53 protein-coding genes (2 of these 53 running past the window's edge) are annotated in these 57,671 nt (G+C 40.0%); 24 read left to right on the top strand and 29 right to left on the bottom strand.

The window, feature by feature from the left end; all coding sequences use genetic code 11:
* The 5 genes from KSK37_RS04185 to KSK37_RS04165 all read left to right on the top strand — a co-directional run.
* Positions 1-283 carry the 3' portion of a hypothetical protein gene (locus KSK37_RS04185; RefSeq protein ID WP_217199624.1) on the top strand. 20 nt of this gene lie to the left of the window's left edge, so the window shows 283 of its 303 coding nt (coding positions 21-303); the start codon falls outside the window, past its left edge; its stop codon occupies positions 281-283.
* A gap of 225 nt (positions 284-508) precedes the next feature.
* Positions 509-1,180, top strand: coding sequence for a hypothetical protein (locus KSK37_RS04180; RefSeq protein WP_217199623.1), 672 nt, complete (start codon positions 509-511; stop codon positions 1,178-1,180).
* 376 nt (positions 1,181-1,556) lie between these two features.
* Complete coding sequence (locus KSK37_RS04175) at positions 1,557-2,270, top strand: 3-ketoacyl-ACP reductase (RefSeq protein ID WP_088360405.1); 714 nt, start codon at positions 1,557-1,559, stop codon at positions 2,268-2,270.
* 325 nt (positions 2,271-2,595) lie between these two features.
* Complete coding sequence (locus tag KSK37_RS04170) at positions 2,596-3,135, top strand: hypothetical protein (protein WP_217199622.1); 540 nt, start codon at positions 2,596-2,598, stop codon at positions 3,133-3,135.
* 742 nt (positions 3,136-3,877) lie between these two features.
* Positions 3,878-4,726: a hypothetical protein gene (locus KSK37_RS04165; RefSeq protein WP_246566215.1), complete on the top strand. Its 849-nt coding sequence runs from the start codon at positions 3,878-3,880 to the stop codon at positions 4,724-4,726.
* Between the two features lie 108 nt (positions 4,727-4,834).
* Here the strand turns inward: KSK37_RS04165 and KSK37_RS04160 are convergent, their stop codons facing one another.
* Positions 4,835-5,662 (bottom strand): ion transporter, encoded by an 828-nt coding sequence (locus tag KSK37_RS04160; protein WP_088360402.1) that lies wholly within the window; start codon positions 5,660-5,662, stop codon positions 4,835-4,837.
* A 62-nt stretch (positions 5,663-5,724) separates the two neighbouring features.
* On the opposite strand from KSK37_RS04160, the gene KSK37_RS04155 reads away from it, so the two are divergent.
* Together KSK37_RS04155 and KSK37_RS04150 are read left to right on the top strand one after the other, a co-directional pair.
* On the top strand, positions 5,725-6,822 hold the full coding sequence (locus tag KSK37_RS04155) for a Nif3-like dinuclear metal center hexameric protein (RefSeq protein WP_217199621.1): 1,098 nt from the start codon (positions 5,725-5,727) through the stop codon (positions 6,820-6,822).
* 4 nt (positions 6,823-6,826) lie between these two features.
* Entirely contained in the window at positions 6,827-7,606 is a 780-nt protein-coding gene (locus KSK37_RS04150; RefSeq protein ID WP_088360401.1) for a zinc ribbon domain-containing protein, read from the top strand.
* A 67-nt stretch (positions 7,607-7,673) separates the two neighbouring features.
* Here the strand turns inward: KSK37_RS04150 and KSK37_RS04145 are convergent, their stop codons facing one another.
* The gene (locus tag KSK37_RS04145) at positions 7,674-8,873 is read right to left on the bottom strand and encodes a pyridoxal phosphate-dependent aminotransferase (protein WP_217199619.1); all 1,200 of its coding nucleotides are present in this window, start codon (positions 8,871-8,873) and stop codon (positions 7,674-7,676) included.
* A gap of 84 nt (positions 8,874-8,957) precedes the next feature.
* Here KSK37_RS04145 and rsmG point away from each other — a divergent pair, with 84 nt between their 5' ends.
* The 3 genes from rsmG (at position 8,958) to KSK37_RS04130 (ending at position 12,894) form a co-directional block, all read left to right on the top strand.
* Positions 8,958-9,593 (top strand): 16S rRNA (guanine(527)-N(7))-methyltransferase RsmG, encoded by a 636-nt coding sequence (gene rsmG / locus KSK37_RS04140; RefSeq protein WP_217200049.1) that lies wholly within the window; start codon positions 8,958-8,960, stop codon positions 9,591-9,593.
* Between the two features lie 54 nt (positions 9,594-9,647).
* Positions 9,648-10,064, top strand: coding sequence for a hypothetical protein (locus tag KSK37_RS04135; protein WP_217199617.1), 417 nt, complete (start codon positions 9,648-9,650; stop codon positions 10,062-10,064).
* Positions 10,065-10,161: 97 nt separating this feature from the next.
* Positions 10,162-12,894, top strand: coding sequence for a PD-(D/E)XK nuclease family protein (locus KSK37_RS04130; RefSeq protein WP_217199616.1), 2,733 nt, complete (start codon positions 10,162-10,164; stop codon positions 12,892-12,894).
* 79 nt (positions 12,895-12,973) lie between these two features.
* Here KSK37_RS04130 and KSK37_RS04125 read toward each other — a convergent pair whose 3' ends face one another.
* Entirely contained in the window at positions 12,974-13,474 is a 501-nt protein-coding gene (locus KSK37_RS04125; protein ID WP_088360398.1) for an FKBP-type peptidyl-prolyl cis-trans isomerase, read from the bottom strand.
* A 288-nt stretch (positions 13,475-13,762) separates the two neighbouring features.
* On the opposite strand from KSK37_RS04125, the gene KSK37_RS04120 reads away from it, so the two are divergent.
* On the top strand, positions 13,763-14,854 hold the full coding sequence (locus KSK37_RS04120; RefSeq protein ID WP_217199614.1) for an alkene reductase: 1,092 nt from the start codon (positions 13,763-13,765) through the stop codon (positions 14,852-14,854).
* A gap of 75 nt (positions 14,855-14,929) precedes the next feature.
* Here KSK37_RS04120 and KSK37_RS04115 read toward each other — a convergent pair whose 3' ends face one another.
* Positions 14,930-15,685, bottom strand: a complete 756-nt coding sequence (locus KSK37_RS04115; RefSeq protein ID WP_217199612.1) for an SDR family NAD(P)-dependent oxidoreductase — start codon at positions 15,683-15,685, stop codon at positions 14,930-14,932.
* A gap of 190 nt (positions 15,686-15,875) precedes the next feature.
* Positions 15,876-17,993 (bottom strand): type IA DNA topoisomerase, encoded by a 2,118-nt coding sequence (locus tag KSK37_RS04110; RefSeq protein WP_217199611.1) that lies wholly within the window; start codon positions 17,991-17,993, stop codon positions 15,876-15,878.
* Positions 17,994-18,218: 225 nt separating this feature from the next.
* On the opposite strand from KSK37_RS04110, the gene KSK37_RS04105 reads away from it, so the two are divergent.
* Genes KSK37_RS04105 through KSK37_RS04095 form a run of 3 tightly spaced genes read left to right on the top strand, consistent with a single transcriptional unit; the run spans position 18,219 to position 19,741 of the window.
* On the top strand, positions 18,219-18,851 hold the full coding sequence (locus tag KSK37_RS04105) for an NAD(P)H-dependent oxidoreductase (protein WP_217199610.1): 633 nt from the start codon (positions 18,219-18,221) through the stop codon (positions 18,849-18,851).
* 27 nt (positions 18,852-18,878) lie between these two features.
* Positions 18,879-19,313 (top strand): MarR family winged helix-turn-helix transcriptional regulator, encoded by a 435-nt coding sequence (locus tag KSK37_RS04100; RefSeq protein ID WP_217199609.1) that lies wholly within the window; start codon positions 18,879-18,881, stop codon positions 19,311-19,313.
* Between the two features lie 2 nt (positions 19,314-19,315).
* Positions 19,316-19,741 carry an organic hydroperoxide resistance protein gene (locus KSK37_RS04095; protein ID WP_217199608.1) on the top strand — a complete coding sequence of 142 codons (426 nt, stop codon included), beginning with the start codon at positions 19,316-19,318 and terminating at the stop codon, positions 19,739-19,741.
* Between the two features lie 50 nt (positions 19,742-19,791).
* Here the strand turns inward: KSK37_RS04095 and KSK37_RS04090 are convergent, their stop codons facing one another.
* Entirely contained in the window at positions 19,792-20,259 is a 468-nt protein-coding gene (locus tag KSK37_RS04090; RefSeq protein WP_217199607.1) for a methylglyoxal synthase, read from the bottom strand.
* Between the two features lie 490 nt (positions 20,260-20,749).
* Here KSK37_RS04090 and KSK37_RS04085 point away from each other — a divergent pair, with 490 nt between their 5' ends.
* The 4 genes from KSK37_RS04085 to KSK37_RS04070 all read left to right on the top strand — a co-directional run bounded on the left by KSK37_RS04085 (position 20,750) and on the right by KSK37_RS04070 (position 22,763).
* A complete protein-coding gene (locus tag KSK37_RS04085; protein WP_217199606.1) occupies positions 20,750-21,595 on the top strand; it encodes an RteC domain-containing protein in 846 nt (281 codons plus the stop codon).
* Between the two features lie 249 nt (positions 21,596-21,844).
* Positions 21,845-22,198 carry a helix-turn-helix domain-containing protein gene (locus KSK37_RS04080; protein WP_024566644.1) on the top strand — a complete coding sequence of 118 codons (354 nt, stop codon included), beginning with the start codon at positions 21,845-21,847 and terminating at the stop codon, positions 22,196-22,198.
* A 12-nt stretch (positions 22,199-22,210) separates the two neighbouring features.
* A complete protein-coding gene (locus KSK37_RS04075) occupies positions 22,211-22,519 on the top strand; it encodes a helix-turn-helix domain-containing protein (protein WP_002978404.1) in 309 nt (102 codons plus the stop codon).
* An 85-nt stretch (positions 22,520-22,604) separates the two neighbouring features.
* The gene (locus tag KSK37_RS04070; protein ID WP_217200087.1) at positions 22,605-22,763 is read left to right on the top strand and encodes a hypothetical protein; all 159 of its coding nucleotides are present in this window, start codon (positions 22,605-22,607) and stop codon (positions 22,761-22,763) included.
* Between the two features lie 53 nt (positions 22,764-22,816).
* Here KSK37_RS04070 and KSK37_RS04065 read toward each other — a convergent pair whose 3' ends face one another.
* The gene (locus KSK37_RS04065; protein WP_217199419.1) at positions 22,817-23,851 is read right to left on the bottom strand and encodes an IS110 family RNA-guided transposase; all 1,035 of its coding nucleotides are present in this window, start codon (positions 23,849-23,851) and stop codon (positions 22,817-22,819) included.
* Between the two features lie 245 nt (positions 23,852-24,096).
* Here KSK37_RS04065 and KSK37_RS04060 point away from each other — a divergent pair, with 245 nt between their 5' ends.
* Genes KSK37_RS04060 through KSK37_RS04050 form a run of 3 tightly spaced genes read left to right on the top strand, consistent with a single transcriptional unit; the run spans position 24,097 to position 28,354 of the window.
* Positions 24,097-25,386, top strand: coding sequence for a DUF3945 domain-containing protein (locus KSK37_RS04060; RefSeq protein WP_425513996.1), 1,290 nt, complete (start codon positions 24,097-24,099; stop codon positions 25,384-25,386).
* Positions 25,387-25,392: 6 nt separating this feature from the next.
* Positions 25,393-27,486: a type IA DNA topoisomerase gene (locus KSK37_RS04055; RefSeq protein ID WP_217199604.1), complete on the top strand. Its 2,094-nt coding sequence runs from the start codon at positions 25,393-25,395 to the stop codon at positions 27,484-27,486.
* Positions 27,476-28,354 carry an ORF6N domain-containing protein gene (locus KSK37_RS04050; protein WP_002978411.1) on the top strand — a complete coding sequence of 293 codons (879 nt, stop codon included), beginning with the start codon at positions 27,476-27,478 and terminating at the stop codon, positions 28,352-28,354. The genes KSK37_RS04055 and KSK37_RS04050 overlap by 11 nt, the downstream gene beginning before the upstream one ends.
* 43 nt (positions 28,355-28,397) lie before the next feature.
* On the opposite strand, the gene KSK37_RS04045 is transcribed toward KSK37_RS04050, so the two are convergent.
* The 8 genes from KSK37_RS04045 to KSK37_RS04010 form a co-directional block, all read right to left on the bottom strand.
* On the bottom strand, positions 28,398-30,668 hold the full coding sequence (locus KSK37_RS04045) for a multicopper oxidase family protein (protein WP_013632652.1): 2,271 nt from the start codon (positions 30,666-30,668) through the stop codon (positions 28,398-28,400).
* Positions 30,669-30,689: 21 nt separating this feature from the next.
* Positions 30,690-31,139, bottom strand: a complete 450-nt coding sequence (locus tag KSK37_RS04040; RefSeq protein WP_013632651.1) for a heme-binding domain-containing protein — start codon at positions 31,137-31,139, stop codon at positions 30,690-30,692.
* A gap of 1 nt (position 31,140) precedes the next feature.
* Complete coding sequence (locus KSK37_RS04035) at positions 31,141-31,803, bottom strand: DUF3347 domain-containing protein (protein ID WP_013632650.1); 663 nt, start codon at positions 31,801-31,803, stop codon at positions 31,141-31,143.
* Between the two features lie 39 nt (positions 31,804-31,842).
* Positions 31,843-32,364 carry a DUF305 domain-containing protein gene (locus tag KSK37_RS04030; protein ID WP_013632649.1) on the bottom strand — a complete coding sequence of 174 codons (522 nt, stop codon included), beginning with the start codon at positions 32,362-32,364 and terminating at the stop codon, positions 31,843-31,845.
* 11 nt (positions 32,365-32,375) lie between these two features.
* Complete coding sequence (locus tag KSK37_RS04025) at positions 32,376-33,260, bottom strand: DUF3347 domain-containing protein (protein ID WP_013632648.1); 885 nt, start codon at positions 33,258-33,260, stop codon at positions 32,376-32,378.
* A gap of 650 nt (positions 33,261-33,910) precedes the next feature.
* Positions 33,911-34,132 carry a heavy-metal-associated domain-containing protein gene (locus tag KSK37_RS04020; protein WP_002978428.1) on the bottom strand — a complete coding sequence of 74 codons (222 nt, stop codon included), beginning with the start codon at positions 34,130-34,132 and terminating at the stop codon, positions 33,911-33,913.
* A gap of 99 nt (positions 34,133-34,231) precedes the next feature.
* Positions 34,232-36,646, bottom strand: coding sequence for a heavy metal translocating P-type ATPase (locus tag KSK37_RS04015; protein WP_217199603.1), 2,415 nt, complete (start codon positions 36,644-36,646; stop codon positions 34,232-34,234).
* Between the two features lie 84 nt (positions 36,647-36,730).
* Entirely contained in the window at positions 36,731-37,294 is a 564-nt protein-coding gene (locus tag KSK37_RS04010; protein ID WP_217199602.1) for a helix-turn-helix domain-containing protein, read from the bottom strand.
* A 162-nt stretch (positions 37,295-37,456) separates the two neighbouring features.
* Between KSK37_RS04010 and KSK37_RS04005 the strand changes: the two genes are divergently transcribed.
* Together KSK37_RS04005 and KSK37_RS04000 are read left to right on the top strand one after the other, a co-directional pair.
* Positions 37,457-37,894 carry a DUF1896 domain-containing protein gene (locus KSK37_RS04005; RefSeq protein ID WP_002978435.1) on the top strand — a complete coding sequence of 146 codons (438 nt, stop codon included), beginning with the start codon at positions 37,457-37,459 and terminating at the stop codon, positions 37,892-37,894.
* Positions 37,881-43,328 (top strand): N-6 DNA methylase, encoded by a 5,448-nt coding sequence (locus tag KSK37_RS04000; protein ID WP_217199601.1) that lies wholly within the window; start codon positions 37,881-37,883, stop codon positions 43,326-43,328. The genes KSK37_RS04005 and KSK37_RS04000 overlap by 14 nt, the downstream gene beginning before the upstream one ends.
* A 7-nt stretch (positions 43,329-43,335) precedes the next feature.
* Here KSK37_RS04000 and KSK37_RS03995 read toward each other — a convergent pair whose 3' ends face one another.
* The 14 genes from KSK37_RS03995 to mobA form a co-directional block, all read right to left on the bottom strand.
* Positions 43,336-44,157 carry an RteC domain-containing protein gene (locus KSK37_RS03995; protein ID WP_002978441.1) on the bottom strand — a complete coding sequence of 274 codons (822 nt, stop codon included), beginning with the start codon at positions 44,155-44,157 and terminating at the stop codon, positions 43,336-43,338.
* Between the two features lie 99 nt (positions 44,158-44,256).
* On the bottom strand, positions 44,257-45,378 hold the full coding sequence (locus tag KSK37_RS03990; RefSeq protein WP_002978443.1) for an ABC transporter permease: 1,122 nt from the start codon (positions 45,376-45,378) through the stop codon (positions 44,257-44,259).
* Positions 45,375-46,481: an ABC transporter permease gene (locus KSK37_RS03985; protein WP_002978445.1), complete on the bottom strand. Its 1,107-nt coding sequence runs from the start codon at positions 46,479-46,481 to the stop codon at positions 45,375-45,377. The genes KSK37_RS03990 and KSK37_RS03985 overlap by 4 nt, the downstream gene beginning before the upstream one ends.
* A 2-nt stretch (positions 46,482-46,483) precedes the next feature.
* Entirely contained in the window at positions 46,484-47,230 is a 747-nt protein-coding gene (locus KSK37_RS03980; RefSeq protein WP_002978447.1) for an ABC transporter ATP-binding protein, read from the bottom strand.
* Position 47,231: 1 nt separating this feature from the next.
* Entirely contained in the window at positions 47,232-48,146 is a 915-nt protein-coding gene (locus KSK37_RS03975; RefSeq protein WP_002978450.1) for an ABC transporter ATP-binding protein, read from the bottom strand.
* A gap of 2 nt (positions 48,147-48,148) precedes the next feature.
* Positions 48,149-49,051: an HlyD family secretion protein gene (locus KSK37_RS03970; RefSeq protein ID WP_002978452.1), complete on the bottom strand. Its 903-nt coding sequence runs from the start codon at positions 49,049-49,051 to the stop codon at positions 48,149-48,151.
* A 22-nt stretch (positions 49,052-49,073) separates the two neighbouring features.
* Positions 49,074-50,357: a TolC family protein gene (locus KSK37_RS03965; protein ID WP_002978454.1), complete on the bottom strand. Its 1,284-nt coding sequence runs from the start codon at positions 50,355-50,357 to the stop codon at positions 49,074-49,076.
* A gap of 51 nt (positions 50,358-50,408) precedes the next feature.
* Positions 50,409-51,041 (bottom strand): TetR/AcrR family transcriptional regulator, encoded by a 633-nt coding sequence (locus KSK37_RS03960; protein WP_002978457.1) that lies wholly within the window; start codon positions 51,039-51,041, stop codon positions 50,409-50,411.
* Positions 51,042-51,240: 199 nt separating this feature from the next.
* Entirely contained in the window at positions 51,241-53,241 is a 2,001-nt protein-coding gene (mobC, locus tag KSK37_RS03955; protein WP_002978460.1) for a conjugal transfer protein MobC, read from the bottom strand.
* 197 nt (positions 53,242-53,438) lie between these two features.
* On the bottom strand, positions 53,439-53,645 hold the full coding sequence (locus KSK37_RS14025; RefSeq protein WP_002996045.1) for a GDCCVxC domain-containing (seleno)protein: 207 nt from the start codon (positions 53,643-53,645) through the stop codon (positions 53,439-53,441).
* Between the two features lie 6 nt (positions 53,646-53,651).
* Positions 53,652-54,245: a mercuric transport protein MerTP gene (merTP, locus tag KSK37_RS03950; RefSeq protein WP_002978464.1), complete on the bottom strand. Its 594-nt coding sequence runs from the start codon at positions 54,243-54,245 to the stop codon at positions 53,652-53,654.
* Positions 54,242-54,616, bottom strand: coding sequence for an ArsR/SmtB family transcription factor (locus tag KSK37_RS03945; protein ID WP_002978466.1), 375 nt, complete (start codon positions 54,614-54,616; stop codon positions 54,242-54,244). The genes merTP and KSK37_RS03945 overlap by 4 nt, the downstream gene beginning before the upstream one ends.
* Before the next feature lie 128 nt (positions 54,617-54,744).
* Positions 54,745-56,025 (bottom strand): conjugal transfer protein MobB, encoded by a 1,281-nt coding sequence (gene mobB / locus KSK37_RS03940; protein WP_002978468.1) that lies wholly within the window; start codon positions 56,023-56,025, stop codon positions 54,745-54,747.
* An 8-nt stretch (positions 56,026-56,033) separates the two neighbouring features.
* Entirely contained in the window at positions 56,034-56,465 is a 432-nt protein-coding gene (mobA, locus tag KSK37_RS03935; RefSeq protein ID WP_002978470.1) for a conjugal transfer protein MobA, read from the bottom strand.
* 711 nt (positions 56,466-57,176) lie between these two features.
* On the opposite strand from mobA, the gene KSK37_RS03930 reads away from it, so the two are divergent.
* On the top strand, positions 57,177-57,671 hold the 5' portion of the coding sequence (locus tag KSK37_RS03930) for a ParA family protein (RefSeq protein WP_217199600.1). It continues 273 nt past the right edge of the window; the window shows 495 of its 768 coding nt (coding positions 1-495); the start codon lies at positions 57,177-57,179; its stop codon lies beyond the right edge, outside the window.

The following is a 57,671-nucleotide window of genomic DNA, read 5'->3' as shown; positions in this document are numbered from 1 at the left end:
GGTGGTAAGCACGATATCAATGATCTTCCTCATTATGGCTGCGGTATTCAGCGCGATTGGTACTGCGTTTACCGGCTTTTATCCCGGAGTTGCGGTACTCGCTTTACTCGCTCTGATTCCGATGCTCTCCAGGCTTTATTCCAAAAAAATAAGTGCCGGTTCCGACAATTTTCAGAGAAATTATTATCTGATATTCACTGCTGTTAATTTGCTGGTGATCGTGATTGGTCTGTGGATGGCCTTTGTAATTCTTATTGACCGTGTTTTCAGCAGAATTTTATGATATTCCAGAGATACTCGCTTTTTCCGGTCTATTAAAATCTAAATTATTCTTTGATACTGTTTGCAGTATTTGTTTTTTAAAACCTGTTTTTAAGTGGTTATTTTTAACTAATTTGGGTGTTTTAACTTAAATTTAGTGTTTGTATCTACATTAATGATGTAAAACGTTGTAGCTTTACTTTATGAATTTGATGAATTCAATTTATAAAACTAAAAAACGCAACCGATGAAAATTTTAAAAACCATGCTCAATCCGTTGAGACACGCCCTTATGCTGTTGCTCATCATTCCTTTCAGCAGCAGTTTTGCACAGAACCAGGAGATGAATAAGTCTCTGGACAAAATTGTAGAAACTACATTTCACGTTAAAGATTTCAATGTATGGAAACCCCTTTTCATGAAGGATTCTCTGTTACGCAAACAAAACGGAATTCAAACCATCGTTATCAGTTCACAGGTGGGACATCCCCATAAAATGATGAATGTAGGTACAGTGGCAGATGTAGAAAAAGCAAGAGCCTCCATGAAAGATCCTGCATTTCTGGAAAGGATCAAAATGAGAGGCGTATCGGATCCAAAAGCCGAATTTTATCAGGTAATAAGGTTCAATCCCGATTCTAAAGAAACAAAATGGGCGATAATGACCCATAAAGTGAAAGATTTTGATGCATGGATTATTGGTTTCGACAAAGGAAAACCGATGCGAGACAGTGCGGGATTGATCGATGTGGTTGTAGCAAGGAATATTGACGATCCTTCCATAGTGCAGGTCGTTTGTGATATTACGGATATGGAGAAGGCCAAAGCCTTTATGAATTCTCCAATGCTGAAAGAAAAAATGAAACAGGCCGGAGTCATCAGTACACCCCGCATTGAATATTACGAATCAAGAGAGTAGGCTCTCCACTTATTATTAAACATTCTGAAAGATTCAGAATGTTTCTTGTTATCTCCGGCACTTGACGGCCGGTGGATGTTTCAGCAATAAAAAATGCCCTGCAGGAAGCAGGGCATTTATCCGTTCATCTCAGCGCTGCCGTAATGAACTTCTAAAAAATCATTGCTCAAAAGTAATAAAGGCAAAGCTCATGGCCTTACGGTTTCCCGTAATCCGGCTGTTTTTTTTAGAATATAATGAGTCTTGGAAAATTCATATTGTGATGGAGCTGCTGATTTTGGCTATTCATGCTCTGCTGTCAGATCTCATTTATCTGTTCAACAGCCGGTATCAAAAAATGTATTTCGTAAATTTGTAACTCATAAAAAGTACTGATATGAATTTAAAAGGAAAAAATGCCATCATTACAGGTGGAGGAAGAGGTCTGGGAAAAGCTGTGGCTTTAGCTTTGGCAAACGAAGGAGTCAATATTGGAATCACCGGACGGAATGAAGAAAATTTAAGAAATACGGTTGAAGAAATTAAGAAGCTCGGCGTTAAAGCTTCTCTTGCAGTCTTCAGTATTGATGATGAATCTGCGGTGAAAGCCGGCATAGAAAGTTTGGTAAAAGAACTGGGAGGAGTAGATATCCTGATCAACAATGCAGGAATCGGAAACTTCGGATCGATTGAGGAAATGTCTTCAGAGACCTGGGAGCAGGTCATCAGGACGAATCTGTTTGGGGTATACTATGCATCAAGAGCCGTATATCCTTACCTAAAAGAAAAAGGACAGGGCGATATCGTAAATGTTGCTTCTACTGCGGGGTTGAAAGGCGGGCCGAACATGTCGGCATATGCTGCCTCAAAAGCTGCAGTTGTTTCTCTTTCACAGTCGATGATGGCAGAATGGAGAAAACAGAATATCCGTGTTATTACGCTTACTCCAAGCACTATTGCTTCGGATATGTCCATTCAGGGAGGTCTTACTGACGGTAATCCGGATAAAGTGCTGCAGCCTGAAGATTTTGCAGAGTGGGTAAGAGACATCCTGAAAATGAACAGAAGAGCGCTGATCGCCAACGGTTCTATTTTCTCAACAAACCCGTAACGCATCATAAAATATAAAGCTGGTCTAAAAGCCGATAGGACTCTTCTTATCGGCTTTTATTATGGTGAAAATTAATAATGTGCGATTCCCAGGCAGGGGAGGTTAACTGCTTTACGGTGATAGAGTGACGGTTCGCGAGGTAATTATTTCATAATGAATGAAACGTCAGGCAAAAAGCGAAATATGAGACACACATAATTGTTTGACGTGACAGCCTCCAGTAAAAATAATTATGTTAAACAATGTTAAAGCATCTCCGCGTGGCATTTTTATTGAATTTAAGAGAAAACAATCAACAAAATATTAACTTAAAAATTTTACTATTATGGAAAATTCACAGTACAAACCGGAATTTAGAAGCGACTATGTATCAAGAGTATTCAAAACCAGAGATGAGGCGGACAGCGCTTTTGAAGACCTTCACGGAAGAGGATACAGCAAAGACGACGTTAACGTAATGATGTCTGACAACACCCGCGACCGTTATTTTACCAACAGCGACGAGGATTCTGTGCTTGGCGATAAAGTAGCCGAGAATGCAGGAAAAGGGTCACTGATAGGAGGCGGAATTGGTGCTGTAGTAGGTGCTGTGGCAGCTATTGGTAGTAACGTATTGCTTCCCGGATTAGGGCTTGTGATTGCAGGACCATTGGCAGCAGGTCTGGCAGGAGCCGGAGCTGGAGCTGCAACAGGAGGATTGGTTGGTGCCCTTACAGGAACAGGTGTTCCGGAGGATGAAGCCAGAAGATATGAAGATGATATTAAAAACGGTGGAATCTATATGGGATACAAACCGAAAAATGAAGAAGATGCCCGTTCTACTTATGAAAAATGGTATAATGATGATACTCAGTCCAGACTATAAGTATTAAAAAAATTCAGAAAGAAGTACACTGCAGAACAGTGTACTTCTTTTTTTTGCCTACCTTTAATGGAAAATGTCCGGCTTGGTAACTCCGAATGGGTTGATCACTAAATTTTTTTTCCGTTTTTTCTTACTACTGCTGGTTTTTCGCTTAATTCCCCGTGGTGAAATTCCTGCTTACCACAAAAAAAATAGTTTATTTTAAAAATACGGTGTTTTCACGGTATGAATATTATCAGATGTTTGTAAATTTGGAAAAGATAACAGAACAAATTGATAAGAAATATTTTCTGATATTCCCACCATTCAATCACATTTTTAAACCGCTTTTTTCTGTAGGATTTTGGACAGTCTGATCAGATCGAAAGGTTAAAAAACTATTAAAAGGGTGAAAATTAATAACCATTAAAAAAACAGAACTTTTTAAGTTTTAAGTGAGCGGGAATAAAGAAAATTACAAGACCCAATAATCAGAACACAAATGATGGGATTTAAAAAGAAGGTGCATTTAACGGTGCACCTTTTTTGTGCCTTATTTCGGCAAATTATCTTCCTGTTTCAGGGGCTCGATAGATGATTAAACCACAAGAAATTAAAAATATTTTTTTTATTTCAGTGCATGAATATGTTGAAAACATACATTGATTTGCAATATATAGTTGTTTTAAATTATTCACAAAGGGTGTTTTCGCGGTATATTATTTTAGCTAATTGATGTAATTTTATTGACTAAAACACACAAATGATGAAAAAAATTACCTTGGGAATAGCATTTCTGCTGTTCACGCTTTTAAACGCACAGGTTGGTATCAATACAGTAACCCCCAACGGGGCCACTGTACTGGATATTACTTCCAATGAAAAAGGAATTTTGATTCCAAGACTTTCAGATTCGGAACGTAATACAAAACTTGCCGATAATGATCCGCTGACTGTTCCTCCCGCCGGAGTGGTGAATGCTAATCTGACTGCGGGCACCCTTATTTATAACACTACTGTAGATCGGTTTGAGTTTTGGGATGGCGTGGTTTGGAGACAGCTTTTTGTTGCGACCAGTTCCGCAGCGGGAAACGATGGCGTGGTGAAAGTAGATTCTGGTAATGGAGTGAAGCCTTCCGTTACGCTTTCTGCCAGTGGAAATTCCTATGGTACACCTGCGCTGATCCTGTATAATACACCTTTGGTTTTTGCCCCCAGCCCAACGACAAGCTGGCCGGAAACCACCGTACCGTTTCCTGGGGTAACTGGTAATATCTACACAGGAACAGGGACCACACAGCGATGGAAAGAAAATCCGATTGAAGGACAGGTTCACATTTGGCGGGTGATGGCAAGTGTCACCGCAGGCTCAAGTTCCAGTGGATCTTTAAGAGGGACTTTTAAAAATCCAACTTCCGGGTTTGAGGTTAATTCTATTGCACTGCTCCCATCCGGATCGTCAACATCGAAAGTAATTACGTTTTATTTTTACACCATTGCCGATCAGCAAAGTATTCCGCCCGGAACCGGTTATCAGCTGACTTTAGAAGCGGATGTCTCCTGTACAGTTACTATAGATTCAATCACAAGAGTTTCATTATTCAAGGATTAGAAAAATTATATCGATAAGAAAGATAGATGCTGAATGATCATTATATATCAGAATTAACACAACTGATTGAAAGAAAGGGAGAAGATACAGTTCGCTGTATCTTCTTTTTTATACCACTTTTTCACCACAGATTTTACAGTAGCGGGCGTCATCATCAATGTCATCATTACCGCAGCGTCCGCACACTTTTTCAAGATTTTGGCGTTTGTTGCGCATTTCTGCAGTTACAATTCCGGTCGGAACAGCGATGATGGAGTAACCGGCAAGCATCAGCAGTACAGACAGGAACTTTCCCAGTGGAGTGCCCGGCGAAACGTCCCCATAGCCAACAGTGGTCACTGTGACAACAGCCCAGTATATACTTTGAGGAATACTCTCAAAACCTTCACGGTGACCTTCCACCATAAACATCAGTGACCCCACAATCACGCAGAAGATAATCAGGAACAGAAGGAAAATATAAATTTTTCTCGAACTGTGCTTTAATGCCCTGACGATAAAATAACCGTCATTCATAAAGTCAAGAAGGTTGAAAATTCTGAAGACTCTCAGCATTCTTAGCATTCTCAGGATGAGGAAATATTTGGTGATCGGGATAAAGAGGCTCAGATAAAAAGGAAGAATGGCCAAAAAATCGATAATCCCGAAAAAACTGAAAATGTAGGCTCTCTTGTTTTTTATGGTCATGATTCTAAGGACATATTCAGCTGTAAAAAAAGCGGTAATAATGATTTCTAAAATCACAAAAATCCGGTGGAGTTTTGCATCAAAAATCTGTACGCTTTCCATCATGATGATAAAAGTACTCAGGAGGATCAGAAGCAGCAGCACAAGGTCGAACAGTTTCCCAAGTTTGGTGTCCGACTGAAAGATAATCCGGTAAATCTGGCGTTTCCACTTGGTTCGCTCGGATATATAATTGTGTTCTTTTTCCATGATTTTTATTGAAAAATAAATGTATAGAAATAAATTCTTATTTTCGTCACAAACTTATGAAAATGACAGTAAACGAAGTGATATCCGAAATCGGAAGAAAAATTCCGCTGAAACAGGCAGAAGATTTCGATAATGTAGGACTGTTATGCGGGAATCCGGAACGTGAAGTTTCAGGAATTCTGGTCTGTCATGATGCTTTGGAAAATGTAGTGGAAGAAGCCATTTCGAAAAATCTCAATTTAATCGTCACTTTTCATCCTATCGTATTTTCAGGTTTAAAATCTATTACTGGAAAAAATTATGTGGAACGTTCGGTTTTAAAAGCCATTGAAAACAAAATTGCCATTTATGCGATTCACACCGCATTTGATAATGATTATTTCGGGGTAAATTTCAGGATCTGTGAGGAATTGGGTTTAATCAATCAGAAAATCTTAATGCCCAAAACTGAAAATCTTAAAAAACTGGAAGTATACGTTCCGAAGGAATATTCAGAGCAGGTAAAGACCACGCTTTTTGAAGCCGGCGGCGGAAGTATCGGTTTCTATGATGAATGCAGTTTTTCGGTTTCGGGAAACGGAACTTTCAGACCTGTGGAAGGATCAAATCCTTTTTCCGGAAGTCAGAATGTCCGTGAGAATGCAGATGAAGTGATGATCTCTGTAATTTTTGAAAGCTATAAACAAAATCAGCTCCTTACTGCAATGAAGGCTGCGCATCCTTACGAAGAAGTCGCTTATCAGATCATCAGGCTGGAAAATGAAAACCAATATTCCGGTTTGGGAAGGTACGGTGATCTTGAAAATGAAATGACTGAGAAAGAATTTCTGCAATTTGTAAAGGATAAATTCAGTTTAAAACTGATCCGTCATTCAGATTTTAATTCAAAAAATATCAAAAGGGTAGGAGTTTTAGGCGGCAGCGGTGCCAGCGGCATCAAGGCAGCACTTTCCCAAAAATGTGACGCCTATTTAACGGGAGATGTAAAGTATCACGATTTTTTTCAGAACGAAGGTAAAATGCTGATCTGCGACATTGGACATTATGAATCCGAACAATATGTAACCCAACAATTAATTGAGATTTTATCGGAAATTTTTCCTAAATTTGCAGTCTCAAAATCTGTTGAGAAAACCAATCCTGTAAATTATTTTTTATAAAAATATGGCTAAAAAAACTGTAGAAATCTCTGTTGAAGATAAGTTGAGAGCACTTTACGATTTGCAAATCATCGATTCAAGATTAGACGAAATCCGCAATACAAGAGGCGAATTGCCAATTGAAGTTGAAGATTTGGAAATTGAAATCGAAGGTCTTGAAAAAAGAGCAGAAAAATTTCAGAACGAAATCAAAGAGCAAAATGACGAAATCGGCACGAAAAACGAAGTGATTAATCATGCCAAATCTTTGATTGATAAATATAAATCTCAACAGGATACTGTTAGAAATAATAAAGAATTTGAAGCCCTTGGGAAAGAAATCGAATATCAGGAGCTGGAAATTCAGCTGGCTGATAAAAGAATCAGAGAATTCGGGGCGAAAATTTCTCATAAAAATGAAACTCTGGAAGAACTTACTTCTAAAATCGGTGAACTTAAAAATCACTTGAAATTCAAGAAAGAAGAGTTGGAAAATCTGGTTGCAGAAACTCAGAAAGAAGAAGACTTCTTATTGGCAAAATCAGAGGAATTCGCAAAAAATATTGATGAAAGACTCTTGGCTTCGTACCAGAGAATCCGTAACAATACAACAACCGGGCTTGCTGTAGTAGGTTTGGAAAGAGGAGCACCAAAAGGTTCATTCTTTACTCTTCCTCCACAAAAGCAAATGGAAATTGCACAGAGAAAGAAAATCATCATCGATGAACACAGCGGAAAAATCCTTGTAGACGACGATTTGGTGAATGAAGAAAACGAAAAAATGAAAGATATTATCAAATTTTAATTCTTTCCGAAAATAAAAAAAAACGGTTCGAAATTTTCGAACCGTTTTTTTTGTCATAAGGAGTCTGTCAGCTTACCGCAACTTTTTCCAGACATGTTTTAATTCTGTTCATTGCCTCTTTCAGTTCTGCTTCCGATGCGGCATAAGAAAACCGGATGCAGTTGGAATTTCCGAAAGAAACGCCGCCCACCGTTCCAACATGTGCATTCTCCAGCAGGAACATTGCGAAATCATCAGCATCTTTAATTTGGTTGCCGTTCAGTTTTTTACCGATATAATAGGAGATATCCGGAAAAAAGTAGAAAGCCGCTTCAGGGTAATTCACTTTAAATCCGGGGATTTCTTTAACCAAACCATACACCAGTTCTCTTCTTTTCCTGAACTCCTCAATCATGTACCGGTATTCAGACGGATCGGTTTTTAGTGCCGTGACTGAAGCTTTTTGCGCGACTGTGTTCGCACCGCTTGTCATCTGTCCCTGAATTTTCTCACAGCCTTTTGCTAACCACGCCGGACATGCCGAATAACCGATTCTCCAGCCTGTCATTGCGAAGGCTTTGGACATCCCGTTAATCACCGCGGTCTGTTCGTAAACCTGAGGAAATTCGGCAATCGAAGTATGCTTTCCGTCGTAGTTGATGTATTCGTAAATTTCGTCAGAAATAATGGTGATCTGCGGATGTCTGGCAATGACATCGGCAATTTTTTCCAGCTCTTCGTAAGTATAAAAACTTCCTGAGGGATTACAGGGTGAACTGTAAAGCAAAGCCTTTGTTTTTAGGGTAATTGCTTTTTCAAGCTGTTCTGCGGTTATTTTAAAGTCAGTTTCAATTGAGGTTTTTACAAAAACCGATTTTCCGTCCATCATTTTCACCATTTCGTCATAACTCACCCAGTAAGGAGCAGGCAAAATCACTTCGTCACCCTCGTTAAGAATGGATGCCAGAACATTCAGAATCGATTGTTTTGCACCGTTCGAAACACAAATCTGGGATGGAAGATATTCCAGGTTATTGTCGCGCTTCAGTTTATCGCAGATGGCCTGTCTTAAATCTAAAAACCCCGGAACCGGTGAATAGTGGCTGAAATTATCGTTAATGGCTTCAAAAGCCGCAGCTTTTATGTTTTGCGGCACGTCAAAATCGGGCTCGCCCAGTGTTAAACTTATCACATCAATGCCGTTGGCTTTCATTTCGCGCACCTTGTTGCTCATCACAAAAGTCTGTGAAAAGCTCATTCTGTTCAGTCGTGCAGAGTATTTTTCCATAAATATTGTTAAGAATCCCAAAGATAAATTTTTTATGCAGAGTTCTAAACTTGTTTTTTTAAATTTGTGGAAATTATAATGAAAATGGCAGTTGAACTCATTGAAAAATATTTCCCCAACCTTTCCGAAGACCAAAAAAATCAGTTTGCAAAACTTGATGAACTCTATAAAGAATGGAACGAAAAAATTAATGTGATTTCCCGCAAGGATATGGAATCGCTCTACGAAAAACACATCCTGCATTCTCTGGGAATAGCAAAAGTGATGCAGTTCGCTCCGAACACTAAGATTTTAGATATTGGTACAGGAGGCGGTTTCCCGGGGATTCCGCTTGCGATCTTATTTCCTGAAGTTCAGTTTACTTTAATTGATTCCATCGGAAAAAAAATAACCGTGGTTAAAGAAGTTTCGGAAGGAATCGGACTGAAGAATGTGACCGCAGTTCACGGAAGAGCCGAAGATCTGAAAGCTAAATTTCATTTCGTGGTAAGCCGGGCAGTAACTCAGATGCCTGTATTTCTAAGGTGGCTGAGGGGGAAATTTGAAAAAGAACAGTTCAATCCTAAACATAACGGCGTTTTGTATTTAAAAGGAGGAGATTTAGCTGAAGAACTCGCCGGTTTGAAAGCGGAAATTTTTTCCCTGAAAGATTTTTTCGAAAGTGATTTTTTCGAAACCAAAAAAGTGGTATATTTATCTAAAGGAAATTTCAATTCATAATTTGATATAATAAAGGGTTAATCAGTGACGTTTTAATATTAAAAATTATTAATTATGAAAAAATTATATAAACTTGGTGTTTTTGCTCTTGTAATTTTGACATTTACAGGATGTAATGACCGTTTCGATGGCGACGAAATTTTAAATACCGACGCCGTAAAGATCGACAGCGTAAAAGTTGCTCAGGATACAATGGATGTCTTCACGATACAGACCATCAAAACTTTTTCAAACTATACCGCAAACTGTGAAGGTTTTTATGGCTACGACTATTTTCACACCAATCAGACAGAGCGACGTGTTACTTCATATAAATTCAAAACTTCAGCCGCATGCGGAAATACGGTTGCCAAAGCTTCACAGATTAATTTCAGGCCGCAGCAGACCGGAACTTTCACCTTTAAATTCTGGAACGGAAAAAATGCTGCAGGTGAAAATGTGTGGATCGAAAGAAATATCGTGGTCAGATAACTGACTAAAATATACAGAACAGCGAAAGCATCAGGAATAACTCATTTTCCTGATGCTTTTTTGTTATAATTTTCTTAATTTCCATTTTTATATCCTTATGAAATTTCTTAATAAAATCATCACCGAAGTGCTGTCTCAAAATTCTGATCTGTCAGGGTTTAATATTGTTCTTCCCGGGAAAAGACCTGTTGTTTTCATCAAAAAAATCCTTAAAGAAAATCAGTATTCGGGTTTTTTACCCAATTTTTTTACTGTTGAAGATTTGATCCAGGAGATTTCAGGAAAACAGCCTGTCCAGGGAATTGCGCTGTGGCTTTTTGCTTTCGAAATTTACCGCGATATTCAGCCTTCCGAAGACTTTTCCAATTTTCTCAAATGGTTTCCGACACTTCTGAAAGACTGGGATGACATTCTGAAATTTTCCGGCAAGGATGAGACGGTTTTGGAATATATGTTTGATGAGGAAAGAATTAAAAACTGGTCTGAAAACCTCGGCGAATCAGAAGAAGTTCCGAGGAAGAAGTTTCTGAATTTCTGGCAGAAAATGAATCTTTTTTTACCGATCTTAAAGCAGAAGCTTAATGAGAAAAACTGGGCTACTTCAGGAATGATTCATGAATCCGCGAAAGATAAAATTGAAGATTTTGCACAGAAAACTCAACAGAAATTTGTTTTCTGTGGCTTCAATGCTTTCACTCCGGTGGAAGAAAAATTGGTAAAAAGTCTGCTGCAGTGGGATAAAGCGCAATGTTTCTTTCAGGCTGACGAGTATTACATCAATGATACCAGACAGGAAGCAGGCAAATTTCTCAGACAGCATAAAACGTGGAAGGAATTTAATGACAGCCGGAGTTTTCAGTGGATTGAAAACGATTTTGCACAGCCGAAAACGATTAAAGTCTATGAAGTTTCAGGAAATATTACCCAAACGAAGGTTTTGCCCGAAATTTTTAAAGAACTGGATGATCAGAATCTTTCACATACAGCAGTCGTGTTATTGGATGAAAATCTGCTTCCCGCCAGTCTGGATGCGATGAGTGCGGTTGAATACCTGAATATCACGATGGGATTTCCGCTGAAAAACCTTGGTTTCAGCAATGCCGTAAAGCAGCTGTTTTACCTTCAGAAACAGCTGGAGAAAAAAGATTCTTCCTATTACTATAATGATGTCCTGTCTATTCTGGAAGAACTTCCGAATGATGAGCCGGATCAGAATATCATTGCCGGTTTTAAGAACCAAATTGAGGAAAGAAATATTGTTTATATTTCTAAAAAACAGTTTGCGGAGTTTCTTTCCGGCCTTTCTTATTTTAACCTTTTCAACAAACCTGCTTCTGTAACTGAATTTTTGGATTTGCTGATCGATTATTGCTATAATCTGAAATTCAGGGAGCTGGATGATATCCTGTACGAAAATATTTCCCATTTTGAAAAAAGTTTTAAGATCATCAGAAATCAGATTTCGCCTTACTCATTTGCAATAAAGATGGAAACGCTGGAAGTGCTGATCAATCAGCTTGTAAATTCTGAAACGATTGATTTTCAGGGAGAACCGCTTCAGGGTTTACAGGTGATGGGACTTTTAGAAACGCGGCTTTTGAATTTTGAAAATATCATTCTCCTTTCTGCCAATGAAGGAAAATTACCGCTCGGAAATTCGCAGAATACATACTTGCCTTTTGATGTGAGGCAGCATTTCGGACTCCATACTTTTCTGGAAAACGACAGCATTTACGCTTACCACTACTACCGTTTGATCCAGGATTCGCAGCATGTTCACCTGCTTTTCAATGCGTTGAATTCAGGTGTCAATACCGGAGAAAAAAGCCGTTTTGTCACCCAGATGGAAATTGAGGACCGTCATCATCTGATTGAGCATATCATCATAGAAAACACATCAGATCCGATCAGTCAGGAAGCTATTCAGATTGAAAAAACGCCTAAAGTTCTGGAAAAACTGGAAGAATGGAAAAAACGTATTTCGGCTTCACATCTCACTTCATATATTTATAATCCGGTGGATTTTTATTTAACTAAAATTCTCAACACCAAAGAAACCAGCGAGATTGAGGAAGAACTTTCCCAGAGAAGTTACGGAAATCTGGTGCATTACGCACTTCAAGATCTGTATGAAAAATTAATCGGTAAACAGTTAACTGTTAATGATTTGACTTTTTCAAATGAAGCGGTAGTTGAAGCGGTTGACCGGGCCATTGAAAAATTAAAACATCAGGTTGAATTTTACGAAAAGGGAATGAATTATATCCACCGTTCCATCGCTGAAAGGGTAGTGAGGGATGTTCTGGATTATGACAGAAATTTAGTTCAGGAAGGAAATTCCCTGGAAATTTTGAGTGTTGAAGGAAATTTTGAGAACATCAGTTTTTATCTGGATGAGGATGAAACTGATCAGGTTTCTTTCTACGGATTTATTGACCGTGTTGACAGGCTTAACGGGAACCTGAGAATTATTGATTTTAAAACTGCAAAAACGAAAAATCTTTCTGTTTCACAACCGAAAAAAGCAGAGGATGAGGAAAAACTCGAAAAATTATTTTTCCGTGATGATTATAAGCAGGCGATGCAGCTTTGTGTGTATGCGTATTCAGTCCTGAATGAGAAAAAATATCCGGACAACTTTGTGGAATGCGGCATCTGGAGTTTTGCCGAAGTGAATAAAGGTGTTCAGAACCTCAGCATTTTTGGAGAAAGTGAAATCACCAATCAGCTTTTAGAAATGCCGATGAAAGCCATTAAAAATGTAATCCTCGATATTCTGAACCCTGAAATAGATTTTGTGGAAACCGAAAAAGTAAGTTGGGGAGCTTAAGATTAATCGTACATGAGTCTTCAAAATACAAAAAGCTACGAGATCGATCGTAGCTTTTTAATATATGGTACTATAGAAATTAATGTCCTTCGTGACCGTCAATTCCATGTGCATGACCGTGAGCCAGTTCCTCTTCCGTAGCCGGACGGGAAGCTACCACTTCAATATCAAAGTTCAGGGTTTTTCCTGCCATTGGGTGGTTTAAATCTACAATAACAGCTTCCGGAGTTACTTCCACCACTACTGCGTTTACATGGTTTCCTTCAGGATCCTGCAGCGGTAAAATTGCACCTACAGGTGGCATTCCGCTCTGTTCGAACATTCCAACTGGTAAATGTGCAATCGCGTCTTCAGCTTTTTCGCCATATCCTTCTTCCGGGGTAATGGTAAAAGTTTTGGTATCTCCTGCAGTTAGACCCTGAAGATGTTCTTCAAATTTCGGCAACATCATTCCCACTCCGTATAAAAAAGTGAAAGGATTATCAGCATCTGTTTTCTCGATGAAGGTTTTTTCTCCATTATCTTCAATGGAATTCAGCGTGTAATGAAGCGCTACTACGTGGTTTTTGTCTATTGTCATTATAATTGAATTATGAAGGATCTGAAATCCTTTTATTAAAAATTAAATATTGTCGCCTTCATCGGGATGATAGCCGGCTTTTGCAAAGGTAACATTTTGAAATAGAAAATCAGCTCACAGAAGAAAAGCGTCTTCACTTACTCTCTTCAAAATTTAATCGTAAATTGCATTTACATTTATCATCACTTATTGAATTGTAAATCAAGACAGTATAAAGTTATTTTCCTGTTTAGTTAATCATCTTTATCATGCACTGCGAAGGTCTAATCATTAATAAAAACACATATTATGAATTCATTTGAAACACTTTTAAGCCCATACCAACTGGGCAGTCTCACCTTAAAGAACCGTATTGTGATGGCGCCAATGACCCGAAGCAGGGCGACAGGTAATATTCCCAATGATATAATGGCGGAATACTACGGAAGCAGAGCAAGTGCAGGGTTGATTATTACTGAAGGTACCGCTCCGTCTCCGGACGGCTTGGGATATGCCAGAATACCGGGCATGTATAGCGACCAACAGATTGAAGGCTGGAAAAAAATAACGGATGCGGTACATCATGGCGGCGGTAAAATATTTATTCAGCTGATGCATACCGGCAGGATCAGCCATCCTCTGAACATGCCAGAAGGGGCGGAAGTGATTGGTGCTTCTCCCATTGCTGCCACCAGTACCCAGATGTACACTGATAAGGAAGGGATGAAAGCCCTGCCTGTTCCCAAAGAAGTGGCAGCGGAAGAAATTCCTGCAATTGTTGCTGAATTTGTGCACGCTGCAAAATCAGCGGTTGCTGCAGGATTTGACGGTGTGGAACTGCATGGTGCCAACGGTTATTTGCTGGAACAGTTTCTGAATTCAGCATCCAATCAGCGTAGTGATGCATACGGGGGTTCCATTGAAAACCGCAACCGTTTAGTGCTGGAAGTTACCTCGGCCGTCGCAGATGCCATCGGTAAAGACAAAACAGGAATCAGGCTTTCTCCTTTTGGAGCATTTGGTGAAATGTCAGCCGATGAAACCACTGAACAGCAGTATGCCCAGTTAGCTGCCGGACTGAAATCTATGGGTATTGTGTATATCCATATGGTGGATCATTCCTCAATGGGAACGCCGGCCGTTCCGCAGTCTGTAAAAGATGCGGTAAGAAATGAATTTGCCGGAACCATTATTCTTTCCGGGGGATATGATGCCGAACGCGCAGAAGCTGACCTGAAAGCCGGAAAAGGAGAGTTGGTGGCATTCGCAAGGCCTTTTATCGCGAATCCGGATCTGGTACAGAAATTTGCTTCAGGAAAAGCGCTGACTGCGCCTGATCCTGATACTTTTTATACCCCCGGAGAGAAAGGATATACCGATTATCCCGTTTCAGCAGACTAAAATGAGTCTTTAATATTAAATAAGAAAGCAGGTTTGGATATTTCCGAACCTGCTTTATTGGTTATTAATTTATTACTACACTGCGAGATAACCTCCATCTACTGCGTAATAACTTCCGGTAACGAAAGATGCTGCATCAGAAGATAAAAACAGACACATCGCAGCAATTTCCTCCGGTGTTCCCAGTCGGCCGAATGCGTGTTTGGATTCCAGATGTTTGATCGCTTCTTTACCCATCGCTTCTTCATTGACCATCCCTGTATAAATAAACCCGGGACCGATGGCGTTGACGCGGATGTTTTCAGTGCCGTGTTCCCACGCAGCGGTTTTGGTTAAACCCACTACACCGTGTTTGGCGGCCACATATCCGGAGGAGGTAGGAAAGCCTGCCTGTCCCAAAATAGAGGCGATATTTATAATGCTTCCGCTTCCTGCTTTCAGCATGGCCGGAATCTGATATTTCATTCCAAAAAATACTCCGGAAAGATTTACTGCAATTACCTTTTCCCAGCCTTCTACTGAGAGATCCTCTACTTTATTGATTTCACCTCCAATTCCCGCGTTGTTCACCGAAATGTGCAGTGCGCCGAATTTTTCTACAGTTTCTTTGACCAGTTTTTCATTGTCTTCCGGACTTGCCGAATTTGCTTTCACGAAAATAGCCTCACCGCCATTTTTCTTAATTAATTCTACCACTTCATTTCCATGAGCTTCATTGATGTCGCTTACCGTAACTTTTGCTCCTTCTTTCGCAAAAAGCAATGCGGTTGCTTTACCGATTCCTGAACCCGCGCCTGTAATAACGGCGACTTTGTCTTGTAACTGTCCCATACTTTTAATTTTTATTTCATCTCAAATTTACGGATTTAAAGACTGTGAAATTGGTGAGATATATCACTTTAACAAGGATTTAAGACATGATTTAATAAAGTGAAATCAATCCACATCGGTAAGCTGATTAAAGATGCTATTTGAGAAATGTGAAAAGAGAGACTTATTCTTTTTAGGAATAAATTTAAATTTATTCGGACTGTAACGCGATGCTGCCGTTATCCGTAAGCCGCAAAAGGCCTTCTGAGATGCTTTCCGGATGTTCTGTAAAGCCTTTCAGTTTTGTGCTTTTTCCTTTTACCACAATATCCTGAATCTGTTTTTCTGTCAGTTTCTTTCCAAAAACAGTGAAAGGAACTTTAAAACCGCAACCCTTATAATTGGAACAGCCGACGGCAGTTTTTCCCTTCATCAACTGTTCAGTTTTACATTTCGGGCACTTTTCATCTTCCCAGATGATGACAGTGGTTTTCCGCGGTGCTCTTTCTTTTTTTTCTTTCGGAAGAACTTCTTCCTGAAAAGAGATGATTTTTGCTTTTTCGCTGATTACTTTTCTGGTTAAATCAGTGACCATCAGGATGAGTTCGTCTTTGAACTGAGTAGCGCTGTATTCGCCCTTTTCGATTTTTCTCAGCTTGAATTCCCATTCGCCGGTCAGTTCGGGACTTTTAAGCAATTCATCATCAATGGTGTCGATCAGTTCCACACCGGTTGTGGTAGCGATAAGATTTTTCTTTTTCCGCTCGATATATTTTCTTTTGAAAAGGGTTTCAATAATATTAGCTCGGGTAGAAGGTCTTCCGATTCCGTTGCTTTTCATGAGTTCGCGAAGTTCCTCATCATCGACCTGTTTTCCGGCAGTTTCCATCGCACGAAGAAGTGTTGCTTCAGTATAAGGTTTGGGCGGACTGGTTTTTCCCTGATGAATTAAAGGGGAATGTTCGCCCTTTTCGCCAACTTTAAATTCGGGGATCAGCTGTTCTTCGTCTTTCTCTTTTTTCTCAGTATCGTCCTTTTTGTCCTTGGCATATACTTCGCGCCAACCCGGTTCCAGGATCTGTTTTCCGTTAGCTTTAAAAGGAATGGTGCCTACCTGACCTTCCACCAAAGTGTTTGAGATTTTACATTCAGGATAAAAAACCGCAATAAAACGTCTTGCTACCAAATCATAAATGAGCTTTTCTTCTTTGCTTAAACTGGAAGAAGGCGGTATTTCCGTGGGTATAATTGCGTGGTGATCGGTAACTTTAGCATCGTCAAAAACCGCTTTCGATTTCGGAATAGGATTTTCCAGCAATGGCGCTGTGTATTCCCGGTAGAAATTCATAGTACGGAGAATACCTGCAATCTTCGGATAAAGGCTTTCGGAAAGGTAAGTGGTGTCCACACGGGGGTAGGTGGTATGTTTCTTCTCGTATAAACTTTGGATATATTTCAGCGTGTTTTCGGCAGAGAAACCGAATTTTCTGTTGGCTTCCACCTGCAAAGCCGTCAAATCAAATAGTCTTGGGTTTTTCTCTTTTCCTTCTTTAATTTCAAATGAAACAATTTCAAAAAGATTCTGTTTCAGATATTCGAGACCTTTTTCGGCTTTTTCCCGGGTTTTTAAACGGTCGATTGCCGCATTGAAAACAACGTCGCGGTATTTGGTTTTCAGTTCCCAGTATTCCTCGGTTTCGAATGCATCCATTTCTTTCTGACGCTGAACGAGCATTGCCAAAGTAGGCGTCTGTACCCGTCCAATAGAGAGCACGCCCTTGTTTCCTCCGAATTTTCTTGTAAATAACCGGGTTGCATTAATCCCCAGAAGCCAGTCGCCGATTGCACGCGCATTGCCTGCGAGATATAGATTCTGATATTCTTCCGCAGGTTTCAGCTTGGCAAAACCTTCTTTAATGGCATCTTCGGTAAGGGACGAAATCCAGAGTCTTTTCATTGGTTTTCTGCATTTTGCCTTTTGGAGGACCCAACGCTGGATGAGCTCGCCTTCCTGCCCCGCATCACCGCAGTTGATGACTTCTTCACAGTCTGCGACTAATTTTTCAATGGTTTTAAACTGTTTCTCCACACCTGGATTCGGTATGAGTTTAATTCCGAAATTATCGGGAATAATAGGGAGGAAGATTAAATCCCAGGACTTGAAATGCGGGCTGTAATCATGAGGTTCTTTGAGGGTGCAAAGATGTCCGAATGTCCAGGTTACCCAATAGCCATTACCTTCAAAATAGCCCTGTTTAGGCATATCTGCGCCTAAAACTTTGGCGATATCACGGGCAACACTTGGCTTTTCAGCAATGCATAATTTCATAGGACAGCTTCATTATTGGACGAAATGCAAATTTCCGATTTTTTTTCTGAATATCTCTTTAATGCATTTAGAAAGTATTGTATATACAAGCGTTATTGATTCTGTCTACTATTCATTTATAGCAATTAAATTGTGCACAATTTAATTTCGTCTTACCTTTGCATCATCAAATCCCAGAAAACAAGAGGGCTGACAAAAACATTAATAATTAAAATATAACAAGCAATGTCATTATTAGAAAATTTAAACTGGAGACATGCAGTAAAAGCATATGATCCTACCAAAAAAGTTTCAACAGAAGATTTAAACAGTATTCTTGAAGCCGCAAGATTGGCGCCTACGTCATCAGGTCTGCAGCCTTTCCGGATTATTGTTGTAGAAAATCAGGAGCTGAAGGAGCAGATGGTTAAAGGAGCGCTGAACCCGGAGGTGATGAGAGACAGTTCTCACGTTCTTGTATTTGCTGCATGGGACAGTTATTCCCCTGAAAAGATAGATAAAGTGTATGATATGCACACGGATATAAGAGATTTACCACGAGGCCGTTTCAACAGTTATACCGACCAGCTTAAAAATATGTATGGCGCACAGACCGCGGAACAGCATTTTGCACATACTGCACGCCAGACTTACATTTCTTTAGGACTTGCAATGGCGCAGGCCGCAGAATTGAAAATTGACAGTACACCGGCAGAAGGCTTCAGCAATGAAGTAGTTGATGAAATCCTGGGACTAAAAGCGCTGGGATTGAAAAGTGTAACTTTACTTTATTTGGGATACCGCGATGCAGAGAAAGACTGGCTTTCTACAATGAAAAAAGTGAGGCTTCCGATGGAGGAGTTCATTATTAATAAATAATCACCCAACAGATATTCCTGTTTTTTTATGGAACATTCAGATTCTTTACGGCTCGATCAGCAGATTTGCTTTCCGTTATATGTTCTCTCCAAAGAGGTCACCGGACTCTACCGTCCTTTGCTTGAGGAACTGAACCTCACATATCCGCAATACCTCGTTATGATGGTGCTGTGGGAAAATGACGGACTTGGAGTCTGCGATATCGGCAAAAAGCTTTTTCTTGACAGCGGTACGCTGACGCCATTATTGAAAAGACTTGAAAGTAAAGGTTTTATCAACCGGAAGAGAAACTCCGGAGATGAAAGGGTAGTGCAGCTTTTCCTTACAGACAGCGGAAGGGAATTAAAGCAGAAAGCCTGCAGCGTACCTGACCAGTTACTTGATAAAGTAAATATGAAGATTGAGGAATTACAGGAGCTGAAAACTTCCATCAATAAAATACTGAACAATATAAAGAAATAATTATGAAAGCAATGTACACCACGGCGGTTACTGCAAAAGGAGGCCGTAACGGACATGTGAAAAGTGAAAACGGAGTAGTGGATCTGGAAGTAAGAATGCCGAAAGGTCTGGGCGGTGCAAACGATGACTACGCAAACCCAGAAATGCTTTTTGCAGCCGGATATGCAGCATGCTTCGACAGTGCCCTCAACCGTGTAATCGGTCTTGCAAAAGTTCAGAGCGGTGAAACTTCCGTAACGGCAAAGGTGAGCATCGGGCAGATTGAAAACGGAGGATTTGGGTTGGCTGCCGAACTGGACGTTAATATTCCCGGCGTATCAATACAAGAAGCGCGGGAGCTTACCGAAAAAGCCCATCAGATATGTCCCTATTCAAACGCAACAAGAAATAATATTGAAGTAATACTTACTGTAACGAATTACGCGTAGTATCGCGTATGATGAAAAAAAGAAAAAGTCCGGATTTATTCCGGGCTTTTTTATAATCCTTTTTTAATGTTACGCGTTAGATAATCATCAAAATCCGGGATCTCCACCGTATATTCTTCGTCCATATAATGTGAACTGATCAGGAAATCTGCAGAAGTAGAATTGCTTGCTGTAGGGATATTCCATAAAACACACAGTCGCAGAAATGCCTTAACATCGCTGTCGTGGGGCTGAGATTCCATCGGATCCCAAAAGAAAATCACCATATCTATTTTCCCCACTGCAATTAAAGCTCCCAATTGCTGATCACCACCCAAAGGCCCGCTTAAAACCCGCTGCACCGCAACATTCAGTTCATCTTCAATTAACTTTCCTGTGGTTCCCGTGGCAATAAGATGGTGTTCAGTGAGGATTGCACGGTGTTTTTTAACCCAGTTAATCAGTTCATCTTTTTTGTGATCGTGCGCGACCAGGGCAATGGTCTTTTTAGATTTTAGAGTTCTTGTCTGACTGCTCATAGAATTTTTTCGGCTGTGAATATTAATTTTTTTCCTCGCAGCAGATAAATTTAGTGATATTATATGTATTCCCAAAAACACAAAACATTTTCCGTCAAAAAACGAACGGAAACAAAATTTATATAATCCTAAATAAAAGTTAATTTTTTGCGGAAAAAGATTAATATAGCCTAAAGTAGCTAATAAAGAGTAGTTTACAAGAACCGAAAGTGCCATCGGTAACGATTTAGTAATGGTGCTTACTGCACTCGCTTTCATCTGATTACCTTGTAAATCATTACTGCAAATTTAATAAAAAAAGGGTTAAGTCGTAGCGTACTTAACCCTTTTTCTGTTTTTTCTAATTCTTTCAGAAACAGTAATTAAAAATAAATCTTTCCCAATATGGGGGCAACCTGTGATATTGGTTCCAAGATTATTTCCAAGTTTTGACAAATCAACAAAGATGTAATTCCGAAACAAGTAGTGCTAATTTCTAAACGTCTAAGCTATGGAAATCGTGTTGAACAAAATATTATCGCAAATTCATCATCAGGAAGACAAGCTGTCTTCTCAAATGATGCGAACGGCAGACGAGGCTTACCAAATGACCTTGTTCCTAAATGAAATGCTGTGTACTATAAAAGCCAAAGTCTTAAAAGCCGGATTTACAAATGAACAGCAAGAGATTGACTTTTTCAAGAACATTAAACCACAAATTTTAGGGAAACTCATTTACTATAACAAAGTATTCCGCATTGAAACTACCTGCCCTGTCAGCAATGGCAAAATACATCAAAGCTATTATGAGAACCAATTAAAAGCCCTCAAATCAGAATATAAAGAAAGCATTTGCAATGAGGATTTTTACAGATACTACCGTGCTGACAGAACAGACCGTGACCATATTTATTTCAGGCTCGGACAAATCAATTACCACGATGGGTTAAAGAGTGGCGTGTTTGAAATCGACCTAAGTTTCTCCACATACTTTGATAACAAAATAGCCCACATTATAGCGAATGAATTACTTTACACCTATATGCTTACTAAAATTAACCCCGAAAAAAATCCCGATACCATTTTAATGAACGGAGATACACACAAAGACATTTCGTGGACTAATTCACAAAATGCGCTTATTGAATTGATTTACGCCCTGTATGCTTCCAAATCTATTGCATACGGTAAAATAGGTATCAGAAAATTAGCATTGATTTTTCAAATCTTATTCCGAACTCCCTTAAACGATATACATCATTCTTTCCACCGAATGAAAACAAGGGCAGGCTCCCGGACAGCGTTTTTAGACCAACTCAAAATTTCCCTCGAAGAATATATGGATAAAGACCTTTAGCTGTATCAGCATAGGTGTTTTAAAGCAGTACATTTTGTGTACTGCTTTTTGTTTGCCCATATATGCCAATTGGCAAATGTTGGCAAAAGGCTACCGTAAAATATCCCAACCCCGCTAAAACCCTTATTAAACAAGGGTTTTTCTCATTGTAAAAATTTTCAAAAAAGTGCCAAACCAATGGGTAAGCATTGGCAGACAAACACTGCCACACTTCTGAATTTTGTCCTGTGAACATTAAACAGCAGTGCAATGAATATTATAACAGTTGACGAAGAAGTGTGGAAGCACCTCAATGAACGGTTGAAAGCCATTAGCGAATATATCCTCAAACTGGAAGATACAAGCTACGATAGTTTGTGGCTCAACAATCACGAAGTCTGCCAGTATCTCCACATCAGCGAAAAAACATTGTGGCGTATGCGTACCAACGGGCAGATAGCCTTTTCAAAAATGTACGGGCAGTATTACTATACGATTGGTGCGATTAAGGAAATGCTTAACGCTAACGCCGTGCAGACCACCGATGAATATGTGGAGCAGCTTATGGCGAAAGGCAAAAGCTATATCGAGAAAGGCAGAAAACTGAAATCAGGTAATAATTAAAAGCGTACCCGTATGAATATCGACAAAATGGAATTTGTGGCGTGGATGGAACGCATAATGGACAGGCTTGACATTCTCGGCAACCACATAGACGATTTACAAAAGAAGCGCAACAGCATAGACGGCGAAGAATTACTGGATAATCAGGACTTATTGCAAATGCTGAAAATAAGTAACCGTTCCCTGCAACGGTATCGCTCCATAGGCAAGCTCCCATATTATACCATTAGCGGAAAACTGTATTACAAACTGTCCGATGTGCATCAGTTCATCAGGGAAAGTTTTAACCCGCCCTTGCCCAAACTGGATGCCAATAAGTGACAAACACTGCCTTTGAGTGCCACATAGAGCAAATCAGTGAAGGCTTCCTTTACATTCGAGCGTGAAATTTTAAAATTTTCAGACTATGAGCGAAGAAACAACAAATAAACAGGAAATGCCCGAACAGTTTTCGGACATATTACTCGTACTGGATAAAGAGAAAATGAAAATCCAGGCGGTAAAAAGTATCGACGAAAACGGAAAAATGGAAACCGTTGACCCCACCAAAAAGGTACTGTGTTAATTTCCAAATATTTTTCGATATTTGTTTAAACTATTTTAAGGAGAACTTTATGTTCATCCTGTGTAGGCAGGCGCAACCCTGTCTACTTTCTTATTTTCCTCATAAGCCGGATCAAACTCATCGGCATTTTTCCACAGTATATAGATCAGGATTAATAGCTTTCTCGCCACCGCAGTTATTGCTATTTTCTTGGCTGGTTTGCGGTCATTCATATTGTTGTAAAAATCCTTCATCACGGGATTAAACCTGGTCGCACACAATGCTGGCATATATAAAGCGTACCGAATAAAACTATTTCCTTTTTTGGATATTCTGCTCTTGCCTTGCTTGTTCCCTGATTGGTTGTGCTGGACATCCAATCCTGCATAACTAGCCAATTGCCTTGTATTGCTGATTAACGCAAATCCATTAGTTTCCGCGATAATACAAATCACCGTAATAAAACTTACACCGGGAATGCTGCATATTTTTTGAACCTTTTCATAAAACTCTGAATCTGACATCACCAACATCCTTAGTTCCGCCTCTATTTCCACCACTTGCGTTTCCAGCAAAGCCAGCTGCTTCTTTAATCTTTTCTCAGTAGAAACAGGGCAACTATAACTATGATGTCGAGCGTGCAACTGATTTTTGACCTGATTAATTTTATCTTTTACTTCACGGTATTCCCTACTCAAAAACTTCAGATTTCGCATGATTTTCGTAGGCATATTCCAACTGGTGAGTTTTCTTTCCAAACCCAGTCTGGATAAAACTTCTGAGTCCTTCCGATCCGTCTTGGTTTTCACATTCAAACTCTTTGAATAGTGCTTCACCATATTGGGAAGTAAGACTGATAATTTACAATCATGTTCGCTTAAATAGTAGGCCAAATGTTCGTAATAAACTCCAGTGGCCTCCATTACAAACAACATCTCTTCTGAAACTTTCTGGGCATTCACCCACTTTAAAAGCTCCTTAAATCCGGCCTTGTCATTACCAAACTTTTTACTCTTTGTAAATTTTTGGTTCTGAAAGCTGTCTGAACTTCCAAAACAGCAATCCAGGTAATCTTTTGAGACATCAATCCCGACACAATGCTTTTCCATAGATTTATTTTTTGATTGGAAAAAAGCTACAGTTCCTTTTCATCTTTTCTCGCATTTATGCGGGATGTATAAAACTCCCTAAGTACTGTTCAGATTCGGAGAAACTTAGAGACAGAGAATCTTTCTTTTTACGGTATATTAGAGCTAATTACCTGAACCAAAATATTTCTTCTGCCTCTTAGCTTTATTCTCCAAAGTAACTGATATTTATAGTATTGCAAACATACGAGAACCAAAACCAGTTTATGCGTGTGGATAAGGGGGGCGATTTCTTTTCCAACTTCTTTTCCAATTTTTTGAGCCAGTTAAAGAACCCTACAAACTTTACTTTCTTCAAAGTGCCTGCCCCTGTTGCTGCTGAAAAAGCACAGGAATTGCAAAAGCACTTAAATAAGCCCACTCCACAGGGCGAAAAAGTACTGAAAGAACACGAAGTGAAAGCAGAACCCCAGCCGGATAAAAAACAAGAAAATCAAAATAATATGGCAACAGCACAAACAACAACGGAAGCAAGCGAATACCGCTACAAGCCGGAGCAGGTTGATTGGGACACAATGAAAAACCTCGGATTAAGCAAAGAGTATCTTGAAAAAAGAAATCTGCTCGACCCTTTGTTACGTGGTTACAAAACCAATGAACTTTTACCGATAGGAATTAACCTCGGTGGTTCTATCCTCCGCACGGATGCCCGCCTGTCTTTGCAGCAAGCGGAAGACGGCAATGTTATCGTGGCAATACACGGTATCAAAAGAGAACCTAACCTGCATTTTGAGTTTTTCGGTCACAAGTTTACGGACGAAGACAAGAAAAACCTGCTCGAAACGGGCAATATGGGGCGTGTCGTCAATTTGGTAAATTCCAAAACGGGCGAACTGATGCCGTCCATTATCAGCATTGACAGGCTGACCAATGATGTGATTGCATTGCGCACGGAGTTTATCAAAATTCCCGATGAAATTAAGGGCGTAAAGCTGAATGACGAACAAAAGCAAACGCTGATGGAGGGAAAACCACTCTATTTAGAGGGTATGACTTCCACTAAGGGAACGGAGTTTTCGGCAACGGTACAATTCAATGCTGACAAAAGATACGTTGAGTTCCTGTTTGACAGAAGCAATAACAATCAGCAAGCGCAAACGAACCAACAGAACACCCAACAAAGCCAACCACAGGAAGCCCCGAAAACATTCCGTGGTAAAGAACTAACCGATGAGCAACATAAGGATTTCAAAGCAGGTCAAACTATCTACATTGATGGATTAAAAGATAAAAAAGGGCAACCTTATCAGGGCTATATCACTTTCAATAAGGATACAGGAAAGACCAATTTTGAGTTTCCTAACCACTATAAGGAAAGGGTAAAACCCACCGAAGCCCATAAAACACAGACTGCTGTCAATTCAGAGGGCAAAACCAACGAAGCAACCAAGAACGTCCAAGAGCCTTTAAAGTCCGGGCAGCAAAGACCGAAAAATGAAAAGCAGCAGGAACAACAGGACAATAAGCCTGCAAAATCCAAAGGCAGAAAAATGTAATACAGTATGAAAACAATTATTGCAGAAAAACCAAGCGTAGCAAGGGAAATAGCCGGCTTGTTGGGAGCATCCGATAAAAAGGACGGCTACCTGACAGGTAACGGCTATTTTGTTACGTGGGCATTCGGTCATTTAATAGGACTGGGAATGCCCGAAGACTACGGCATTTCGGGATTTGATAAAGCATCCCTGCCGATATTGCCCAACCCTTTTTTATTGACCGTCCGCAAGGTCAAAAAAGACAAAGAGTACACTGCCGATACTGGCGCATTAAAGCAACTGAAAGTTATCGAACAGCTTTTTAGCCGTAGCAACAGCATTATTGTTGCTACCGATGCAGGACGTGAGGGCGAATTGATATTTCGCTATATCTACGAATACCTTAAATGCAACAAACCCTTTGAACGCCTTTGGATAAGTTCGCTTACCGAAAAAGCCATAAAACAAGGCTTTGATAATCTAAAAGACGGGGCAGCATTTGACGGATTGCATCAGGCGGCACAAGGCAGAAGCCGAGCCGATTGGCTTGTGGGCATCAATGCTACACAGGCATTGAGCATAGCCGCAGGCAATGGTATCTATTCGCTCGGAAGAGTACAAACGCCCACACTGGCTTTGATATGTAAACGCTACCTCGACAATAAGAATTTCACGGTAAAGAAATACTGGCAGATACAATTATCGCACAATAAAGCGCAGGTTGATTTCAAAAGCATTTCCGTAACCAAATGGGAAGAAAAGCAGCTTGCCGATGATACCCTTAAAGCTATTCAGCGTGGTACAAAGGAAACAGTTACATCAGCAGCAACCAAAAGCGTTACAGAACAACCGCCCTTGCTTTTCGACCTGACAGGCTTACAAAAGGAAGCCAATAAAAGGCTGAAATTATCTGCTGAAGCAACGCTCAATATCGCACAAAGCCTGTACGAAAAGAAGTTTATCACTTACCCACGTACCGGAAGCAAATACATCCCTGAAGATATGTGGGCAGAAATTCCAAACCTTGTGCGGGCTTTGCAGAACCGGGAAGATTGCAAGCAAGCTCTAACCAAAATCAAATGGGGACGGTTCAACAAACGTATCGTGAATGACCTCCGTGTAACGGACCATCACGGTTTGTTGATTACGGACAAAGTGCCGTCGGTACTTAATGCAGACGAAAACAAGATTTACAATATGATTGCGCTTCGATTGCTCGAAGCCATATCACAAGCCTGTGTCAAAGAAATAACCGATGTATCATTACAGGTATTGCATTACGACTTTATGGCAAAAGGCTGTAAAATTCAGGAAGCAGGTTGGCGTTCCATCAAAGGGAGTTTTACAGACGATGGCGAAGAACCAGTGCAGGAATTACCTGAACTGCATAAAGGCGACGAACTTGCCATAAAGGAAGCCGCCGTTTTGGAAAAGCAGACCAAACCGCCAGTGCTTTACAGCGAAGCCGGGCTTTTGTCGGCTATGGAAACCGCAGGGAAAGAAATCGAGAACGAGGAAGAACGAAAAGCCCTCAAAAATATCGGTATCGGTACTCCTGCAACAAGAGCCGCCATTATCGAAACCCTGTTTACCCGCAATTATATCCAACGGGATAAACGTTCTTTAATCCCTACTGAAAAAGGATTACAGGTGTACGGGCTTGTTAAAGACCGGAAAATTGCGGATGTGGCAATGACCGCCGAATGGGAACTGGCATTGCAGAAAATCGAGAACAACGAAGCGGATGCCGGAACATTCCAAAAGGAAATGGAAACCTATGCGAAATCCATTACCGATGAACTGCTGCAAACCTCTATTGCAAGCACCAATCAGCCGAAACTGACCTGCCCGAAATGTAAAAGTCAGCAACTCATTATCCGTGACAAAATTGTGAAATGCCCTGATGAGGCTTGTAACTGGGTACAGTTCCGCACCGTCTGCGGTGTACAAATCAGTATCGAAAACATAACAAGCCTTGTCAATAAAGGCAAAACCTCTCTTATCAAAGGAATGACAAGCAAAGCCGGAAAGAAATTCGATGCTTATATCGTGCTGAAAGAGAATGCGGAAAGTTCTTTTGAGTTTGAGAAAAACAAAAGCAGTAAACGCAATGGAAAATAAACTGTCAATCATACCCAAAGAAATCAGAAACCTGATTTATACTATCCGGGGCAAACAGGTAATGTTGGATAGCGACCTCGCTGCCTTATATCAGGTAGAAACAAAGAACCTGAACAAAGCCGTAAAAAGAAATATTGAGCGTTTTCCAGTATCATTCTGTTTTCAACTGACCGAAGAGGAAATTGAAAACTTGAGGTTCCAAATTGGAACCTCAAGTTTAAACTACGGCGGCAGACGTTATTTGCCCTATGTTTTTACCGAACAGGGCGTTGCAATGGCATCTGCCATACTCCGTTCTGATATAGCCGTTAAAATGAGTGTGGAAATAATGAATGCTTTTGTTGAAATGCGAAAAATGCTCATTAGCAACGCTTCTTTGTTCCATCGTTTGGATAATATCGAATTAAAGCAACTGGAAGCCGACCAAAAATTTGAAGAGATTTTTAAGGCTTTGGAAAGCGACAAGCTGTACAGCGAGAAAGGTATTTTCTACAATGGGCAGGTATTTGATGCCTACGCCTTTGTTTCCGATATTATCCGAAGTGCCAAAAGCTCAATTATCTTGCTTGATAATTATGTGGATGATACGGTGCTTACTTTGTTGGGTAAGCGTAAGACTACTGTAACCGCTACAATCCTTACCAAAAGCATCAGTAATCAGCTACGATTAGATTTACAACGCTACAATAGCCAATATCCTCCGATAGACATTGAAGTGTTTTCTGATGCCCACGACCGTTTTTTGATTATTGACCATTCAGAACTCTACCATATCGGGGCATCGCTCAAAGACCTGGGCAAAAATTGGTTTGCCTTTTCAAGAATGGATATTGAACTTGGTAGAGTTTTGCAGATTTTAAACAAGTAAAAAAATCCCCTCCGATATTTCGGAGGGGAATGGTGCATAATCCTTAATAATTTAGTGACAGCCCTATACCCAAGCCCATATCACTATCATAGTGTGTACGAATACCTATATTCTTATTGATGATATACTTCAAGTCTGCCATATATTCCATATCGGTATTGACCATAAAACCAGCTCTTAATCTTTTTGAAATTGGTATATCTTCTCGCATTAAAGACAGGCGAACGATACCATCGTGATATACTTCTGCCTGAAAATTGACTAACATTGGCAAGGTGTACATAAAACCTAAACTAAAGGCTCTACGTGTATCTTTTTCGTTTTTCTGCCCGAATAAATTGGTTTCGTGTTCATCTATTCCCATTTTACGGTAACGCCAGTCAAAGCCTATAAATGGCATAAACCACTGCATTTTTCCGATGTATCTTCCTAAATGTGTTTCTACTTCGTAACCGTGCATATCATTGTAACCTAAACGCCATTCTGTGCCTAAACTCCATCTTGCATTTTGAAACATTGCCTCGCCATCATTACCATTGGTTGCAAAATCGTTCTGTGCCATAAAATGTGGCATATTGCTCTCTCTCTGTAATTTATTGTATGCTTGTTTCTTGTTGGGTAAGTTTGGATTTTTATAGTCATCCACAGCAAAAACCCTGTTCATCCCCGACATCATATGATATAGGATATGGCAATGGAAAAACCAATCTCCTTCTTCGTTTGCCAAAAATTCAATGGTATCTGTTTCCATTGGCATTATATCTAACACATTTTTCAGTGGTGATTTTTCGCCTTTTCTATTAATTACTCTAAAGTCGAAACCGTGCAGGTGCATTGGGTGTCGCATCATTGAGTTATTGTAAATGGTGATGCGTAAAATTTCTCCTTTCTTTACAGGAATTTTATCAACTTCTGAAAGAATTTTGTTATCCATACTCCACACATAGCGGTTCATATTTCCGGTAAGTGTAAATTTTAGTTCTTTTACGGGTGCATCTTTGGGAAGTGAAGTATTGTAGGGCGATTGCAACATTGCATAGTTTAGGGTTTTAATTTCTCCTAAAGCATTTGCATTGTAACGATTGGGGTCGTTATCCATATTCATATTGTGTTGGCTATGGTCTTGCTTTTGATTGGCTTCTCCTGTAATTTCGGGATACATTACCACGTTCATATCCATTTGGTTCAGGCTCATTTTCATTCCCATATCGTCCAAATCACCATTCATCTTCATCATATCGTTCATCATCTTCATCCCTTCAAAATATTTTAATTTGGGCAGTGGGGAAATTAATTGTTTGATACCATTACCTAAAAAATAACTGGCTGATTGTGTTCGGTCTTCAGTAGTGGCTAAAAATTCATAAGAAACACCTTCTTCGGGGATTGTTACAACGACATCGTATGTTTCAGAAACTCCTATAATTAACCTATCTACTTCAACAGGTTCTACATCGTTACCATCATTGGCTACTACGGTAATTTTACCTCCGGCATACCGTAACCAAAAGTAAGAGGATGCGCCACCATTTGAAACTCTTAACCTTACTTTATCACCTGCTTTTAGTATTTTGCCGTCAACGGTTTTTAAATCGGTAGTATGATTTCCGTTAATTAATATTTTGTCATAATACACATCGCTTACGTCCATTGCCAACATACGTTTCCATTCGTTGGTTAATTTGGTTTTGAAATGCCCTTCTCTAATAGCTTCTGCATAAGATTGTGTTGCACCTTTTTTGATAGCTGCCCAATCATTGGCGTTGTGCAACATTCGGTTAATGTTGTTGGGGTTATAATTTGTCCATTCGCTTAAAATAATGGGTACGGTAGGCAAATCATCAATGCCCTTTCTAAAGGTTTTGTCGTCATCCCGCTTTTTCATTACAAAACTGCCATACATTCCAATCTGTTCCTGCAAACCTGAATGGGAATGATACCAGTGCGTTCCGTGTTGGATAATTGGAAAACGATAGGTGTATGTTGCTCCGGCTTCAATAGGCTTTTGTGTAAGCCAGGGCACACCGTCCTCTTTGTTGGGCAAAAATACGCCGTGCCAATGCAGTGATGTACTTTCTTTTAACTGGTTATGCACTACAATCTCGGCAGTGTCGCCCTCTGTAAATGTGAGCGTGGGCATAGGTATTTGCCCATTTACGGCAATGGCTCTTTTTGTTTTTCCTGCATAGTTGACAAGCGTATCTTTTACATACAAGTCGTAATGCACTACTTTCTGTGCAAATAGGGATTGCGAACATAACAGTATAAATACTGCTTGCAGCAACCTTATTTTACTATTTATGGGTATATTCATTTTGATATTTTTTTTTGAAACTCATTCCTGTTCTTTTAGCCAATTGATTAATGTTTTGATTTGCTCATTATTCAATTTTGCATTTTTGTGCATCAGTGTATATGAGGACAGAGGCATTTGCTTCGTTTCTATTTGTTCTTTAATTGAGTTTAGTAATCTTTCCTGCTTTCTATTTGAGTATGTACCCCATTCATTGAAATTCAAATCTTCTTTTGCATTTTTGATATGGGTTCCTACCAATGTTCTTGCAGGCTGTACATAGTCGTACCAAACATAATTGGTATTGTTGCTATGACAATCGTAGCAAGACGTTTGAAACATCGCTTTTATTTCAATAGGCATTTTATAGACTTGTGTAAAATCGGTTGTGTAAACCTGCCCTTTATCTACATTAAGGGCAGGCTGATAAAATTGGATTGCAATAAAAATAAACAGCACTGTTGCTAAAATTATCTTTAATACTTTCTTCATTCTAAAATTCTTTTTTTACAGAACCGCAGGTAAGCATCTTACTACCATAGTAAGGATTTTTGATTGTCTTTGCTTCACTAATCCAAATAGCACCTTTGCCATCATTGTACATCGGGCAATAATCTTGATACAATTTTTGGGTAGTTCCGAACAATGCTATAAGGTCGGAAACATCTTTGCTTAATGATGCTAAATGCTCTCTTTGGTGGTCTATCTTTCCGGCATTGTCGCCAATATGCTCTGCGTTTTCTTTTGCATTTTCTGCAATATCCATATACTCCTTATGTTTGTTTGCAGGTATGGTTTTCATATCTACATTTTTCAAGGTAATGAACAACTGTTTGCCTGCATTGGCAGCAGCTTTGTCATTGTCTGAAGCAAGGGCGTTTTTTAATGACAGATAATCGGTAATTATGGGTGCAATAGAGAAGTTTTGCGCCTGCTTTTTTACATCTGATTTTTCTGCAGCTTTAGCTAATGTATCAACTGGAGCAGTAGAAGTTGCCGTATCATTTTGTGTTGATGATGGCACATTTTGAGCGTCAGACACCACTGTACTATCATTGGCTGTTTTGTCGCTGTTTTTACTGGAAGACTGATTGCAGGAAACGGTTATTGCTACAACCGTAGCCAGTGCGATGATGGAGAAAAATATATTTTTCATTTTAATGCTATTTAATGTTGTTAAAGAAATTTTTGTGGTTTACTTGTTTTCAAATTCTTTCAGCTTTCGCTTCATAAATTCGATTTCCTTTGCCTGTGTTTCAAGTATGTTTTTTTGCAACTCTATCAGTTCGGGGTCGGTTAATTTTGCTTTTTCCGACATCAGCACTGCTGCTGCGTGGTGCGGTATCATTCCTTTTACAAATTGTTTGTCGCCCACATTTATTTGCTCCCTGATGCCAAACCAAGAGAAGATGCCAATTGCGAGGGAAAATGCAATGATTGCCCAGTTGATTTTTTTGTTTTGATACATTCCTTTCATTATCCATAATTCAATGACCAACATTGCCGAAACCATCAGCAGGGTCATATACAAATTATTGATGTTCGGGATAAGATTATCCAATCTGTCAATCATAGCATACATAAGGAAATACATCGCTGCGAACATCGCCACAGCCATTACAGCGAACCGTTTGTACATTGCTAAAGAATGTTTGGCATTATGCGCCTCATTTGCCGTGTGGTGGTGCATATCGTGCTTGTTTTCTATATTTTCCATAACAGAAGAATTTATTTATTATTAATTGTTTCCTGTACGCTACCACAGGTTAGCATTTGAGAACCGTAATAAGGATTTTTAACCGCTTCTTCTTTGCTTAACCAATTTGCGCCTTTCCCGTTATTGTACATTGGGCAATGCTGATAGTAAACAGGTGTTTCCTGTTTTGATACCTTAGCCAGTTCGTACATATTCTTAGAAAGTAAAGCGAATGTTTGCCTTTGTTGGGCAACATCTTTAGAAGCAGCAATCTTTTCTGCATTTGCTGTCAGGTCTTTCATTACTTTCATCCAAACGGTATGCTCCCCGGTAGAAAGTTTTGCCATTTCTACGGCTTTGATAGCTTTTACCAATTCGGCAGCTTTTGCGGATGATGTACCTGCATCAGTTTTTACCAAAGCATCTTTAACTGAAAAATAGTTGTCGAATACGACTTTCAGTTGTGGTGCATTTTGGTCATCGGCAGTTTTTGTTGTTGCCATTTCGTTGTGGTTATGGTTGGTGTGTCCGCTTTTCATATCCATACCCGCATCATTAGATTTTGCGACTGGCTTTAATTCTCTGTCGTACTGGCAACATCCCGGCAGCTTTGCATACACATCATCCGGTGCTAAAAACTTTTCGCTGTCGTAACCTGCCAAAGCGATACGTTTCAATATTTCATCCTGATTGGTCTTATCGCTGTCATAAGTGAGCGTAGCCATTTTAGTGTCTTTATTCCATTCCACACTGGCTACCTTGTTCACATTGCCTGCTTTTTCGATAGTGGCTTTACACATACCGCAATTGCCGTAAATTTTTACGGTTTCTGTTTTCGCATTTTTGATTTGTGCGAAACTGTTTATTGATGATAGTAATACGCCGATTACCATCACTATTTTTGATAATGATTTCATTTTGAAAATTTTAATTTAATAAGATATACAAAAGGGGTGCGAAAACTGGATTGGGTTTTCGACAAGACATACCTGTGGCTGTCAAGCAACAGATTTAGCTTATTTTAGGCGGTAGCCAAATGGAGAAAAAGCCTGAAGAATAATAGGCTTGTTTGAAACCGAATTTTTGCTTTTTTGCTTCTGCAAACAGATTTTTTGCTTTCAATTCGATTACAACAGGTACACTTAAAGAAGTTGTTGAAGCACCGCATCTGCAAGAACTGTGTTTGCAATTGCCTCCGCAGTCGTGACCATCCTTACATTTTTTACAGGACTTGTCCTTGCAACTGTTTTTGTGCTGCGATTTTTCAGATTTTTCTTTTGAGCAGGATTTTTGTTCCGTCTTAGTTGTTTTTTTGGCGCAGGCATAGCTTATGCTCGGCATAAGGAAAAATCCCAAACACAGTAAGAGAACAAAGCTGATATGTTTACCCAAATTTTTCAACACTACAAAGTTACAAATAAGATTATCTTTTTTTGATGGCTTTCCCTCTTTTTTTGGTGTTTGATACCAAATGTTTAATAAAGCCGCATTTTTTTTCCATTTTTAAAGATATAATGCCCTTTTTATCAGGTCAGGTTGCTAAAAAGGGCATTATAAATTCAATATATTAAGCGTTTAAAGGTTCGATTTTAAAGCCTGCTTTTTGTACTGTTTCAATTACCTGGTCTTCGGTAATACCCTCTGATTTTATTGTAAGTACCTTGTCTTTATTGGCGGTGTCAACTTCCCAATGGCAGATGCCCTCTGCATTGTCCAAATGCGGCTTTACAGATGCTATACAACCGCCACAATTGATGTTCGTCTTAAATTGAAATTCTTTATTTTCCATTGTCTTAAATTTTGATTGTTGTTTGATACCACAAATTTCAGCACTATACCGTTCTGTATTGTTGTGGAATTTCTTATTTGATTTGTGATATTTAATGTTTTACTTTTTCCACTTCAACCGCAGGCTGTTAGTTACCACGCTCACGCTGCTCAATGCCATTGCTGCACCTGCAATCATCGGGTTCAGCAGGAAGCCATTTATTGGGAATAAGATACCTGCCGCAATAGGAATGCCGATTAAATTATAGATGAATGCCCAAAACAGATTTTGCTTAATAGTGGCTACGGTCTGTTTTGAAAGTTTTATTGCCTGTGGTATTTTGGTAAGGTCTGATGAAATAATGGTCATCTTGGCAACATCCATTGCAATGTCGGAACCTTTACCCATTGCAATACTTACATCGGCTGTTGCCAAAGCTGTGCTGTCATTAATACCGTCGCCAACCATTGCCACTACTTTGCCTTTGCTTTGAAGTTCCTTTACAAAATCGGCTTTGTGCTGTGGCAATACCTCTGCCTTGTAATGCCCGATGCCAGTTTGCTTTGCAATGGCTTTTGCAGTGGCTTCATTATCGCCCGTAAGCATATACAATTCTATGCCCATATCCTGCATTTGCCGGATGGCTTCGACCGATGTTTCTTTGATTTTATCAGAAATGACGATAACGGAAAGCGCCTGTTTGCTGTCGGCAAACCAAATAACTGTTTTGGATTGTTTTCCCCATTCATCCGCTTGCTTTTGCAGTTGCTCCGCAATGGTAATGTTGTTTTCTGCCAATAGCTTTTTATTGCCTACAAAATAGGTTTCGTTGTTGTGATTGGCTTTTGCACCTTTTCCTGTAATACTATCGAACAGTGATAAAGTAGTGGTTTGTACACCGTCTAAATGTTTCACTACCGCTTCTGCCAATGGGTGTTCGGATTGCTTTTCGATGCTTAATAAAATATCTTTCGTTGCATCATCATTGTTTAGCCATTCGATACCTGTTACCTCTGGTCTACCCTCTGTTATCGTTCCTGTTTTATCTAAAATAATGGCATCAACTTTTTTGGCTAATTCCAAACTTTCGGCATCCTTTATCAGAATACCGTTTTCAGCACCTTTGCCAACGCCAACCATTATAGCGGTAGGCGTAGCCAATCCCAAAGCACAAGGGCAGGCAATAACCAATACCGTAACAGCCGCTAACAATCCCTGAACTATGCCATTGTTGCCGCCTAAAATAAACCATAGGATAAATGTGAGAATAGCAATCCCTATCACAACGGGAACAAAAATTCCTGCAATCTTATCTACCAACTTTTGTACTGGTGCTTTACTGCCTTGCGCATCCTGAACCATTTTGATGATATGGGCAAGCATTGTTTCCCTTCCGACTTTAACCGCTTTGAATTGGAAACTTCCTTTTTGGTTAATCGTTCCCGCAAATACTTTTTCGTTTTCTTTTTTCTGTACAGGTACAGGCTCGCCACTCAACATACTTTCATCAACGTAGGAACTGCCCGAAGTAACCATACCGTCCACCGCAATCTTTTCGCCCGGCTTTACAAGAATAACATCGCCTGCGTTTACCTCTTCAATAGCGGTTTGTTTTTCGGTTCCATTCGCTTGTATAACAATAACGGTCTTGGGTTGTAAGCCCATCAGTTTTTTAATGGCTGAAGAGGTATTGCCTTTGGCTTTTTCTTCCAATAGTTTCCCTAACAGGATAAATGCGACAATTACGGCTGCTGCTTCAAAATATACGTGGGCGTGTAGTCCTCTCTGATGCCAAAAATCTGCAAACAACATATTGAATACGCTGAACAGATAAGCGATACCTGTACTCAATGCTACCAGTGTATCCATATTGGCTGAACGATGTTTTGTCTGCTTCCAGGCATTGATGAAAAAATCCCTGCCTAACCACAATACAATAGGAGTAGAGAACAGCCACATTATAGGGGTTGCATAGGGCATATCCATAAAGAACATTGCTATCAATACAACAGGCAATGACAGCGCAATAGCCCATACGGTTTTAGTCTTTAGCTTTTGGAACTTTTCAGCGTGGATAGCTTCTAATGTTTCCTGCTGCTTATTTTCTTCTTCTACCAGTAAATCGTAACCTATGGACTGTATCGCCTTTTGCAGTTTGGTGGCATCGGTCATATTGAGTAGGTATTCCACGGTAAGATTTCCCGTAGCAAAGTTTACGGATGCTTCTATAACGCCCTCCTGATGCTTTACAATACTTTCTACACTGCCTGCACAGGATGCGCAGGTCATTCCCAATACAGGGAATGTATGTTTTACAGTAGAAACGCCGTAACCTAAATCTTTGATTGCTTTTACCGCTGCGCCTATCGCTGCGCTGTTATCTACCGTGATAGCTGCCCTGCGGTTGTTTAGCTCTACTTTGTGGGTTTCGATGCCTTTGACCTGTGCCAATCCTTTTTCAACGATTAACGCACAATGTTCGCTTTCTACATCTTCTAAGGGAAGATAAATAGTTTCTTTATTATTCGTTGCCATATTTGCCTGATTTAATTAACAGTACAAAATTGGCTATTATATGGGTGGGTGCTATTGTGAAATTTTGGAATTTATGTGTAAGATTTACAAACTATCCAATGGCTTCCTTTTATCTTCTTTTATCTGTTTGAAATAGCTCGGTGTCAGCCCTGTAACTTTTTTGAACTGGTTGCTTAGGTAGGACACACTCGAATAGTTTAAACGAAAGGCAATTTCACTCAAAGAAAGCTCATCATATACCAATAGCTCTTTTACCTTTTCTACTTTTTGGGCAATAAAGTATTTTTCAATGGTAGTACCCTCTACCTCCGAAAAGAGATTAGATAAATAATTATAATCGTGGTGCAGTTGACTACTTAGCACATCCGAAAGATTGGTTTTGGCGTAGTTGTCCTGATGATGCACAAGGTCAATAATTATATTTTTTATCTTTTCAATTATGCGGCTTTTTTTATCGTCAATAAGTTCAAAGCCTAATGGAATTAAAACCTTATCTACATTATTTTTTTCTTCGGATGTAATCTCTTTATCCAATACTACCTCTCCAAGTTTGATTTTTTTTACGTTCAGACCTAACTTATCCAATTCATTTTGCACCACCATAATACAGCGGTTGCAAACCATATTTTTAATAAAGAGTGTACTCATATATACCTTTTTACGACCTTAACAAAGGTACAAATTAATCTTTGGCATCATACCATTCTACGCCAAATCCCGCCTTTCAAAGCCAAACCCTGCCACTTCTGCAAAGGGGCTTATGTACTGCTATAATTTTAGGATTTAAGTAAAATTCTAAACAAAATAAGTATGGATGTACAGCAAAAAGACCTGTCGTATTTCAGATTACGACTGCAAGAATTATTAAACAGCAGCTTTCCTGAAAAGGCGCACGACCAAAAATTTATTGACCAACGGTCTTCGTGGGCTGCCAATGCTTATGAGGGTGCTTTCCGTTCGGGAAACGCCATTGAGCAATGCGACGAAATAGCCAACTACATACTTTTTGAGGGCTTGCACTTCTCCAAGTTCAACACGGTTTTCAAAGTGGTATGCAATGAGTTTGATGCCATAATGGCAGACGAGGAGCTGCGACCGTTCGCCCTTAAAATGTTCCCCGTTTGTGAGCCTGTTTTCGCAGGATATGAATTAACCGATGATTTCGCCAACGGAAATGAGTTTGATGTACTCTATACCGAACTGACCGGAACCATCTCAATATGGATTGAGGAAAATGGGCTTCAGTAAGCGGTTCCATCTCCAACAGAATATTGATGCCCTGCGAATTGTTTTTAAACTGGAAAAGGAGAAACGGCAAGCCACCGTAGGCGAAAGACTGCTAATGATGCGATACAGCGGATTTGGCGGTCTTAAATTCGTTCTGAACCCCGTAGAAAACGAAATAGACATCAATCATTGGAGAAAAACAGAACACGACCTTTTTCCACTCACGCAGGAACTCCACCAACTACTCAAAGAAAATTCCGAAGACGATAAGCAATACCGCAAGTATGTGGATAGTCTGAAAAGTTCCGTACTGACGGCTTTTTATACCCCACCAAAAGTTATAGATGCCATTTCATCTGCCTTGCGGGATAATGGTCTGCACATTGATAAATTCCTCGAACCCTCCGCAGGTATCGGTTCATTCATCCAATCCTTTTCGGAAAATCAGAAAGCCAGTGTTACCGCTTATGAAAAGGACTTGCTTACAGGCAAGATTTTAAAGCAGCTTTACCCCGAAATCAATATCCGTATAAACGGCTTTGAGGAAATCCCCGAAAGGGAACAAAACACCTATGATGTAATCGCCAGTAATATCCCTTTTGGCGATACTTCCGTATTTGACCTTTCTTATTCACGCAGTAGAAACAGCGCAAAGGAACAAGCTGCCCGAAGCATACACAATTACTTTTTTCTGAAAGGTGCTGATATGCTCCGTGAGGGCGGTTTGTTGGCTTACATCACTTCACAGGGCATTCTGAACAGCCCTAAGAACGAACCCATACGCAGGGCGTTGATGCAGGATAATAATTTGGTTTCGGTTGTAAGATTGCCTAACAACCTGTTTACCGATTATGCAGGTACGGAAGTCGGCAGCGACCTGATTATCCTGCAAAAAAATACGGCAAAAGAAAATCTGACCGACAGGGAAGATCTGTTTTGCCAAAGCAAGCCATCTGAATACAATATGCCTGGCAATGCGCTCTTTCAGGACAGTACAAGAATTATCCATACCGACCAAAAATTAGATACCGACCCATACGGGCAACCTGCCTTAATCTATACGCATAAAGACGGTGTTGAGGGCATTGCCAAAGATTTGAAGCAAATGCTTTCCGAAGATTTTGGAAAGCATCTGAATTTGAGTTTATACAAAGGCGAACAGAACGACGAGCCTGTTATACAAATTCCTATTGAACCAAAAGTTACACCTCCGGTCATAGACCCTGTAATCATTCAGCAAAAGCCGCAACCTGTACCTACTCCGGTAGTCCGTCAGGAAAGCCCGCAGGAATTAAAGCAACTAAGCATTTTTGACTTGTTTGAAAGTGCGGGCGAACCTGTAATGGTACTTGCTCCGCCTAAAAGAACTACCCAAACTAAAAGGCAAAGCACTAAAAAAAGAAAAGGTACAATAGGTCGTCAGCCCGACCTGTTCAGCAGTGTAAGGCAGCAGCCCTATACACCGCTAAAATCCAATGGTGCTATTAATGGAACCAACCAGGTTAACGGCAAAAAACAGGAAGCTATCGGCGACCTGTTTTCACAAATAAACGGTAATGGCCAGTCTGATAAGACAGCCATTACCGCTATCAATATTAATGCTATTCCTAACCCTGCTCCGTATAGTGGCGAACTGCAATCATTCCACCGTAACGATTGCCTTGTGGTGGATAACGGTTGGGTTGGTTATCTGCAAGAGGTGCAAAAGAACGACGAAAAGGCAACAGCAACCTTTCATCCATTGCAGTTGCCGACCTCACAGAAAGCAAGAGCCGAAGCCTATATTGCCGTAAGGGACAGCTATATCAACCTATACCAAAAAGAAGCTGAAAAGCAGACCGAACACAAGGCAGAACGTGAAACCCTGAACCTCCTGTACGATGGCTTTGTCAAAAAATACGGCAATCTCAATACTGCCGACAATGCCAAGCTGATAAAGACGGACAGCGCAGGCAAAGAAATTCCTTATCTGGAGCGTATCATTGGCGGCATAATCCATAAAGCGGATATATTCAGCCGTCCCGTTAGTTTTTCTACCGCCACGTTAGCAACCGACAATCCCGAAGAGGCTTTAGCCGCCTCGCTGAACAAATACGGAAACGTGGATTTGGACTTTATGTCCGAAATCAGCAGCCTGCCTGCCGATACCCTGAAAGAAACCCTGCACGGGCGGTTGTTCTACAATCCGCTACAACAGGAATACGAAATAGCTGAACGTTGGATTGCAGGTAACGTAGTTGAGAAAGCCGACGACGTAAGAGCCTACCTCGAAAACAATCCCGATGATACCGAAGCCAGAGAAAGCCTTACCGCTTTAGAGGAAGCCCGACCAAAACGTATTGAATTTGAGGAATTGGATTTTAACCTCGGCGAACGGTGGATACCTACCGGAATTTATGCCCGTTTCGCTTCGCACTTGTTTGATGCGGATGTACTGGTTCATTATTCCGAAAGCTCCGACGACTTTTCTGTAAAGTGTCATCAGGGCAATATGCACATTTGGGAAAAATATGCCGTCAAAGCGGAAAGCCGCACGTTTGACGGTATTGCCCTGCTCAAACACGCCCTTGTCAATACCACGCCTGATATTACCAAAAAAGTAATGGTTGGCGACCAAGAGGTTAAAGTACGGGATATGGAAGCCATACAAATGGCGAATACTAAGATTGATGAAATCCGTACCGCCTTTACCGACTGGTTACACGCACAGAACGATGAGTTTAAAAACAGACTGACCGACCAGTACAACGATACGTTTAACTGTTTCGTTCGCCCGAACTATGACGGAAGTCATCAGGAATTTCCGGGATTAGACCGCAAGGGTGCAGGCATTGAAGACCTGTATTCAAGCCAAAAGGACACCGTTTGGATGATAAAGCTGAACAACGGTGCTATCTGCGACCACGAAGTGGGCGCAGGAAAAACGCTGGTAATGTGTACCGCAGCGCAGGAAATGAAGCGTTTGGGATTAGCCCATAAGCCGATGATTATAGGGCTGAAGGCGAACATACCTGCCATTGCTGAAGACTACCGAAAAGCCTATCCACACGCCAAAATACTTTATCCAGGTATTGATGACTTTACGCCTAAAAAACGCCTGCGCATTTTCGGGGATATTAAAAATAATGATTGGGATTGTGTGATACTCACACACGACCAGTTTGGAATGATACCGCAGTCGCCCGAAATACAAAAGGAAATTCTCGAAATAGAATTAGACAGCGTAGAGCGTAACCTTGATGCTCTCCAATCGCAAGGCAAGGAAGTGACCAGAGGGATGCTTGCCGGAGTAATCAAACGGAAAGAAAACCTCGAAGTGAAGCTCAAAACCCTGCAACACGATATTGAGAACCGCAAAGATGATGTGGTGGACTTTAAGATGATGGGCATTGACCATTTGTTCGTTGATGAAAGCCACCAATTCAAAAACCTGATGTTCAATACAAGGCATACAAGGGTTGCCGGATTGGGCAATGTGGACGGCAGCCAAAAGGCATTGAACCTGCTATTTGCTATTCGCACCATTCAGGAACGCATCAATGCGGATATGGGCGCAACCTTCCTATCGGGTACAACCATCAGCAATTCTTTAACGGAATTGTACCTGCTGTTCAAATACCTGCGACCAAGAGCAATGGAAAAACAGGGCATTCATTCATTTGATGCCTGGGCAGCAATTTACGCAAGGAAAACGACCGATTATGAATTTTCGGTAGCCAACAATATTATAGCAAAAGAGCGTTTCCGCTACTTTATCAAAGTGCCGGAACTGGCGCAGTTCTATTCTGAAATCACGGATTACAGAACGGCAAAGGATATTGGTATTGACCGACCGAACAAAAACGAAATCCTTTATAACATACCGCCAACGCCCGACCAAGAAGCCTTTATTCAAAGCCTGATGCAATTTGCCAAAACAGGCGATGCAACATTGCTCGGAAGATTACCACTATCGCAAAGCGAAGAAAAAGCAAAGATGCTCATTGCTACGGACTATGCCCGTAAAATGTCGCTCGATATGCGTATGGTAAGCGGTATTTACGACGACCACCCCGACAACAAGGCTTCGCATTGTGCGGCAAATATCGCCAAGTATTACAACCAGTTCAACGCACAGAAAGGAACGCAGTTCGTTTTCTCTGATTTGGGAACTTATAAGCCGGGCGAATGGAATGTGTACTCCGAAATCAAACGCAAGCTCGTGGAAGACCACGGCATACCAGCCCACGAAGTAAGGTTTATTCAGGAAGCGAAAAATGATAAGCAGCGTAAAGACCTTATCAACGGGATGAACGAGGGCAAAATCCGTGTGCTGTTCGGTTCTACGAGTATGCTCGGAACTGGCGTTAACGCACAGAAAAGAGCCGTTGCCGTTCATCATTTAGATACGCCGTGGCGACCGTCTGACCTTGCCCAAAGGGACGGGCGGGCAATTCGGAAAGGCAACGAGATTGCCAAATTCTTCGCCGATAATAAAGTGGATGTGATTATCTATGCCGTTGAAAAATCGTTGGATAGTTACAAGTTCAACCTGCTGTACAACAAGCAGCTTTTCATCGACCAGTTAAAGACCAACAATCTGACCAAAAGAACGATTGACGAGGGAAGTATGGACGAAAAATCGGGAATGAACTTTTCAGAATACGTGGCAATCCTGTCAGGAAATACAGACCTGTTGGATAAAGCCAAACTGGAAAAACAAATTGCCGGACTGGAAAGCGAAAAGCAGGCTTTCAACCGTTCAAAATCCAGTGCTAAGTTTAAGGTGCAGGATTATACGGAAATGCTGCAAAGCACTCAATCCCGTTTGAACCGGATGAGTACAGACTGGGAAAACTTACAGCAACGCCTCCAAAAGCGTTCGGACGGTACAATCGAAAACCCTGTGCTGTTGGATGGTTTGCCGCCCAATGCAAATCCGAAACAAATCGGTGCGAAGCTGAACGAGATTGCGGACAAAGCCCGCACCGCAGGTCAGTATGAAGAGATAGGCAGCTTGTATGGTTTTACGCTGTTGGTCAAAACAGAAATGTCGGAAAAAGAGGGTTCGGATATTCGGGTAAACCGCTTTTTGGTACAGGGCGAGGGAAATATCAAATACACCTACAATAACGGTCTGATGGCAAAGGACCCTGAAACTGCCACAATGAATTTTTTAAGGGCTTTGGAAAAGCTGCCGGGCTTTGTAAAACAGGAACAGGAAAAAATCGCTGAAATACAGAAAGACCTACCTATACTTCAGGAAGTGGTTAACGGTACGTGGTCTAAAGAAAGTCGATTGAGTGAACTTAAAACGGAACTGGCAGCCGTAGAAAGGAAGATACAGCTTTCAATAGAACCTGTTAAGCAAGGGGAAGCAGTCCCGGAGCAGGTAGAAAAGCAGAAAGAAGCTCCAAAGGTTCAGGAAAGTATTATACGGACGAAAGGTGTTCATCTGTCGCGTGGCGTATTGTAATGGTCGTTTACTTTTCGTCCTGTTCGTCCATTTTCTTTATCAGTGCTTCACACAGGCTGTCAAGGAATTTCGTCCGGTTTATCTTACGGGCTTTCAGTTCCATAAATGTGTGGTAAAAATCGCCTAATTCAATATTGAAGGCATCTTCAAAAGTTTTAGCTATCAATTTTATGTCTGCATTCCCATTGTTAAATACACCGTGGGAGTACAGTGCATAAATCAATTCTGTAAGTGCTGTTTTGCTTGCTGTCCATTTCAATGAATTGTCCGAACCCTTTTTCACATTGATGTTATTCAGCCTGTCTTCCAAATAAACTTGTATCAGGTCATTGGCAATTATCTTGGCAACCTTATAATCGTGCGAAGTAGAAAAGCGGTGGTCTGCCTCGAAATAAAAAGTGTCCAACCATAACCTTATATCGTGCTTCCCACGTACAAAAAACTTCTCGTCAACGAAAGAATTGTTACTGCGGTAATACTTGTAAAAATCAAGGTTATTCTCAAAGAACCTTTTTAGCTTTTTTAGTTCTTTGGTAAAATATTTCTTGGTGCGCTTGTTTCCATACGGTCTTCTCGTTTCTATTTTATAGATGGAATTGTAGTAAATGAGCTTTGAAACAATAACAGGTTTCTGATACTTGAAAAAATGGATTTCCTCTTCCATATTTTTAAAGTCGTGCTTCAATACAAATTCCTTTAAATCGGCAAGGCTTTGAATGATAAGCTCTATAACCGCTTCTATTCTTTTTATCGGGCAGTCGGTTTCAATCTCCAGTTCCTGAATTGCAGTTTCTAATTTATGTAATATTTCATTATAGAATTTGTCCATTTAATTTACATTGGATGATGTTCCGGTTATTAAAAAAATGCCTAAATCATAATATTTAGGCATTTTCCTATTTGTTGAATAGGAAAATCAGCATTACATCTAACTCGTCTTTTTATAATTCCAAATCGCCAAGCCGTTCAATAAAACAGCAAATCCAATCATAATAATAAAATGATATTTGATGTCGGAAAAACCGCTTCCTTTCAAAATTATCATTCGTACTACCTCAATAAAATAAGTTACAGGAATACTCTTTGCTATGATGTAAGCCCATTGAGGCATTCCGTCAAGCGGAGTGAACAAGCCACTCATCAGCATAAAAATCATAATGAAGAAAAAGGCTACCGACATTGCCTGCTGTTGTGTTTCGGCAAATGTGGAAATGAGTAATCCCAAACCCAATAAAGCAATCAGATAAATTGACAAATAACCATACAACAAAAGCAAACTTCCGACAGGAACAATGCCGTAAACAAAACGTGCTACAATGAACAAGCCGATACTAAAAATTAACATTCCGATTGCCCAAAACGGAATGAGCTTGCCTAATACAAACTGATATTTCTTAATCGGTGTAACGTTGATTTGTTCAATAGTGCCGACTTCTTTTTCTTTTACAATGTTCAATGCACACATATAAGCCCCTACCATTGTTACCAACACAACCAAAATGCCCGGAACCATAAAAAAACGATAGTTCATAAATGGATTGAACCAATTTGATGAAGCAACGGTAATAACAGGTGCAGTATTATACTTATCGGGTTGTACCCATTGCAAGCGAATATCATTATTGTATGCCGAAATAATCTGTGCGAGATAAGCACCGCCCAAACCTGCTTTTACACCATTGATTGCATTAACAGCAATAAATAATTTTTGCTCATTTTCACGAACTAAGTTCTTTTCAAATCCCTGCGGTATTTCCAAAATCAAATCGGATTTATCTTTTTCAATCTGATTAAATGCACTTTGAAATGAGTTTCCGTAATCTGCCAATTGGAAATATCCCGAAGCGGTAATTTTTGAAATCAGTTGTTGCGAATAAGTAGAATGGTCGTGGTCAACGATTGAAATGTTGATGTTCTTTACTTCGTAATCGGCTGCCAACGGAAGTATGAGCAACTGAACTATCGGCACAACAAAAATCAACGGTAACAACGCTTTATTACGAAAGATTTGTTTGAACTCTTTTTGCAATAAAAATTTTAGCGTTCTCATACCAATCGGGTTTTAAATTTTTTGAAGCTCACTACCAATAAAAAACAAGTCATTCCGAAAAGCACCAATATTTCTTTCCATATAGCACTAAATCCAAGCCCTTTTATCATTATTGATTTTACAATGGTGTAATACCATTTTGAAGGAATGAGGTTACAAATGACCTGCAACGGAACAGGCATATTTTCGATAGGGAACATAAAGCCTGTAAATAACATTGTAGGTACTAACATACCCATCATTGAAATAAGCATTGCTGCTTGCTGCGACTGTGTTACGTTTGAAATCAATAAGCCCAAAGACAAAGCACAAATAATCAACAAGGTGCTTGTTGCGAATAGTAGTAAAACGCTGCCATTTATAGGCATATCCAAAAGCGTAATGCTTAATACAAGAATTATCGTAAGATTGATTAACGACAAAAACAAATACGGAATGGCTTTTGAAATGATAACCAAAAAGGGATTGAAAGGTGAAACTAACAGCACTTCCATTGTGCCTGTTTCTTTTTCCCGAACTATGGAAACGGAAGTCATCATCACACAAATCAGCATTAGCACCAATGCCATTACGCCTGGCACAAAGTTGGTTGCTCCTTTCAATTCGGGATTGTACAACATCCGCAGTTCGGGAACTATACGGAATGGCATTGCATTGTTTTTCATCAACTCCTGCTGATAATCCATAATGATATTGGTTGCGTAATTAGTTAATGTGTTGGCAGTGTTGGGGTCGGAAGCATCGGCAATAATCTGAACTTGTGCCTGATTTAAGTGCAATAAGTCTTTATTGAAATTGGTAGGAAAAATAATTGCCAATTTTGTGTTTCCTTCCTTAAAGGCTTCTTCAATCTGTTTGTGGCTCATTAATGCTTTCTGAATTTCAAAATTCCTGCTTGCTTCTATCTTGTTGATGATTTGTTGTGTGGCTTCATCTTTTGCATAATCGCAAATAACTATTTTGGAATTTTTGATTTCGTTTGTGAGTGCAAAACCAAACAGCACAATCTGCACTATAGGCAAGCCGAATAGCATTAACAGCGTTTTGCTATCACGGAATACGTGATAAAATTCTTTTCTTACAAATGATAAAAACTGTTTCATCTTTAATCTGATTTTCGTTTTGCTCCTCTTGCCAACTTATAAAATACATCGTCCATTGAAGCGGCTGAATATTGTTGTTTTAAATTGGCAGGTGTGTCCAATGCTTTTATTACTCCGTCCACCATCATAGAAATACGGTTGCAGTATTCGGCTTCGTCCATATAGTGGGTAGTTACGAAAATGGTAATACCTCTATCGGCTGCCGAATAAATCAAATCCCAAAACTGCCGTCTTGTTACAGGGTCAACGCCTCCTGTGGGTTCATCTAAAAACACAATTTTAGGTTCGTGTATTACGGCAACTGAAAACGCTAATTTCTGTTTCCAACCCAAAGGCAAAGAAGCCACTAATTTTTTTGCTTCGCTCTGCAATCCCAATGTTTCAATCAGTTCATTGCTTTTTGCGTTTAGTTGCTTATCGGATAAACCATAAATACCGCCAAAGAATTGAATATTTTCTATTACCGTTAAATCTTCGTACAATGAAAATTTTTGGCTCATATAACCGATGTTCTTTTTAATTTCTTCGGTCTGCTTGTAAATGTCAAAACCTGCAATGGTAGCATTGCCCGATGAGGGTTTGGAAAGCCCGCAAAGCATTTTCATTGCGGTTGTTTTTCCTGCACCGTTTGCACCTAAGAAACCGAAAATTTCCCCTTCGTACACTTCAAACGTAACTTCGTTTGTAGCGATGAAATCGCCAAAACGCTTGGTTAATTTCTCTGTTTTTATTACTACTTCGTTTGTCATATCAGTTCATCAGATTTATAAAGCAATCTTCAATGCTTGGTGTGATGTGTTTGAGTTCAATGTCTTGAAAATCGGCTTCCTGCAAGGTTTGTATCAGTTCATTTTGTGAACGCTCATTATCATTTTGAAACGTGATGTGATGAAAGTCGCCAAATGAAAAACAACTTTTTATCTGTGTGTTGTTTCGCAAAGCATTCAAGAGTTTACCCATATCGTTTGCCTTTACTGCAAACAACTTGTCGGGAAACTGTTTGATGATAGTATCGGGCGTATCAATAGACATTATGCTGCCGTTTTGTATCAATGCGATGCGTTCGCAAAGCGTGGCTTCGTCCATATAAGGGGTTGAAACCAAAATGGTAATGCCCTGCTGTTTTAAGCCTTTCAGCATTTCCCAAAATTCTTTTCTTGAAACTACATCTACGCCTGTGGTCGGCTCGTCTAAAAACAATACTGTTGGGCGATGAATTAAAGCACAACACAAAGCCAGTTTCTGCTTCATACCACCAGACAATTTTCCTGCTCTTCGATTTTTAAACGGCTCTAACTGTACATAAATATCCTTTACCAAATCGTAATTTTCCGCAACGGTGGTATTGAATACGGTTGCAAAAAAGTTGAGGTTTTCCTCTACTGATAAATCTTGATACAATGAAAATTTGCCGGGCATATAACCTACATTTTTGCGAATGGCTTTATAGTCTTTTACTACGTCAAAACCATTTACGGAAGCCGTACCGCTATCGGGAAGCAATAGCGTAGTAAGTATGCGGAAAATGCTTGTTTTTCCTGCTCCGTCTGCTCCAATCAAGCCAAACAATTCGCCCTTGTTTACCTCAAAAGAAACATCGTTTACTGCCTTTACTTCGCCTTTATTGTAGGTCTTTACAATGTTATTTAATACAACGTCTGCCATTGCTATTGGAATTTTATTTCGCCATACATACCTACTTTGTATAAACCGTCATTTTTAACTTTTATCTTCACGGCATATACCATATTTGCCCTTTCGTCTTTGGTCTGAATGGTTTTGGGTGTAAACTCCGCTTTGTCGTTTATCCAAATGATTGTACCTGCGGTTTCTTTGTAACCGCCTTTGCCGTCATCGGTAAGCACTTTTACTGTTTGGTTCAATTTTGCCTGTGGTAGTTGGTCGCCTGTGATGTAAACCCTCAAAATAATGTTGGATAAATTGGCGATTTTGTAAAGCGGTTTTCCCGCTGACGTCATTTCGTTGGCTTCGGCATATTTGGAAAGTACCGTTCCACTTGCGGGATTTATGATATAGCATTTTGCAAGCTGGTCGTTCAGTTGCTCAATCTGCACCTGCAATGGCACAACGTCTTTGCCTAAGCCCTCGCTTGAAATGCTCAACGTTGATTTTTGTGCTTCGATTTGTTTTTTCAATACTTCAATCTGTGCGTTGATGTCATCTAACTGTTTGGGTGTGGCTGCATCGCCTTTTACCAAATTAGCAACTCTTGTCCTTTCTCTTTCAGCCGTTCTAAGCTGTTCCTGCAAGGCAGATAGCTGAACAGGTATATTGGGCTTTTTCCCCAAAATGGCTGTAACCTGTGCTTCCAACTGCTTTTTCTTCAGATACAACTGCAAGCTGTCTATGTAGCCAATGGTTTGTCCTGCTTCCAATGTTTGCCCCTCTTCGATGCTGAACTGCTTGATTGTGCCTGTGGCTTCCGATGAAATAATGGTTTCTTCTGCCTCAAAACTTCCCGAAGCATCAAATGAAACTTTGTTATTGTTGCAAGCAGTAAGCACTGTTGCGATGCTTGCTATCAATGCGATTGTTTTTATTTTATACATTGTTCTACTTTTTTTATTGTTACTAATTTCCTGCTGTTGTTTGAGCGTTGTACTCTGTCATTAAAAGCTGTATTTCGTGTAAAATCAAACTTTGCTTCGCCTGGTCTTCGGCATTTACCGCAATGAGGTAATCGTTTGTGGTTGCCGTACCATAAGTAAGTTGATTTTGTGTGGTGTTCTTTACGCTTTCACGAAGTATAACAATGCTCTTATCGGTTTCAATCAAATCCTGCATTTTGGTTATATCAGCGTTTTGCTGTTTCAATGTGAGGTTGGTATTGAACAAAAAAGTTTCTCGTTGTATGTCTATCAAACTTTGATTGTTAGCAAGCATTTTCTTTTCGTTCTTATAAGTATAGAAACCTGTAATGTTCCAACTCAACCGTAAACCACCGATATAGTAACCTTGAAAATCATTATCCAGCATATTCAAACCAGGTCTGCCAAAACCGCCTTGAAAAAATGCACTCAAACGAGGCAGGTTTTTAGCGGTAATCAGCTTTTCCTGTACGTCAAAGGATTTTTTCTGTAAGTCGTAAAGTTTCAGTTCGGGGCGGTTGATTGTGGGTGTAAGCATTTGCCTATGTGGTTTTTCAAGAACGGTATTTTCATCAATCGACTTGCCGATGAACAAAGCCAGCATATCGGCATAGCCTTTGCGTGTGGCTTTCAGTTCAATGGTGCGCTGGTCTGCTTTCAGCAACTCGGCTTTCAGGTTGTCGGCTGTGCTTTTCAATGCTACGCCGTTGGCAATGGCTACATTGGTTTTTTCGATGCCGCTTTTAATATCCTTTTTAAGTAGTTCGGTCTGCTGGATTTGGGCATCAATCAATAATATTCCGAAATAAAGGTTGTTGATGCGTTCCCTTAGCTTGTATAGTTCCACTTCTGTTTTTTGTGTTTCTATTTCCGAATTGGCATTGATATATTCCTTTTGGTCTTTAACGGTAAACAGGTCGGTAATGGACTGCGATACCTCGCCATATAACCTGTATTGGTCTTTGCTCATTGTAGGAATATCCACATTGGGCAATGAAATCGGGACTTGGGTAACAGCCGATTGATAGGTTGCCTGTCCTGCTATATTGAATTGAGGTAAAACCCCTTTTTGAGCGTTGGCAATAGAATATTCCTTTGTCTTTTCTATCAGCGTGTACTGCTTTATCAAAGGATAATTCTGTTTTGCCATTTCAAGGCAGTGGTCAAGGGTCAATGAATTGTTTTGTTGTGCCATTGCCCAATGGCTGCACATCAGCAATAAGCCTATCAGCCATTTTGATTTTTGTTTATGAATTACTTTAATCATTTTATTTAATTTTTAGTTTCAATCATTTGATTAACTTATGGACAAAAAAATTTATTTCGCTTTCATCATCGCTTTTATCCAAACAGGTATCAATCTTTTACGCTCCTGCATCAGCTTGTTAAACTGTGTTTCATCCAACCCGCTTATTCCCTGTAACAATGGTTGTCCGATAAAAGGAAAAACAACCAAGCTCAATAAATTCATCAAAAAATGCAATGGGTTTGGTTCGGTAATTTTTCCTTTTGCAACAGCTTCCTGATGTTGTTTGACAAATGCAGAACTCATTACTATTTGTTTGATTGGTAATTTTTCTAACAGACCGCCCGAATTGTTACGGATTTCGTTCAACATAAAAATGGGGATATTCGGCTCTTGGGTAATAAAGTCTATATAATGGGAAGCAACCAATTCTACTTTCTTTTCTAAAGAGGTTTTCTCGTCATTCAATATCGTTGCCATAGTGTGCATAAAACCCGTTACGGTTTCAAGCATTATAATATCAAACAACTTTTCTTTACTGCGGAAATAATAATTGAGCAAAGCAAGGTTAATGTCTGCTTCCTCTGCAATGTCCCTTGTACGTGTTGCCGCAAACCCTTTTTTATGGAATACGATACGAGCAGCGTTCTTTATCTTTTCTTCAGTAGAAGTGTCTAACTTCTTTACTTCTTTACTTTTAGCCATTTTACATTAAAATTCTTTTCAGTGACAAATGTAAAAACTTATTCTTGATTTATCCAAATATTTTAATCATTTGATTAAATTTAGTTTTCGAAATTATTCTTGAAACTTGATAACGAGAAGGTTAGTAATAGTGCTGTACAAAAAAACAGGGCTGTAAAAAGTACAGCCCTGTTTTTGATGGATATATCCTAAAACGCTCTTATTCTTGCTGCACCAAATGTTGCAAATCCGGGTCATTTTTGATACGCTCCAATTCCATTTCGATAATCTGTACAATGTCTTGTTTTATCTGACGGTAGTTGCTTTCAATCTGCTGTTTCATTTTATCCTCGCCCTGCTCGTTTACGAAAGAAAGGATTTGCGGTATTTGCTTATAGGCTTTGGTTTCTGCTGCTACCTTGTCATTATCCACCACGATTTCAGCGTGGAAAATCTTTTGCTCGATGCGCTCATCAAAGTTATCCGATACAGAACCTACGAACATACCCTGTGTCAAAGTTGAAATTTTGGAAGCCGGAATAAGGCTGTCTAATTGTGTGGAAATTGAGGTAGATTTATCGTTGCGGTTAATGGTCATACTCTGGCGTTTCTGCAATACTTTTCCGAAGCGTTCCGAAAGGCTTTTTGCCGTTTCTCCAACCACCTGACCACTGAATATATTGCCGACGGTATTCTGTATTACCTTACTTTCTTTGTCGCCGTAATCCCTCGTTAATTGCGAAAAGTCTTGAAAGCCCAAACATACAGCCACCTTATTACTTCTCGCTGTTGCGATAAGATTATCCAGTCCCCTAAAATAAATTGTGGGCAGCTCATCTATGATTACTGAACTCTTTAATTGCCCTTTTTTGTTGATGAGCTTAACAATACGGGAATTGTACAAACCCAATGCTGCGGAGTAGATATTTTGGCGGTCGGGATTATTACCCACGCACAAAATTTTAGGCTCTTTTGGGTTATTGATGTCGAGCGTAAAGTCATCGCCAGTCATAACCCAATACAACTGCGGGCTAATCATTCTTGACAAAGGGATTTTTGCCGATGCAATCTGTCCCTGCAATTGGTCTTGTGCGCCACCTTGCCAGGCATCCATAAACGGAGAAAGATAGTTTTCCAAATCGGAATATGAGGTCAGAATGGTAAATACGTCCGAATACTTTTTATTCAGCAATTCAATGGCGTGCGGGAATGTACAATACTTACCATCCTCATAGATTTTCAGATACCAAATAATGGCAGCCAATAGGATAATTGGGCTTTCCACGAAAAAATCCCCTTGCTTCTGTATCCAGCTACGGTTGAGGTTCAGCATTATGGTGTAAGCCGCTTCGTAAGCGTCGGAAATGTCTGTCATAAAATCGGGATTGAGTGGATTGCACCTATGGCTCTTGCGTGGGTCATCGAAATTTATCACATAGAATTTTGGTTGAACTTTGTACTTATCCCGATGCTTCAATAAATGATTGTAGGCAATGGTGGAAAGGTCGTCAAATTTAAAATCATATATATACATACTAAAGCCTTTCTCAATCTGCTGCTTGATGTAGTTGTTTACGATGGCATAAGATTTACCGGAACCCGGAGTACCCAACACGATTGATGCCCTGAAAGGATTTACAATGTTTATCCAACCGTTGTTCCATTTGCCTTTGTAGTAAAATTTGGTGGGCAGGTTAACGGAATATTCATTTTCCATCAGCTTTGTTTCCTGTTGAAAGCTCTCGTTCTCGTTGTTGAAAACATCGTCCATTAAGTTGGTACGAAGCAAGCGGCTCATCCATACGCCCGCCATCAGCAAAGCAATATAACCTAACGAGATAGTAAGGATATACAGAAATGTGCCTATTACCGGAGATAGCTTTAACAACGGCGTGTTCAGAAAGAACAGCACAAAACCAACGCCCAAAGCCACGTAGATTTTAGCCCAGGTTATCTTCTCATTCTTTACGCCTTTCGTTCCCAAACAACTCAAAGCAAGCAAAACCAAAGCGAACGCCTTGGTATAAAGGGTATGTGAAAACAAGCCCGCCGTCCGGTCGAAATTGCCTAATATCTTGTTGATTATTTCCAACGTCCAACCACGTTCTAAAAAGAACCCGTAGCAGAACCAATAAAGGTGCATCAGCACCAAAAGAATACTGACTGCCCGCATAAAAGCCATTATTTTGGCTAAACCTCTTAAATCGTCTTCTCCCTGCATTCTTTTTTAGTTTTAATGTTCGGGCGTGAATTTAAAGGCTCTACACAGCGGCTATAAGAATGTGGCAGTCAATGGCGGTGCGTGGCAGTGTTTGGCGAAGTGATAAGAGTTGTAGCTTCTATGATCCTTTTGTATCGTAACATTTATGAAGCATCCAAATAAAAAATACTTTTAGTTGCTCTTCTGTTTTCTGTCCGTCAGCAACATTTTTTGTCCTGCTGAATTGGTGGACAAGGAACACTTCCGTAACTACAATAAACACAACAGTCTCCTTGTTTTGGTTTAAGAACTTGTTTGCATTTTTCACATTCGTAGAAATATTGGCAAGCGTCTGTCGGCATTGTTTCTTCTTTCTTGTGTCCGCAGTTGGGGCAAGTAATTGTTGATTGCAATATGATTTCCATTTGGTTTTATTTTTTGTCGGTTACAGAATATCCTGTTGAGTTAATTGCTTTTTCGACCTCAGAAATATTCGTTTTTGAGTTGTCAAATTCCACGATTGCGTTTCCTTTTTCGTATGAGGCGTTTGAACTTATTATTCCTGTCAATTTATTTACTTCGTGATTTACGTGTTCGCCACAACTTGCACAAGTCATTCCGCTAATCGTAAATTCTACTTTTTGAATATTGGATTTGTCCACCGCTATAATTTGCTTTTCTGTCTTTGGGTAGAAAATGCTTGAGTAGTATGGAAAGGCAAGCATTACGATTGCAAATGCTGTTACAATTCCTAAAAACATTTTTGACTGAATGAATTTTGGTTTTTCTTCTGTCTCACAATTGCAATCTATCTGCTTTTTGGGTTTCAACTTTTGATACCAAGCAAAACCAAGAACCAAAATTGTCAACCCGATAAAATAGGGTCGAAAAGGTTCAAGCCAAGAAAAAGTGGAAGCAAGACCGCTTGTTCCTGCAATAAGAGCCAATACTGGTGTGATGCAACAAAGAGAAGCTGCAATTGTAGTCAAAAGTCCTGCACCAATTAATTTTTTGTCAGTTTTCATATTGTTTCTAATATTTTGTTTTCGTCAAGTATTTTGAAAAATGGTTTCAGCATTTTTTCATACTCTTTAGTCAGTGAGTGAAAAATAGTTTGAGCTTCTCGTTCGGTTTCAATAAGTTTTCTGTCTTTGAGTTTCCGCAAGTGTTGTGAAACCGCTGAAATTGTCATACCAAGAATATCACTTATATCACAAACACAAAGTCGTTTTTCTTCATAAAGTAGAAAGAGTATTTTCAGTCTTACATTGTTTCCCGCTAATTCAAGTCCGTTCGATAAATAGTCAAAAGAACCGTTGAGTTCTGAAACTCGGTCTTTACAGCGGTTTATTTGTTTAATGTCTGCTTGTTGTCGTATGCAAGAATTATTGTCCATAGCACAAAGATAGTCAATTTGTTTATTTAAGCAATTACTTAAATACAACTCAAATTCTTTCAGAATTATAAAGTGACAGCTCAATAAATCTTTTTAAAAACAGATTTTTAATTCCAAAATCTGACCTCTTACAGTCTTCTTTTTTTTTTCTTCTTCATTTTGTTAGCAAAATCCTGTTCCTCGTAATCATCGCCCTGTGCTTCGGGTAACAAACCGCCAAATGCCTCAATCAAACCGTCTTCGTGTTTTTCAGTAGTATTCAGGAAGTCGAACAAATGATGAGGTTCTTCCGCAGGAAGATCTGCATCATTTGATGTGGATGTTTTTGGAAGTTGTACGACAGGTTCTTTAATCTCCGGTTTGATATTATTGTTCCAATAATCATTAAAGGTATTGGCAGAAAGTTCCTTTGCTAAGCGTGAACCGTTCCAAACCGCCTTTGAATTGTGGTCTATGAAAGTGATACCATAAATACGACCTGTATCGTTCCGGCGGACCACTACATTAATGCCCTGTTCACTCAACTGCTTTTTAAAAGCCTGCTCATCATTTGTGGATTTCAGAGCAATAGAAATTGCAGCTTTTAGGGTCTGCTTACTTGGGTGGTCTTTTAAATCCTCTTTGCATTTTGCAAAATGCAGTTCCAAAGCCGGAAGCCCTGCATTTTTACCAAACAACGAAGCCTTGAACGGATGCCCGGCTCTTTCGCCTTTCTCGTTTAAAGGAATATATAATAAGCCTTGCCGCATTTTTCCCTGCAATTCGCCCTCCACTTTTTCGGTGGTAACATTAAACAGGGAAAGCAAGGCATTGTATTCGCCCAAAGTCTGAAACTTATAATAATTCGGTAGGTGGCGGACAACCGAAGCGATTTGGCTTTTCACATCGCCTGCCCGATAATCTACCGGACGGAAAATCTTGTCGTTCTGCTTGTGTTCTTTATCGGTTGCGGGTATCAAGCCGTGTTGTCTTTCCAGTTCACGGCACACATTCATAGACCGCATTTTCTCGAATTTGTCCGAAATCTTTTTGCCCTGCTCGTCCACGCAAACCGATACAATGTGTATATGGCTGCGGTCAATATCCGTGTGTTTGAATACCACAAAAGGCTGTTCGCCGTAACCCATTTCCCGCATATACTGTTCTGCCATTTCCCTAAACTTATCATCGCTTACCTTGTCGTTCGGGTCAGGATTAAGCGAAATATGCAACGTATGTTTCTCGGTATTGCGGTTCGCTATCAGGTAAGGGGCAAAAGACTGGGCTAATTGTGCCACGGAATAATGACCGCTTGCGGTTTCAATCATCTTATTGGCAAATAAAATCTGCCCGTTTTCATTCTCTACTTTAAGCTGATTGTACGCCAATGCTCCGTATAAATTTGCGCTTCTTCCGATTTTTGCTATCATTTCTACCGCTATTTTTTCAGGTGTTTGGCTTCAAATTCCTCGCTTATTTGGATGATTTTCTGACATAGCATTGCCATTTCAGCCGTCTGCTTTTCCAGTTTGTACAGAAACGCTGCGGCTTTTTTCTCGGAAAAATTCTTGTACAGCAGCTTTACAATTTGGTTATAGTTTACACCTATGGAACGGAACTGGCTATGAAAAGAGGTCAGCCGCATATAAAAATCAACCGTTCCCTTGTCAATCTGAATGGTCTTTATGGTCTTGTTAAAGATGCAGGACGTTATAAAGTGCGCCTTTACCTGCATACCTGATTTATCAAACAGGGCAAGAAAACGGGCGTGTTCCTGCTCGTTAAAGGAAATGGTGTACCGTATTGTCGCCGGGTCTTCTTTGGGGCGGCGTCCGGTCTTTTTCAATTGCTTTTTGTTGTTATCGTTCATCACTAATCCATTTTAAAATCCATACAAAACCCTGACTTCGGAAGGTGTTTTCTGCCCCCTGCAAAGGGCAAGTTGTTTTGAGCATCGGAAATCATTCCGAGATGCTCAAAACACAACTTGCCGTGTTCTGATGAACACAAAAATCCGCCCTGCGGGACGGATTAAATGTAACAGGGAAAAATGGCTTGATGCCGTTCCTGTTACCCTCTGATCTGTCAATAGTCTTTTGCATAAATCCGTTAATAAAAATCATTTTACAAAGTAAAGCCCTGCCCGTAAGAGTATTGCAATGCAATACCCGGACAAACGCTGCCTTTGAACGCCAAACACTGCCACGTTAATAGATGCACCTATATATCTACATTTCTTTGTGCCTACAAACAGATAGATATAGGGGCATAGATAAGTATGCAGGTAACAACATAAGTACTCAATCAGCTATGTAAAAAAGTACCTATTGAGATACGTGATTGTGTAGTTAGGTACTGACATATTCAGGTACATAAATAAACAGGTCTGTTGGTACTAACATACTTGTCTGCATACAGCTATAAGCATGTATTCAAGTACATAGCTTGGTGCATCATTACCTGCCTAACTATCAAAGTACCTACAGAGCGACAAACCTATATAGAGCAGTACACAGATAGGTAACTGCGGATATACAGACATAGGTAAATGGATATATAAATAATTAAAAACAGCAGTAATATGAATTCAAAACACAAAACAGTATTTATCGCCTTTTCATCTCAAAAAGGCGGTGTAGGCAAAAGCACTTTTACAACGCTTGTTGCAAGTACGATGCACTATCGATTGGGTTACAACGTCGCCGTATTTGATGCGGATTTTCCACAGCACAGTCTTATAAAAATGAAGACGAGGGACTTAGCAATGGTAATGGAAAACGAGGCTTTGAAAAAGCTGGCATATAAACAATTTACGACCATCAACAAAAAAGCCTATCCCATTATGCAGTACAAAGCGGATAGCGTATTGGAAGCGGCTCACGAATTTGTAAACACTTCTACCGTTCCGGTTGATGTGGTTTTCTTTGATCTACCTGGAACTGTGAATACGCCCGGCATTTTGAAAGCATTGGCAGGAATGCACCACATTTTTACGCCCATTACGGCAGACCGTGTGGTAATGGAAAGTACGCTCATTTTCACACAGCTTTTACAAGACGTGATTATGAAGAAAGGG

This window comes from Kaistella soli (assembly GCF_019038595.1).
GTDB classification, from domain to species: domain Bacteria; phylum Bacteroidota; class Bacteroidia; order Flavobacteriales; family Weeksellaceae; genus Kaistella; species Kaistella soli.
The sequence above is the reverse complement of the archived record's forward strand: the minus strand, read 5'-3'. Positions and strand labels throughout refer to the sequence as shown.

Coding starts and splice junctions, on each gene's coding strand:
- KSK37_RS04110 (WP_217199611.1), bottom strand. CDS start 17,993: ATGAAATTATGCATTGCTGAAAAGCCAAGTGTTGCCCGTGATATCGCC.
- KSK37_RS04145 (WP_217199619.1), bottom strand. CDS start 8,873: ATGGAAAAATACTCTGCACGACTGAACAGAATGAGCTTTTCACAGACT.
- KSK37_RS04010 (WP_217199602.1), bottom strand. CDS start 37,294: ATGAGTACACTCTTTATTAAAAATATGGTTTGCAACCGCTGTATTATG.
- KSK37_RS03985 (WP_002978445.1), bottom strand. CDS start 46,481: ATGAAACAGTTTTTATCATTTGTAAGAAAAGAATTTTATCACGTATTC.
- KSK37_RS04070 (WP_217200087.1), top strand. CDS start 22,605: ATGAGCGAAGAAACAACAAATAAACAGGAAATGCCCGAACAGTTTTCG.
- rsmG (WP_217200049.1), top strand. CDS start 8,958: ATGGCAGTTGAACTCATTGAAAAATATTTCCCCAACCTTTCCGAAGAC.
- KSK37_RS04055 (WP_217199604.1), top strand. CDS start 25,393: ATGAAAACAATTATTGCAGAAAAACCAAGCGTAGCAAGGGAAATAGCC.
- KSK37_RS04125 (WP_088360398.1), bottom strand. CDS start 13,474: ATGACAATAGACAAAAACCACGTAGTAGCGCTTCATTACACGCTGAAT.
- KSK37_RS04080 (WP_024566644.1), top strand. CDS start 21,845: ATGAATATTATAACAGTTGACGAAGAAGTGTGGAAGCACCTCAATGAA.
- mobC (WP_002978460.1), bottom strand. CDS start 53,241: ATGCAGGGAGAAGACGATTTAAGAGGTTTAGCCAAAATAATGGCTTTT.
- KSK37_RS04005 (WP_002978435.1), top strand. CDS start 37,457: ATGGATGTACAGCAAAAAGACCTGTCGTATTTCAGATTACGACTGCAA.
- KSK37_RS03965 (WP_002978454.1), bottom strand. CDS start 50,357: ATGATTAAAGTAATTCATAAACAAAAATCAAAATGGCTGATAGGCTTA.
- KSK37_RS04150 (WP_088360401.1), top strand. CDS start 6,827: ATGGCTAAAAAAACTGTAGAAATCTCTGTTGAAGATAAGTTGAGAGCA.
- KSK37_RS04180 (WP_217199623.1), top strand. CDS start 509: ATGAAAATTTTAAAAACCATGCTCAATCCGTTGAGACACGCCCTTATG.
- KSK37_RS04155 (WP_217199621.1), top strand. CDS start 5,725: ATGACAGTAAACGAAGTGATATCCGAAATCGGAAGAAAAATTCCGCTG.
- KSK37_RS04130 (WP_217199616.1), top strand. CDS start 10,162: ATGAAATTTCTTAATAAAATCATCACCGAAGTGCTGTCTCAAAATTCT.
- KSK37_RS03995 (WP_002978441.1), bottom strand. CDS start 44,157: ATGGACAAATTCTATAATGAAATATTACATAAATTAGAAACTGCAATT.
- KSK37_RS04020 (WP_002978428.1), bottom strand. CDS start 34,132: ATGGAAAATAAAGAATTTCAATTTAAGACGAACATCAATTGTGGCGGT.
- KSK37_RS04000 (WP_217199601.1), top strand. CDS start 37,881: ATGGGCTTCAGTAAGCGGTTCCATCTCCAACAGAATATTGATGCCCTG.
- KSK37_RS04085 (WP_217199606.1), top strand. CDS start 20,750: ATGGAAATCGTGTTGAACAAAATATTATCGCAAATTCATCATCAGGAA.
- KSK37_RS04165 (WP_246566215.1), top strand. CDS start 3,878: ATGATGAAAAAAATTACCTTGGGAATAGCATTTCTGCTGTTCACGCTT.
- KSK37_RS04060 (WP_425513996.1), top strand. CDS start 24,097: ATGCGTGTGGATAAGGGGGGCGATTTCTTTTCCAACTTCTTTTCCAAT.
- KSK37_RS03980 (WP_002978447.1), bottom strand. CDS start 47,230: ATGACAAACGAAGTAGTAATAAAAACAGAGAAATTAACCAAGCGTTTT.
- KSK37_RS03970 (WP_002978452.1), bottom strand. CDS start 49,051: ATGTATAAAATAAAAACAATCGCATTGATAGCAAGCATCGCAACAGTG.
- KSK37_RS04045 (WP_013632652.1), bottom strand. CDS start 30,668: ATGAATATACCCATAAATAGTAAAATAAGGTTGCTGCAAGCAGTATTT.
- KSK37_RS14025 (WP_002996045.1), bottom strand. CDS start 53,645: ATGGAAATCATATTGCAATCAACAATTACTTGCCCCAACTGCGGACAC.
- KSK37_RS04015 (WP_217199603.1), bottom strand. CDS start 36,646: ATGGCAACGAATAATAAAGAAACTATTTATCTTCCCTTAGAAGATGTA.
- KSK37_RS03945 (WP_002978466.1), bottom strand. CDS start 54,616: ATGGACAATAATTCTTGCATACGACAACAAGCAGACATTAAACAAATA.
- KSK37_RS04050 (WP_002978411.1), top strand. CDS start 27,476: ATGGAAAATAAACTGTCAATCATACCCAAAGAAATCAGAAACCTGATT.
- KSK37_RS03990 (WP_002978443.1), bottom strand. CDS start 45,378: ATGAGAACGCTAAAATTTTTATTGCAAAAAGAGTTCAAACAAATCTTT.
- KSK37_RS04075 (WP_002978404.1), top strand. CDS start 22,211: ATGAATATCGACAAAATGGAATTTGTGGCGTGGATGGAACGCATAATG.
- KSK37_RS04115 (WP_217199612.1), bottom strand. CDS start 15,685: ATGGGACAGTTACAAGACAAAGTCGCCGTTATTACAGGCGCGGGTTCA.
- KSK37_RS04100 (WP_217199609.1), top strand. CDS start 18,879: ATGGAACATTCAGATTCTTTACGGCTCGATCAGCAGATTTGCTTTCCG.
- KSK37_RS04175 (WP_088360405.1), top strand. CDS start 1,557: ATGAATTTAAAAGGAAAAAATGCCATCATTACAGGTGGAGGAAGAGGT.
- KSK37_RS04120 (WP_217199614.1), top strand. CDS start 13,763: ATGAATTCATTTGAAACACTTTTAAGCCCATACCAACTGGGCAGTCTC.
- KSK37_RS04030 (WP_013632649.1), bottom strand. CDS start 32,364: ATGGAAAATATAGAAAACAAGCACGATATGCACCACCACACGGCAAAT.
- mobA (WP_002978470.1), bottom strand. CDS start 56,465: ATGAACGATAACAACAAAAAGCAATTGAAAAAGACCGGACGCCGCCCC.
- KSK37_RS04090 (WP_217199607.1), bottom strand. CDS start 20,259: ATGAGCAGTCAGACAAGAACTCTAAAATCTAAAAAGACCATTGCCCTG.
- KSK37_RS04095 (WP_217199608.1), top strand. CDS start 19,316: ATGAAAGCAATGTACACCACGGCGGTTACTGCAAAAGGAGGCCGTAAC.
- KSK37_RS04105 (WP_217199610.1), top strand. CDS start 18,219: ATGTCATTATTAGAAAATTTAAACTGGAGACATGCAGTAAAAGCATAT.
- KSK37_RS04135 (WP_217199617.1), top strand. CDS start 9,648: ATGAAAAAATTATATAAACTTGGTGTTTTTGCTCTTGTAATTTTGACA.
- KSK37_RS04065 (WP_217199419.1), bottom strand. CDS start 23,851: ATGGAAAAGCATTGTGTCGGGATTGATGTCTCAAAAGATTACCTGGAT.
- KSK37_RS04170 (WP_217199622.1), top strand. CDS start 2,596: ATGGAAAATTCACAGTACAAACCGGAATTTAGAAGCGACTATGTATCA.
- KSK37_RS04040 (WP_013632651.1), bottom strand. CDS start 31,139: ATGAAGAAAGTATTAAAGATAATTTTAGCAACAGTGCTGTTTATTTTT.
- KSK37_RS03960 (WP_002978457.1), bottom strand. CDS start 51,041: ATGGCTAAAAGTAAAGAAGTAAAGAAGTTAGACACTTCTACTGAAGAA.
- KSK37_RS04035 (WP_013632650.1), bottom strand. CDS start 31,803: ATGAAAAATATATTTTTCTCCATCATCGCACTGGCTACGGTTGTAGCA.
- KSK37_RS04160 (WP_088360402.1), bottom strand. CDS start 5,662: ATGGAAAAAGAACACAATTATATATCCGAGCGAACCAAGTGGAAACGC.
- merTP (WP_002978464.1), bottom strand. CDS start 54,245: ATGAAAACTGACAAAAAATTAATTGGTGCAGGACTTTTGACTACAATT.
- KSK37_RS03975 (WP_002978450.1), bottom strand. CDS start 48,146: ATGGCAGACGTTGTATTAAATAACATTGTAAAGACCTACAATAAAGGC.
- mobB (WP_002978468.1), bottom strand. CDS start 56,025: ATGATAGCAAAAATCGGAAGAAGCGCAAATTTATACGGAGCATTGGCG.
- KSK37_RS04025 (WP_013632648.1), bottom strand. CDS start 33,260: ATGAAATCATTATCAAAAATAGTGATGGTAATCGGCGTATTACTATCA.